Raw genomic sequence first — 41,064 nt, forward strand, 5'->3', positions numbered from 1 at the left:
CGGTCGGCGAGGGGTCGGGAGGGCTCCTCGTCGAAGAGCGGCAGGGTCGCTTCGGTCGGTTCCATCGGTCTCTCGGGTCGGAAGCGGGCGGGTGCGGACGGGTGCGGACGGGGCGAGCCTTGCACGGGGCACTGACAGGCGTCGGCTCAGCCGTTCGCGGGGAAGGTCGCGGTGCTCATCGGGCACCGGGGCGGTCGCTTCGCGGCAGCCGCCCGGCGACCAGGTCGTAGGAATCCTCGACCGCGTCGGCGACCAGCCGCTCGGTGATGCCGGGACCAGGACCGAGTGAGATCCAGTGGCGTTTGTCGAGATAGCGGCCCGGTGTGATCGAGGCGTAGCCGTGTGCGTGAGCGCGGGCGTGTTCGGGTTCGCACTTGACCGTGATGATCTGGTCGTCCGGGTCGTCGGTGACGATCAGGAACACCTTGCCCGCGACCTTGTACACGTCGAGGCCGGAGGTGAAGGGGTAGCCGTGGCTGACGTCGGGAAGGGCGAGGGCCGCCTGGCGGGCGGTGTCCTGGAGCCGGTCACCGGCCGCGCTCACCGGGCCGCCCGCGTGCCGGTGCCGTAGGTGTGCGGGTCGACGGGCTGCTCGGCCTTGGGCAGGTGGGCGACGACGAGCCGGTAGGAGTCGGTGACGAGCTCCCCGACGAGCTCCTCGTCGACGCCCTCCCCACCCTCCAGGGTGATCCAGTGCTTCTTGTTCATGTGGTAGCCGGGGGTGATGTGGCTGTACTGCTGCCGCAGGGAGTGGGCCTCGCCGGGGTCCGCCTTGAGGATCACGACGGGACGCCCGGGGACCTCGGTCATCAGCATGAACACCTTGCCTCGTACCTTGAAGACCTCCCAGTCGTCACCGAAGGGATGCTCCAGCTGGGCTCCGGGAAGCTCCTCGGCGCAGGCGGCGGCGGTCTTGTGCAGGGTCGTTTCGTTCATGAACGTTTCCTTCATCGGGCATCGGGTGAGCGCGGGCTGGGCACCCCATGACGCGAGTGGCGCGCCGCGCGGTCGTGGCGGCACCTCCCACCCTCTCCCCGAAACCGACATAAGGCGCCGTAGACTGCGGACACATGATGGTCGACAAGCGACACCCCAGCCCAAGCGGACGGGCTGAACCGGCCGCGCTTCCGCTGTACGGTTTCCAGCCCCCGGTCGGTACTCCCTACGGCCTGGAGGTGAACACCGTCGAGGGGTTCTTCGCCCAGCACGACGACTGGCCGTGGAACCCGCCCCGTCCGGTCCGCGCCACCTTCCACTACCTCATCGCGGTCACCGAGGGCGAGCTGCGGCACGACGTCGACCACGTCACGCGGACCGTCACCCCCGGCCAGTGGCTGTGGGTGCGTCCCGGACACACACTGTGCTGGCATCCGCCCGGCTCCGCCCGCGGCCCGTTCGTCCTGTTCGAACCGGATGTACTGCGGCCCGACATCGCCCGTCTGCTGGCCCCGCTCACCGCGCACGACGCCCCTGCCGTGCTGAGCCCGCAAGCCGACGACGCCGCCTGGCTCCAACAGACGGCACTCCAGCTCCTGGACGAACACCGCGCACTCGGGCGGCGCCCCCTCGACATCCACCACGCCCTGCGCCGCAGCCTGCTCGAATCGCTGCTGCTGCGCCTGGCCGACTCCCCCGGAATCTCCCCCGTCGGCACGGCCACGACCGGCGCGGGCCGCGCCGACAGGTACGGGCGCTTCCTGGACGCCTTGGAACTGCACTTCCGGGAACTGCACCAAGCCGCGGACTACGCCGAGCTGCTCGGCTGTTCGGTCCGCACCCTGAGCCGCGCGGCCCGGGACGCCACCGGCAAGGGGGTACGTGAACTCATCGACGAGCGGCGCCTCCTCGAAGCCCGGCGTCTGCTGGGAGGTGCCCGGTGGGACGCCCGGACGGTGGCCGTCCACCTGGGCTTCAGCGACCCCGCGAACTTCGGCCGCTTCTTCCGCGACCGCACCGGCCTCACCCCCGCCGCCTTCGCTGCCCGCGAGGCGAGGACCGGGGCGTGACGCAGACGCGGCGGAGGCGCCATGCCCGTCAGGAGGAGACGGCTGCCTTCGCGGTCTGCGTGAACGCCCAGTGGGAGTGCCCGACGTGCCACTCGCCGTCGATCATCCGGTACGCCTCGCGTCGGCCGTGCGGAGGTCGCGTTCACAGACGGCAAGAACGTTGCCGGAGGGGTCGGTGAACCAGGCGAACCAGGGGCCGTTGGCGCGGTAGATCCCGTCCGAGTCGATCTGCACTCCCTCATAGTGCTCGAAATCCACGCCGCGTCGGGTGAGGTCCGCGACGGTAGCGGGGAGGTCAGGGACGACGATGTTGAGGATGGTGAATCGTGCCGGTTGGTGGTTGCGGGAGGCGTACGCGACGGTGCTCGCACCGCCGGGGAGGCGGATGGTGAGCATTGCGTCCCGGTCTTCGACTTGCAGCCCGAGTACGTCGTGGTAGAAGGTGCGGGTCGATTCCAGGTCGGTCACGGTGAAGGAGCTGTAGGCGTCGGTTGCGGTGTCGGTCATCACGGGATCCTGACGTTCGGTCGTTCGGTCGTTCGGGTGCGCTGGTGTCGCGGGGCGTGTCTCGGAGCTGATCGGTGCGGGCTGGGACGACCACTGGCCGGATGCCGGTGGCACAGTCGGGGCCCCGCTCGCCATGCCGGAGGAACCCGGTCAGGCTGAGGAACACAGGCTGCGCCGCGGTCAGGAGGCGATCCTTTCGGTCACGGTCTGGGAGAACGCCCAGTTGGAGTGCACGATGAGCCACCGGCCGTCGACGAGCCGGTAGCCGTGCGTGGCGTTCCAGGCGCGCCGCTGCTTCTCGTTGCCGTCCTCGTCGAGCACGTAGGTCTTCAGGTTGTAAGCCAGGACGGCGAAGTCGCCGCTGTCGCCGACGTGGACCGTCGGGTTGAGGTACTCGCTGCGCACGATGTGCGGGTTGGAGTAGATGGACGACAGCCACGCGACGGTCTTCTCCTTGCCGACGACGATGTTCTCGAGGATCGGGTCGAAGTAGCTCACCTCGTCCGCGAAGCCGTCCAGGTAGCCGCCCGGGTCACCGACGCTGAAGCGTTCGTTGTACGACTTCTCCAGCTCGATGATGGTCTTGCTGACTTCTTCCCTGTTGACGCCCACGGCGTCCTCCCTTTCTTTGTGCGTGCCCCCGCCGGTGCCTGTCGGCGAACCAGGGGATGTGTTTCCTTCAGTCGTCCCAGGAATCCAGGACGACGACGTGCTTGCCCGGCGTGGTGCCGGATTCGAGGTCGGCCTGGGCGTCTCGGACCTGTTCCAGGCCGTGGTAGACCTTCGCGACCGGGACGTTGAGGCGTCCGGCGGCGATGGCCTGGAGCTGGTGGGCGAAGACGTCGGCCGGCAGGTCGCTGGCCTGACCGCCGTAGGAGGTCAGGCGTACCCCGAAGGGGATCATGAACGGGGTGAAGTCCGGGATGGACCACTGGCCTGCCAGGGCTCCGGTGAAGCAGACGGTGCCGTGCCGGCGGACGGTGCGCAGGGTGTCGGGGAGGACCGAGCAGCCGACCAGTTCCAGGGCGGCGTCGACGCCGTCCGGGATCAGCTCGCGCACCTGGTCGGCGAGGGTGCCGTTGTCGACGAGGGGATGGTCGACGCCGGCGGCCCGCAGTTCCCCGGCCCGGCCGGGGCTGCGGGTGGTGGAGATGACGGTGGCGCCGAGGTCCTTCGCGATGGTGGCCGCGCTCAGCCCGACCGTGGAGGTGCCGCCGCGGATCAGCAGCGTCTGCCCGGCTTTGAGGTCCAGGCCGCGGGTCAGGGATCCGTAGGCGGTCTGGAACATCTCGGGCAGCGCGCCGACGACGTCCCACGGCAGGCCGGTCTCGAACGGGATGACCTGCCCGGCGGGGACGGTGACGTACTGGGCGTACGCGCCGTCGTAGGAGCGGCCCATGCCGCCCATCATCGTGGCCACCTGCTGTCCGGGCCGCAGCCCGCTGTCCTCGTCGGCCTCGTCGACCACGCCGACGCCCTCGATGCCGGGCACGCGCGGGTAGGTGACCACCGCGTCCGACTCGCCCTTGCGGGTGGTGACCTCGGACTCGTTGACGCCGAACGCCTTCACCTTGATCCGCACCCAGCCGGGCTTGCGGACGGGCACCGGCACATCCTCGATCTCCAGTGCGTCGAGGCCGCCGGGCCGGGTGACGACGACGGCCCGCATCGTCGCGGGTGCGGCGCCGCCGGTTGCTGTCGATTGGCTCATGCCGAACTCCTTGTTCTGTTCGTCCCCCGGGAATGTGAAAACGGAGCCGGGGCTCCAGGCACAGGTGCCCGGGTGATCAGTCAGTGGTGGCCCTGCGCCGTTGCGCATCTCGGGATCGCGCGGTGACCGTCAGGGACGGTCGATGCCCTCCCACAGGTCGAGGGCCGCCTGGTAGTGGGCATGGGCCTCGAAGGGCGGGTTGCCGACGCTTTCCGAGGTGGGTTTGTCCGTGACGGCGGGCCACAGACGGAACTGCTCACCGGTGGCGAAGTCGAGCACGATGTCGCGGATACGCGTGTCCCGCTCGGCCTGCTCGGCGCTGCGGCCCGGCTTGTCCTGGCCGACCAGGGCGTACATCTCGGTGCCGTGCACGGCCGGCGCGCCCTCGGCGGGCCCGATCACGAGCAGATGCGCATTGCCGCCCGCGGCGGCGTGCGCCAGGGCACCGCGGACGGCCGGGAGCGCGAAAAGGTAGTCCGCCATGAGCGCTGCGCGGACCTCGGCCGGGGTACGGCCGCCCTGGTCGTAGGCGTTGACGATCTTCTCCGCGCGGGAGCGGGAAATACGCCACCCCGCAACCTCGTCGACGACGCGGTCGAGGGCGTGCGGGTCGAAGCGGTCGAGGTCGTTCGCCACCCACCAACCCATGTCGTCACTCGCCATACTCAGCAGCACGTCGACATCGCGGTGCGCGCCCGAGGCGAGGACGTCCATGGGATGGGCGTGCACCACCGCGCCCGGCTGCCCGGTGTCCAGGACGACGCCGGTGGCCTGGTTGTCCACACCGCCGCGGACTCCGAGGTCCGTCGGAGCGACCCTGCGCAGGGCGTCCCTCAGGGAGACCGCGTCGAGGTCGAGCAGCTTCTCCGGGTTGTCCGCCACGCCGAGTTCGGTGACGAACCGGTGCGCGAGCTCCTCGGCCCACCAGGCCGGGACGCTACGAGCGGGCCCGCCGGAGAACCCGGCCAGCCGCCGGTACAGGCCGTCGGCGGAGGAGGCGCCGAGCAGACCGAAGGTGGAGTAGGCACCGGCGCTGTGGCCGTAGACGGTGACGTTGTCGGGGTCGCCGCCGAAGTGGGCAATGTTCCGCTGGATCCAGGTGAGCGCGGCGATGATGTCCTGGAGGAAGAGGTTGCTGGCCTCGGCCAAGGCGCCGCCGTACTGGGAGAGCGAGAGCGCGCCCAGGGCACCGAGCCGGTAGTTGACCGACACACCCACCACACGCCCCGTCGCGGCGAGACCGGCGGCGTTCGAGGTGATCTGCGTGTTCGCGCCGAACTCGAATCCGCCGCCGTGGATGTACACGGCCACCGGAAGCGCCTTGCCGGCCGGCTGCTCGGGGGTCCACACGTTCAGGTTCAGGCAGTCCTCGCCCATCCCGCTGTCCGCTTCGAGCCAGTCGCCGCTGTCGGGCTGGACTGAGACGACGCCCTTGCGGTCATAGGGGCGGTCGGGATCGAAGTCCGCGACCACGGGGCGGCGGTACCGCTCGGCGGTGGCGTACGGGATCCCCCACCAGGACCGCACCCCTGGTGCAGTCGGAGCCTTGGGCGCGGTCGCGGTCATGACGTGTCCTTCCAGCGCGGTTCGGGCATTCGCGCGGTGCTGCGGCGGCTGGTTGCTCGCGGTGATGTCTCCCATCGTTTCCCGGCATCCGACAAAGCGCCCGGTGGGTGGCGGTCACCTGATGGTCATCAGGTGACACTTGTCCGCTCCTCCTCGGTGATCGAGCTGACCGACGGATCCCTGCTCACCTGCGACGAGCCGAACGTCACCTTCGATGACGAGGAGGACGCGTCTGATCCCCGTGATCCCGCAGGCGCGTCGGCGGACCCGTAGCCGTCGACGCCGAGGACAGCGAGCGATCCGTCAGACCAAGGCTGGTTCGGCCGCCGTTGAGACCTGCTCCGTGTGCTCCCGCAACGGCGCCTTCCGGCCGGCGCTCTCCCACAGCTCGGTGGTTCGTCAAGCCCCCAGGAGGAGCCTTCCGTGCCTCCTGGCCGACTCCGTGCCCATAGCGTGCCCATAAGACCGGTAAACCACGGTCAACTACGGTGCGATCGTGCCCTCCCGGTCGCCACGCAAGAAAACGTATGACCAGGTCAGAGGCTATCCGGCTCCCCAAGCGCCGTGGCTTCCCAAGCTGAGAGTGCGAGTTCGATTCTCGTCACCCGCTCTTCTTGAAGCCCCAGGTCAGCGACCTGGGGCTTGTTTCATAGGGGTGTCGTTGCTGCGGTTTGCGAGTACTCCCGCACCCCGAGACCGGGCCCCGCGCAACGGTCGTCGCGCCCAGAGGTAGAGATGCCCGGAAGCGCTGGCCGGCTTCGAGCAGCATCCCTCCGGACGGGGACTACCTCGCCGTCACCACGTGGCGTGCCCTGTCGGCCTTCCTGGTTCGCGACAGCGTGCAGACCGACCAAGGAGTACGGCCGGGACCGAAGGTGATCCCTGGTCAGTGCCGCCGCGGGCCATCCCGTCCTGGCCCAGGATGAGGACCTGGGGGCTCTCCTGCGACCTGTCATTCCTCGGCATCTCCATGCCGCCGTTCTCTCGCACGCGTGCTTTCCCACACGGTGTGCCCCTGGACGAGGGTGATCCGCCCTCGTCCAGGGGCACGGTCCGGCAACGGAGGCTCAGTGCGCGGCGCGGCGGGCCAGCGCCCCGCGCGAGCGGGTCACCAGCGCGGCCAGCAGGGCGGCGCCGAGGGGCACGGCCACCAGGAGGGCGGCAAGTGTCTCCCAGGGGACGACGATCGGCACGTACGGCGGGGCGTCACCCGCGCCGCCCCAGCCGCTGTCGAGAGCCTGCTGGTAGAAGCGCATCTGCTCGCGCTCCTCGGTGAGCCGCAGCCCGACCGCGGGCAGGACACCGGCCGCCGAGCCGAGGACCACACCCATCGCCGCGACCACACCGCACTGGAAGCCACTGAGCATGCGGCGCACCCGGGGCGGCGCGCCGACCGCGGCGAGCGTCTTGAGATCGGCCTCCGCGTCGGCCTGGGCGAGACCGGTGGCGATGCCGGCCGCACCGATGGTGACGAGGCCGGCGAAGACGGCCAGCGCGAGCAGGACGAGCCCGTTCTCGTCGACCCAGCCCTGCTCCACGGTCAGCTCGACGTTGCTGCCGAGCTTGGCGATCTCGGCGTCGAGCTTCTGCCGCTGCTCGGTGCTGGGAATCCGGTCGGTACTGAAGAAGGCGCCGAGGGGGACAGTGGTCAGTCCGGCGGCCTTGGCGGCGGCGGGGCTGAGCACGCTCTGCACTCCGTAGGAGTCGGGCGAACCGGGCACCTGGTAGGCGGGGAAGGACTTCAGCTCGCCCGGGACCGGCTTGTTCTGCTCGACGGCGCGGTCGGCGGCCTTCGGGTCGGTGATCAGCTTGATGCCGACGGCGCCGTTCCTGTCGACCTGGGGCCTGTGAAAGCTGAGGAGCTTTCCGTCGGCGAGGGCCTTGGCCGCGCCCGGGTCGTCGATGCCGAGGACCTTCAGGAGCGGGGCGTCGGCGACGAGGAGACCGCCCTCTACGTAGATGCCGTTGCCGTCGTGCGAGAGGCAGCGCCAGTCCTTGGCGAGCGCGCGCCGCTGCTCCTTGGTGTACTTCTCCGCCGGGTCGGAGCCGTCGGGGGTGCTGACCCACAGCGGGCACTCGTTGGCCGGCGGGGTGACGACCTCGAAGCGGCCACAGCCCGCACCCTCGCCGTACGGGTCGCAGCCGGGCTTGCCGACGGCGATCCGGAACACGTCGGCGCGGACGTCGACGGGGAGCGTCCGCTGCACGGCGTCGCGGACCGCGGGGACGTCCCGGCCGCCCTCCTCGGTGACGAGCACGGCGCCGGCCCCGTACGGCAGGCTGGCCCGGTACTCGGCCAGACTCTGGGCGTCGCGGCTCGCGGCGTACGTCGAGACGGCGACGGTGCCCGCGACGGCGGCCAGGACGGCGGCGACAGCGGGTGCCGTACGGCCCCGGTTGCGGACGGCGTCCCGCAGGGCGAGGCGCGGCGAGAGCGGCAGCCAGCGGCTGGCCCGGCCGAACAGACCGACCAGGGCGGGCGTCATGGCGACCACACCCAGCTCGGCGATGGCCGAGCCACCCGCGACCAGCACGAACTGGTCGGAGACGACCGAGCCGTACAGGGCGACGGCCGCACCGAGCAGGACAGCGCCGAAGCCGATCAGCGGCAGCACGCGGTTGCTGCGGCGCACGCCGCGACGGCCGGTGAGAGCGGCCAGGACGGTCTGCCGGGAGGCGGTGACGGCCGGGATGATCGCGGAGAGCAGGCCGGTGAGGACGGCGAGCGCGGCGATGGCGAGCAGTTCCAGCGGCCTGACGGTGAAGCCGCCGAACCGCTGTCCCATGTAGTCCTCGAGGAGCGGCCGGAGGGCGAAGGTCAGGATCAGGGCGAGGACAATGCCGACCAGGGCCGCCGCGACGCCGATGACCAGGCCGCCGCTCAGCACGATGGCCCGGATGTGGCTGCGGGCACCGCCGTTGGCGCCGACCAGGCCCAGCTGGCGGCGGGAACGACGGGCGCCGACGGCGAAGGCGGGACCGGCGAGCAGGCAGATCTCCAGCATCGCCAGGCCGACGACCGTACCCACGGCGGCGAGCGCGGCGGCATCGGCGCCCCCGCTGCTCTCGTAGGTGCCCCAGTCTTCCTTCTGGTAGAGCGGCACCTTGGAGTCGGCGGGCGGGTCGAGGACCACGGCGCGCGAGGTGACCAGGACACCCTTGGCGTTGATCGCCTGGACCGTGTTCCACGTGAAACCACCGGCCTTCTTCACCAGGTAGGTGGTGGAGATGTCGGGCTTCGACAGTCCGGCCTTCTCGACCGCCTTGGCGTACGGCGCGAGGAAGGCCCCCGGCAGGGCGTTGACCTGCTCTGCCGTGAGGTCGCTGGGCAGCTCGTACGAGCCGCTGATCACATAGGCGCGGTCGAAGCCGCGGGCGGTGAGGGTGGAGCCGACGGACAGCCCGCTGCTCTCCAGGAACCGAGTGGTCGCGGCGATCTCGCCGTTCTTCTCGGGGAAGCGGCCCTCCCGCAGCCGCATGATGCCCCGGGCGACGGGATCGGCGGCGGCCAGCTCACGGACCTCGGTCTGGAGCAGACCGTGCCTGGTGGTCAGCTTGGCGCTGCCGCTGCTGTCGGTCAGCACCGCCGAACCGGCCGGGATGGCCTTGGTGACATCCGTCGGGCCGTCGGGCCAGGACTTGCCCGGCGAGTCGTAGTCCCCGGCCGGGGTGTGCATCTCGCCCTCGGGGTCCTGCAGGATGGCCACGCCGCCCGTCCGGGGGTCGGAGAAGCGAGCGTCGGCGGCGCCCAGGGTGCGCTCCATCCGCTGCGCGGGCGTGAGTTCGGCGCTGCGCACGGTCAGATCCAGGGCGCTCACGCCCAGGATCGGCAGCGCGATCATGGCGAGGACGAGGAAGCTGCGGCCCTTGGAGCGCCAGGCGTCACGGCGGGCGATGCGGACCGCGGCCCGCCAGGAGTGGAACCAGGTCGTCACAGCTGGGCCGCCCGGCCGGCCAGGAGGGAGTCGGCGTCGCTGCGTATGGTCTGGTCGACGACGGCGCCGTCCCGCAGGAAGACGACCCGGTCGGCCCAGGCGGCGAACCGCGGCTCGTGGGTGACCATGACGCCGGCGGCTCCGGCGTCGCAGCGGGAGCGCAGCAGGGCCAGCACGGACTCGCCGGTCTCGGAGTCGAGGGCGCCGGTGGGCTCGTCGGCAAGGACGAGCCGGCGGTCGCCGACAAGGGCGCGGGCAATGGCCACGCGCTGCTGCTGGCCGCCGGACATCTCGTCGGGGAACCGGTCGGCGAGTTGGCCGAGGTCCATCTCGGCGAGGGCGGCGAGGGCCTCGGCGCGGGCCTTGCGGGCCGATATGCCGTCCAGTTCGCGGGGCAGGGCCACGTTCTCGGCGGCGGTGAGGGCCGGGATGAGGTTGTAGTCCTGGAAGACGTAGCCGATGCTGCGGCGGCGCAGGGCGGCGAGCCCCTTGATGCCGAGGGCGGTGATGTCGGTGCCCTCGACGAAGACCTGCCCGGAGGTGGGGTTGTCGAGGCCGCCGGCGATGGTGAGCAGGGTGGACTTGCCGGAGCCCGACGGGCCCATGACGGCGACGAGTTCACCGGGGTGGACGTCGAGGTCGATGCCGCGCAGAGCGTGCACCTCGGTGGCGCCGGAGCCGTGGACGCGGGTCAGGTTCCGCAGACTCAGCACGGGCTGCTGCTGTTGTGTGGACATGGTTCCCCCTCGGGCGTACGCCGGCGAACGGCCGGACGTCGGTGCGACGGACGGACGTCGGTGCGACAGACGGTCGGTCCTTGGCAGCGCCGTGCGTACGGTATGTGTCTGGTCGGGTGGTCGGAGTCTTCATGTGGGTCGGGTGGAGCCGGTGGGTCGGGTGGACCCGGTGGGTCGGGTGGACCCGGTGGACCCGGTCGGCCCTGTGGGTCCGGTCGGCCCTGTGGGTCCGGTCGTTCGGGTGCTCAGGGCCGGTCGGGAAGGGCGGACGTCACGGGCGGTGGCGTGCGGCCTCCTCTGCCCCGGCCTCCGCCCGCGCCCCCGTCCCCGTCCCCGCCGCTCCCGTTACCGCCCCCGGCGGGGCCGGCTCCGGCCCCGCCGCCTGGGCGGTCGACGAGAGACGGATCAGCCGGGACTCGCAGTGGTCGAGCCAGCGCGCCTCGGCCTCGGTCTGGAAGATCAGCTGCTCCAGGACGAGGAGCCAGGCGATGTCGTCCCGCTCCCGGTCCCCGTTCTTCTCCACGGCGGTGAGGGCCTGCGCCTTCAGCCGGGTGTAGTCCTGCATGGCCTTCACGGTGTGCCGGCGCTGGGACTGGATGACGTCACGGATGTCGACCCCGGGCGCCCCGACGGCCATGGCCAGCTTGATGGCCAGCTCGTCACGGGCCGGGCTGGTGCGGTCGACGGGGTGCTCGAACCAGCTGCGAAGTTCGACGCGACCGCTGTCGGTGATCGCGTAGAGCGGGTGGCCGGCCTCGTCCTCACCGTCCTGCACGACCATGCCGTCGCGTTCGAGCCGGCTGAGCGTCGTGTAGACCTGACCCACGTTGAGCGGCCAGGTGGAGCCGGTGCGGGACTCGAACTCCGTACGGAGCTGTGAGCCGTAGCGCGGGCCGCGTTCGAGGAGGGCGAGGAGCCCGTGACGGATGGACATACCAAGTATGTATACCGAGTAAGCCCGCGTGGACAAGCGTCCTGAGGTGGACGCCGGAGGTCCGACTCAAGGGGGACCCGGGGCCGTCGCGAGCCGCCCAGCGGCGGCGCATCCGCACCCCGAGGAAGCCGATGCCGAGGCCCACCAGAGCCGGCCCCACGCCCTGTGTGAACACGGGAATCCGCCGGTCGGAGCGGTCGAGGGGGGCATCGGCGCCGGTCCGGGGAGCGGACGTCGGCAGCCCCGCGGGCGAGTTCTCGGCGGCCGGGGCGTCCGTCTCGGGTACCACCTCGACCCCCTCGTCCGAGTCATCGGCGAGCTCCTCCTCTGTTGCCGTTCTGGTACGAGCGGGCTCCAGGGGGCTCCTGGAGGACGGCGAGCCGGAGGGGTCGGCCGGTCGGCCGGGCCACTCCCGGCCCTACCCCGCCGACGCCCCCCCAAGGACGGCGGAGTCACTGGGCGCGGGCGGGTCGGGCGGCCCCGACGGCTCGGGGGCCGCCGGACGGACGGGTCCGGCGTTCGTGGCCGCGCAACCGTTCGGAGCGGGGGCGTGAGCGGGCGGGAGGGGGAGACCGTGGCCGTGGCCTGGCGCGAGGGGCCGGCGGGCGCGGGACGGACGGGATGGTGGGCGGCCCGGAGGGGTGCCTCACGGCGGCGGCCTCCGGCCCGAAGACGCCGGCGCTCCGCACGGCGCGGGGCACGCCCTCGCCCTCGTGCGCATCGGCCTCGTGCGAGTCGAGGCCCAAGGAGTCCTCGACTCGAAGTCCGCAGCAGGGTGCTTGATGCGCGCTACTGCATCCGAATGCCGCCATGTGTGCAGTCGCGACGGCCTCACTCGGCTGCCGTTCGAGTCGGAGCGCTGCAATCCGGGACTGCCTGGTCAGAGGACACGAACCACTGATCGATGCCGTGAAGCTGCCGGACCCGGACGACCGGCATGTCCTGGCCGCAGCGATCCGGGCCGAGGCACAGGTCGTCGTCACCTTCAACCTGAAGGCCTTCCCTACCGATGCCCTGGCCCCCTGGGACGTCGAAGCTGTGCATCCGGACGCTTTCCTGGAGACACAGATCGATCTGGCCCCGCAGGTCGTCCACGGCGCGGTACAGAGGATCGCGGACAGCTGGCGAAAGCCGCCAGGCACAGTGGACGACGTGATCGCCAGGCTGGAGCGGCGGGGCCTGGTCGCTTCGGCGGCAGCCCTACGAACGCTTGCAATCACGCCCTGACTGCCGCTCTCAATCACGCGAGGCGGTGACCGTGCGCACCCCGCCGCATCCGTCAGCCGACGGACTCGCAGGTCCGCGGTGCGCACGCGGCACCACGCGACTGGCAAGCACATAGAGCTCGGCTTCACCGAGATCGTCAGCCACTCAGGAACGACAACTACGGGAAATCGCAGCGCCGGGTTCACCCTCCCCTGCAGAGAGCACCTGTACAGCATCGGAGGGCATTGGGAAGGTGTGTGCACTCGCAACCTGGTCTCTGGACCAGGCAACAAAGTGCGAGTTCGGTTCTCGTCACCCGCTCTATTTGAAGCCCCAGGCCAGTGGCCTGGGGCTTCTTGCCGTCCAGACCTTTTGTCGACTCCGCGCCCCGTCGGCTCAGGGTGCAGTAGCCCTCCGCGGGTGTGGCGCCCTCTTTCCCCGGCGGGGAGTTCGCCCCGCCGGGGAGAAGGGGCGTGTGGCGTGGGTCAGAACACGCCCTTGTAGCTCTGCCAGCCGGTGGCGAGTTTGGTGCGGCCGCTGAAGGAGCCCTTGCCGTTGCCGTTGTTGCGGTAGAGGGCACCGGAGGTGTCGCGGGAGACGACGTCGGCCCTGCCGTCGCCGGTGATGTCGCCCACGCCGACGATGACGTTGTACGAAGCCCCCCAGTCGTTGAAGACCTTCACCCGGCTCTTGAACTTGCCCGTCGTGGTGCCGTCGTAGCGCCACAGCTCGTTTGACTTGTCCTGCGCCAGCAGGTCGCCGTGGCCGTCGCCGTTGAGGTCGCCGACACCCACGATCTTCTTGTAGCCCGTCCACTTGGAGGCGATCTTCGTCCGCGCCGACAGCTTGCCCGCGCTCGTCGCCTTGTACAGGTAGACGTCCCCGGTGGAGGCCTGACGTACGATCAGGTCCGCGCGGCCGTCACCGCTGACGTCCCCGGGCGAGGTCAGCACGTCGTACTGCGTCCAGCCGCTGGTGCCCAGCGAGGTGTACGCCGTCGTCGGGGTCACCGCCGCCCCACACGCGGGCCGGTAGGCGCGCAGCGCACCGCTGCCGTAGCGTACGAGGACGTCGTTGCACCGGTCGTTGTTGAGGTCGCCGTACGGCACGAACTTCGCGCTCGTCGGCCAGCCGGAGCCCGTTTTCTTACCGGTCAGGGTGCCGGTACCGGTGCCGTGCTGGTACGTCAGTCCGCCCGAGCCGTTGAGGGTGAGCACCTCGCCGAAGCCGTCCGCGGTGGCGAAGTCCCGTCGGACCGGGGTCGCGCCGGTGACCTTGAGCGTGCCGGTCTTGGTGAGGGTCGCGCCCTGGCCGTCGGCCGGGGCGGCGGTGAGCGTCCAGGTGTAGGCGCCGTTGGCGACGAGCTTGCCGGCCGTGTCCTTGCCGTTCCACGACGGCGAGAGCACGCCCTGTGCCGTACCGCCGGACAAGGTGCGCACCGTCGCCCCCGTGGCCTTGTTCTTGAGCACGAGTGTCCAGGAGGCAGCCGACTTCGACAGCCACCACCTGGGGCTCCAGAGCACAGCGCCGCCCTTGACGTCGACCGAACCCGCGACGGAGGAGTCGAGCTGGGACAGTGCCGAGACGGGGACGCCGCTGGGCACCAGGTGGGTGTTCTCCTTGCGGTCGACATACGCGATCAGGCCGGTGTACGGGTCGACGTCCCAGGGCTCCCCGCCCGAGAGGGTGGCCACCGAGTGCGTCACCGGCGTGGCACCGCGGACGTCGGTCACCTTCAGCTCGCCGCCGGCGCTGGTGACGACGAAGCCGTCGCCGAGCTTGGCGGTCCCCCAAGCGCCCTGCGTGAGGGTGGTCTTGGTCTGGGTGACGGTGTCGTAGACGCCCTGGCTCTCGCCCGAGCCGACGCACGACCACAGCAGCCAGCGTCCCACGGCCTGGAGGTTCTCCAGCAGGCACTTCGGGCCGAAATAGACTGAATCGCCGCGCTTGCCGGTGCGGACGTCGACCGGCGCGGCGCTGTCGTTGCCGTCCGCCACCCACAGGGTGGTGCCCCACAGCGTCCTGCCGTGCGTCGCCGAGGTGAGCACCGTGGAGCCGGTGTCGAGGTCGACCACCCGCGTCTGCGAACCGGTCGCCTCCGTGTACTCGGTGACCATCGCGACGTGCCGGCCCTTGGCGTCGAACACCACCACATAGTTGTGCTGGGGGTCGATCGCTGTGCCGGGCAGCGTGCCCGTCGGCTGGACGACCCGGGGGACGCGGTCGTCGCCCGAGAGATACGAGTTCCAGACGACCGTACGGCCGTCCCCGGTGCCCACGAGGTTGGGCGCGTAGGTGGTGACGAGGCCCTGGGAGGTGCGGGGGCCGACCGTGAGGGTGTCACCGGTGCTGCCGATCGTCCGGCTGTACATGGATGTACGGCCGGTCTCGCGGTCCCGTTCCGTCACTGTCAACCGGCCTTTGTCCAGGGTGAGTTGAGGCACCGGGTCGGCCACCGGGTCCAGCACGGAGGCGGCGACCTTCTCGGCGACGGGGGTGCCGTCGGTGCCCGCGCGGACCAGGTTCACCCCGAAGTCGGCGGTGTCGGCGCCGCCACCGGGCACGAGGAGCCCGCCGTCGGGGGTGGGGACGGCGAGGGCGAGGCTCTCCGAGCGGGCCAGCACGGCCTTGGTCGTCGAGCCGTCGGGGGCGAGCGCGTCGACCCGCCAGACGGGCAGGCTGCCGTCCTTGGCGCCCAGCGAGGAGTCGTAGCGGGAGACCAGGAGCTGGTCGCCGACCATGCCCAGCAGGTGGGTCGCGTAGTCGTTCTCCAGCGGCACGGTACGGACGGCCGTGGTCAGGTCTGCGCGGGAGTAGACGGAGACGGTGTCGACGCCGTCCCACGACACCAGGTGGGTGGGGGTGAGGACCACACGCCCGGTCGTGTTGATGGTCGGGTTGTACGGCAGCTCGACGAACGTGCCCTTGTCGGCGTCGATCCAGCCGCTGCGGGTCGTGCTGCCCGTCCAGTACTGCACCACCGTGCCGTGGGCGTCGGCGACGGGCGAGTTGCCGGTGCTCACCGAGGAGACGTCGGCCGGGACGCCCGACACCGCGCGGTCGCCCACGGTGCCGTCGTCCTGGAGGTCGAGCAGATGCCAGGTCAGCCGGTCGACCGTCCAGGCGGTCGTCACGACGGTCCGCCCGAGCGTCCCCCGGTAGGTGTGACCCTTGGGGAGCGCGATCGTCGTGACCGCGCCCCCGGCCCCCATGTCCCGCAGCGTCACGGTCCGCGCGCTGCCGTCGTAGCGGGCGACCACGTCCGAGCCGGCGCCGAACTCCGGCATGCCCCAGACCTCGTCGGCCGAGGCGTCCACCACCGTGTCCTCGCCTGTGTAGGTGGTCCACACATGGCCACGGCCGGGTTCATAGCGCAGGAACCCCGAGGGTCCGGCGCTGAACAGCGCGGTCTGCGGCAGCAGGGATGTCTGCGCCGGGATGACCAGCTCGGAGGCGGCGACCGCGTAGACGTCGGCTGTCAGCGGGCCGAGGCTCATGGTCAGGGTCAGCGAAGTGACAGCCAAGCCGACACGAATGAGGGCATATCTGCCCACTTAATTCCTCCACGGGAGTGGAAAGCGAGAACACTTGCACGATCAAGACTCGCCAACGGGCGACAAGGTTGCGGTCGGGGAAGGTCGGGAGGACGTCAGCTCCAGGTCGCCCTGGAGTTCGCCGCGTAGCCCTTCATGTAGCGGACAGCGCCGCTTCGTTCTCCGACGGCGCCTCCGCGATGACCCAGCCGGGACCAATCGTACGCAGCAGCAACGTCACTTCAACAGTTGGTCACCGCACAAGGAGGCCCATGCTCGGTGGCACCGTCAACAGCGCCGGCCTCTCCCCTTCCGAGGTTCCGTGCCCTCCGTGTGCCCGTAAGAACGGGGAACCACGGTCAGCCGCGGTGCGATCCGACCCCACGACCACTTCGAGCACCAGGCATCCACGCTGGTCAGAGCCGTGCGGCCTATCCAAGCGCCGTACCTTCCCAAGCTGAGAGTGCGAGTTCGATCCTCGTCACCCGCTCCAACACGAACCCCCAGGTCGACGACCCGGGGGTTGTTTGTTGTCCGGACCGGTGGCCGAGAGGCACCGCGGCACCGCGGACTGCCGTCCCCACCGGGAAAACGGGCCACCACTGAGTCACTCGCTTACCGGTACGGTGCTCAGCGCCCAGGGATGCCGTGACATCTGCGGATCTCCCCCTCGTACCTCGGAGTGTTGCAGTGGCGCAGTACGCGTCGGCCTCGGACTTCGCGCGCATCGTGCAAGCAGGCGGAGATGTGGTGCTGCACGGTGAGCGCGCGCCGTACGAGCTCAGGATGTGGCCGTCTGCCTCGCAGACGTTGTCGGCCGAGGAGGCGTGCGCTCAGCCCAGCCGGTTGCTCCGAGCCGGGCATGAGATCGTCGGTTTCGTCGGCCGGGAGACCGAATTGGACACCCTGCGCTCTTGGCGGGACAGCTGTCGAGGACGCCCGCACGCCGCGTTGCGGCTCATTCATGGGCCAGGGGGGCAGGGCAAGACGCGACTGGCCGCTCAGGCCGCCCGGATATGGCGGCAGGAAGGGTGGAGCGTCTTTCGCGCGGTCCCGCAGCCTTACTCCTCGACTGGCCCCGTACCGGAGATCGCGCCGGTTGGAACCACCTCAGGGGCGCTGATCGTGGTCGACTACGCCCAGGAGTGGGACACCGATGATCTGCTCCGGCTCATCCACGACATGTCCTCCCCCGTAGCAGCACCGGTGCTGATATTGCTGCTGGCACGGTCAGCAGGTACGTGGTGGCAGTTGCTCGAATCTCGTGTCACCAGAAATTTCGACATGGCGCCGGAAGCGCTCCGGCTCGAACCTCTCGTCAGTCGCCCGTCGGACCGAGCGCCCCTCTTCTCCGAGGCCTTCCGTCATTTCGCCGCCGCTCTCGAAGCCCCCGCCGCGCTCCTCCCCCGCCCCCCTTCCGGCCTCCAGGACCACAGCGCCTACGACCAGGCGCTGACGTTGCACATGTCCGCCCTCGCCAGCGTCCTCGCGGCCGTGCAGGACAGCACCGCGCCCGACGACCCCGACAAGCTCTCGGCCTACCTCCTGGCACGCGAGCGCGACCATTGGGCGCGCCTGCACGAACGTGGCCTGCTCAAGGCCGACCCGAACACGATGTCCCAGGTCATGTACATCGCGGCACTGACGGGGCCGTCGTCGTACGCGGATGGGACAGCAGCTCTCCGGGCCGCTCCGGTCGAGTCGTGGGAGCATCCGGGAAGGCTCATCAAGGATCACGCGGTGTGCTACGCACCGAGCCGAGCGGACTCCGTACTCGAACCCCTCTACCCGGACCGGCTCAACGAGGACTTCCTGGCGCTGATGACCCCAGGGCACGACTGCGCGTTCCCGGCGGACCCGTGGAGCGCTCAGGCACTCGGTCTTCTCCTGAAACCAGGCGGCACCCCCTGGACACGTACCGCACTCACCACATTGGCCGAGACGGCCAAGCGCTGGCCCCATGTCGCACGCGAACACCTCATCCCCCTGTTACGCGAACACCCCGAGATCTGTCTGGAAGCGGGAAGCGCCGCGATCGTCGCCCTCACCGAACTGCACGACCTCGACGGCGTGCTGGTACTCGACTTGTACGAGCTTCTCGCACAGCGTCGTCCCGTCGACCTCAATGCCGGCTACGTCGCCCTCCTCACCTGGCTGTCGAACAAGGCGCACCTCTTCCCTGACGGCCAACGGGCGCTCGTGAACGCCGCGTTGGGCGCAGCACTCGGTGAGAACGGCCGCTGTGCGGAAGCTGTCGACCATGGTGCGGCGGCCGTCGCTCTTCTGCGGCGGCTCATGGCAGACGGTGCGGAGGACTGCCGCACCCATCTCGCCGGCGCTCTGTCCAATCTCTCCGAACACCTCTCCTTGACCAGGGCGAATCAGGCTGCTCTGGATGTCGCACGGGAGGCGGTCTCCCACTATCGGAGTCTCGCTCGCCATGCTCCTGGCGAGTTCGGACTCCGGCTGGCCGTCGCACTCAGCAACGTCGGAAACTGTCTGGCCGTACACCTGGACAGAGGGTCGGAAGCACTGGCTCCCGCCGACGAAGCAGTCCGCATCCTGAGGGACCTCGACGAGACCGACCCGAACACCCATACCGAGGCACTCGCCACGGCGCTGGCGACCCTCAGCCGAGCAGCCGCCGCCTGGGGCAACGACACTCTCGCTCTCGATGCTGCGGAGGAGTCCCTCAACCTCCGCAGACGCCTGGCCGAGGCCCACGGAGCCGTTTGCTCTCCAGTCCTCGCCAATGCCCTTGACACCCTCGGCAGGGCCCTGTGGAGAACAGGCCGGACGGACGAGGCACTTGCGTCCCTGGAGGAATCCGCCGCGATCGCAAGGAAACTCGCCAGCATCGTGCCCGACCGCTTTGAACCCCTGCTGAAAGGCCGACTCCACTACCTTTTCGCGCGCTACCGGGAGTTGCGACATCGCAAGAAGCTGGTACCCATCGCCGAGGAACTGGTCGCGCTGGACCAACGCCGGGTCGACAGAGGCCGTCAGGAATACCGGCCCGCTCTGGCCATCGCGACGTACACCCTCGCAGTCGCACGGGGCGGAGCCGAGCAATGGGACGAGGCATGCTCGACGGCAGACCTTGCGGCCGACCTGATCCGTCCCCGGGCCACCCTCGGTGTCGTGGCTGCGGAGGTCGCACTCGTCCGTTTCCTCTGCGGAGCCGCCCTGATACGCGTGGAAGGACGGAGGAATCCGGGTGGGGTGCCGGACAGGATCAACGAAGCGCTCGCGGTGTATTCAAGGCTCCCCGTCATCCTCCCGGCGTACCTGCGGCGTGAATGCCTCGACGCTTTCGAGGTGTTGGAGGAATCGCTGGAGGCCGCAGGAGACCGTGGCTCGGCACTCGAACTGAGAGGACGACGCATGCGCCGCACTCCGAATGATCAGGTCAACTTGTAAGTGTGACGGTGAATATGAGGGGAGAAGCCATAGTGAGGCTCGTGAACTCCTTCCTCCCGGTGAGCAGTCGTCCATCGGCTCGGTGCGCATCTCGGCCCACGCGACCGGAAACTCCCACGTCTACCAGGCAGGGTGTTCTGTGCCCAGGGCGACCAGCACATCGAGGAACGTCACCACCACTGTCCGGCCAAGCCCTCGAACGAGTGGCTGGGGGCGTTGCCGCACTCCGTCCGAGTGCCGCCGACGGCCGAGCCGGGGCACATCGCGCGGGAGAACGCTCGGCCGCCCATTCGGAAGACTTCGCCGTCTGCAACCTGTGGAACGGCGCAGGCACCTCAGGCGGTGTCGTGGACGTTGTGCTCGCTCAGGTCGGATGCATGACGGGCGATAGCGCGGTAGTCGGCATCGTCATGGAGGACGGCCAGACCGTGATGGGCCGCGGTGGCGGCGATGACGAGGTCCACCGCCGACGCACTGCGATGTTCCCCATCCTGGGCCATGCGGTGTTGCACCGCGCCGATCCAGCGCCCCGCGTTCTTCGGCACCGACACGTCCGGGTAGAGATCAGTGAACATCTCCGTGATCTCGTCGTACTCGCGTCCGTTCCGGGCACTGTGGAGGAACTCGGCGCGTTGCGCGTAACAGGATGCGATGGCCCCGGCATCGATCGCGTCGTACCAGGCCGATTGCAGTTTTGGATCGCGGAGCAACCGGACCAGGCCGGATGTGTCGAGCAAGTAGATCACCGGCTGTGCTTCTCCGCCCGGTGCAGGCGCTCGGCGTCCTCGACGGCACCCCACTCACGCGCACGTTCGAAGTGACGGCTGATGCGCGCTGCACGCTCCTGCTGCTCGGCGTAAAAGCGCAGGGCGAGATTGACCGCTTCCTTTTTGGTCCTGACCTTGGACAGAGCCATCGCACGTTCCAGGGCGTCATCGTCGATGTCGATCTGGGTTACAGACATGTGGCACCTCCCTCGCAATGTTGGTGATGTACATAGAAGAATACGTCACCAACATTCGCGGGACCAGCTGTGCTCACACATACCCCGGTCACTGATGGCACCCGTGCCCATGGCGTGTCCGTAAGAGCAGAGCTGAGAGTGCGAGTTCGGTTCTCGTCAGTCGCCGGTTTCCGTCTTCTCGTAGGTGGCGGTCAGGTCATCGGGACCCAGCCCCGGGGGTCGCGGTACCAGTAGTGCGGTAGGTCCTTGATGCTGGTGGTGCGGAACGGGCGGCCGTCGTCGTCGATGCGTACCGTGCCTGTTCGACCCTGTGAGGACCAGTCGAGTTCGACGTACCAGTCGCAGGTGCAGGACTCGGTGCGCGCGGCGAGCAGCAGGACCTCCGGCTCCCGCAGGGAGACCTGGTAAGGGAAGTCGATCGCGGGGGCCGGTCTGTCCGGGTTGTTGCCGGGCATCGAACGGGCCAGGGGGCGGCGCGCGTCGAGGTTCACGGAGAAGTGGCGGGGGACGAGGATGGCGCCGCAGCCTTCATACGTGGAGTAGGCGATGCCCCTGCGGGAGGCGGGGGTGGTGTGGTTGACCACCCGCACATGCAGTGCCTCCAGGACGACGGCGGCGGAGCTGCGGCCCTGCACCGTGATCCGCAGATTGGTGGTACGCCCGTGCACCGCCCCCTGGGACGCGGCCCACACCGCGGCGTCCGCCGGGGTCGGCGGCGGTGGGACCTGCTGCGGTGGCTTGGCGATGACGTAGTCGTGGTCGCATTCGAGTTGCCAGAGTTGGGAGTTGGCCGTCCAGGTGAGCGGGGCCGGCGCCGACGGTTCCGGTGCGGTGCGGGCGGAGGCCGACGACTCACCGCCACCGGAGGGGGGCCCGGCAGCGGATGTGGTGAGGCCGGCGAGCGCGATGGTGAGCAAGGCCGCCAGTACTGTCGCTGTCGATCGCGCGGACCGTCGCCGGGGGCGCCCGGCACGGGGTCCCCGGTCAGCCGGTGAGGTCGGTGAGGGCTGCTCGGGTGCCTCGTCCGGCGGGCTGACGCGGCTCGCGGGTGCGGCCGATGCCGAGGTACTCGTGGTGTCGTGGGGCGTCGCTGCCCGCCGGGCATCGGATGGACGTGCTCGTTGCCGTGCCGCGACCGCCAGGATCCACCGGCGGTGCAGCTCCACGCGTTCCTCGGGGGAGGCTCCGCAGAGTGCGGCGAACCGCTCGATCCCGGCGAAGTCCATGGGAACCGCCTCACCGGCGCAGTAGCGGTGCAGCGTGGAGGCGTGCATGCCCAAACGGCGGGCCAGCGCCGCGTAACTGCGGTCTGTACGCCCCTTCAGACGCGTCAGCAGTAGCGCGAACTCCGCCACGTCATCGTGGATTGCATCCATGTGGTCCGTACTCGCATCCATCCGTCGGCCTGTGCCGCCATGTCCTGGTCCGGGACGGCATCCCAGGCACTCCCCATACCTGCACATCAATACGGCTGGGATGGTTGCGGGGTTGAGCCATCCGCCTCCTCGATCGAGACCACCCTCACCCGCGGCCCTGGGGCGCCACCTTCCGCACCGCCACGGGCAGGTGTCCGGAACGCCGGCCTCAGAGGGTTCCCCATCCCGGACGGGCATCCCAGGCTTCCTTGTCTCCGCAGGTCGTCGGGGGTGGGATCGTCCCGCCGTTGCGCGGCGGGGGCAGGCGTTGTCCCAGGCTCACGAGGCATCCGATGCTGTGGCCGTCGCACCGGCTGAAGCGGCCGACCGCATATCGAATTCCAAGTACCGAATACCGAATGTCGAATGTCGATCAGAAGAGGAACACGCATATGTACGTGAAGTCCCTTACGAGCCGCCGTGCGGCCGTGGCCGCGGGTCTCGTCCTGGCTCTCGGATGTGGTGTGTCGGCACAGGCCTCCGCCACCGGGCCGCTGACGATCGGTGGGAAGGCCAGCGACGCGGTGACGCACCGCTCGGGCGGCAGCGGCGCCGAAGGCGCCGTCGCCATCTGCGACCAGAAGGTCCTCGGGGTGTCCGCCACGAAGGAGCCTGCGGACAGCGAGGACGCCAGGCACCTCCTCCTCACCGTCCAGAACGCCGGCGACAAGAAGTGCAACCTCTTCCGCTACCCTCTCGTGCGGCTCGGCGCCGGCCTGACCACGGCTCGTGTGATCGAGGAGAGCGACCCGCACCCGGGAGTGCCCGTCACCCTCGCTCCGGGTGAGGAGGCATACGCCGGTCTGCTCGTCAACGGCCCCATGGACGAGTACGAGGCGAGAAGCATCACCCTCGGCCTCCAGGGTCGTACGCCCGGCAGCAGCGCGGGCAAGCCGATCGATGTCCCCATGCCCGTCGAGGTGTTGTACGCCAACGACTTCCAGCGTGTCACCTACTGGACGACTGCTCCCGGTTTCGCCCTGGACTTCATCATGTCGAAGTGACGGACCTCGATCGGAACCGCGTCCCAGCGGCCGACCAGAATGTCACAGAAGGTCGTCCATGGGGTTCGTCCTCGCGCGCCGTTGTCACCGCGCTGATCCACCGTCCGGCGTTCTTCGGTATCGCCGCGTCGGGACAGAGGTCGGAGAACAGCTCCGCGATCTCGTCGTACTCGCGACGATCCCGGGAGCTGTACAGGAACTCGGCGCGCTGCACACAGCAGGAGGTCGGCCGTGTCGAGCAGGTAGATCAGCGGCTGTCCTTCTCCGCCCGGTGCAAACGCTCGGCGACCTCGACGGCACCCCACTCACCGCAGCAGTGTTCCTGCGGTGAGTCGGGAACCTCCGGGCGTCCGGCGGCGTTCGTGTCACTGACGGGCGGGTGAGCCGAGCCGTCTGGTCACAGTGCTCAACTGCTGGTTCCGTACGGCGACTTGACGGGGGAGGGCAGGAGTCGTGCAGCAGCACCGTGCACGTCCCGCGCACCCGGCCACCGTCGTGCTCTCCGCGCTGCTCGCCGTCCTGGCCTTCCTTCTGCCGGTGTCGGCCAAGTCGGCGCCGGTGTCCCGGCCGTTCTCGGCGGGCATGGCAGCGACCGCGTCGGCGGCCTCGGCCGTTGACGCTCAGCGGCCCCTCGCCGTGGCGCACTCCGTGCTCGGGCACGCCGACTCCGTGCCGTATCCGCTGCACCCCTTCCTGGGCCCTGGCGCCAGGGACTCGGCCCCGCACCGTGCTGTCGGCGGTCCCGGCGTGGCCGTGGCGGCCTCTGCCGCGGGGGCGGGCCTGGGCGCTCACGCGTATCGTCCGCGCGGCCCGCCGTCCCGATGGAGCACCGAAGTCCGTATCGACGCCTGACCGTTCGCCTCCGCGCCCGGGGCAGACGTCGACTCCGTCTGCCTGCCCATCGTGGAGAACCCATGTCCCGCGCGCCCATGTGGCGGGCGATCATCGCCCTAGGTGTGATCGCCGCCTCACTCTTCTTCGCTCTCACCCAGTCCGCCCGCCTCGGCCTCGACCTGCGCGGCGGCACCCAGATCGTCCTGGAGACCAGGGATTCACCCGTCGTCAAGGCCGATGCCGAATCGACCCAGCGGGCCCTGGAGGTGCTCCGTCAGCGGGTCGACGCGCTCGGCGTGTCCGAGCCGAGCCTGTACCGGTCCGGGCAGCAGCGGATCATCGTCGAGCTGCCCGGCGTACAGGACCCGCGCGAGGCCGCCGAAGTCATCGGCCGTACCGCGCAGTTGACCGTCCACCCGGTGCTTGGCGCGACGGACAAGCAGGACCAGAACAAGGGGAAGCCGGGCAAGGACGGCTCGCGCACCCTGGCCGACCCGGACCAGAAGGGGGCGTTTCTCCAGCTCGGGCCCGCTGCTCTCACCGGCGAGGGTGTCAAGGACGCCGAGGCGGTGCTCGACCAGCAGAAGATGTCGGGTTGGCTGATCAACCTCACCTTCCGCGGGCAGGCGGGCAAGGACTGGGCACGGGTCACCGGGGCGGCGGCCTGTGCCCCGCAGGGCGACCCCGAGCGGCGCGTCGCCATCGTCCTGGACGGCAAGGTCCTCTCGGCGCCCGGCGTCGGCGCGGAGGTGGCGTGCGGGGTCGGCATCTCCGGCGGCGCCACGCAGATCACCGGCGGCTTCGACCGGGAGGAGGCCCGCGAGCTGGCCGCGCTCGTCAAGGGCGGTGCGCTGCCGGTGCCCGTGCAGGTCGTGGAGCAGCGCACCGTCGGCCCCACGCTCGGTGCCGACGCCATCGCCGCCAGCGCCCAGGCCGCGGTCATCGGGATCGCCCTGACGGGGCTGTTCATCCTCGTCGTATACCGGCTGCTCGGCGCCCTGGCCACCATCGCGCTCGCGCTGTACGGGCTGATCTCCTACGCCGTACTGGTCGCTCTGGGCGCGACCCTGACCCTGCCCGGACTCGCCGGTTTCGTCCTGGCGATCGGCATGGCCGTGGACGCGAACGTGCTGGTCTTCGAGCGGGCCCGCGAGGAGTATCTGGGCGCCCGCGTCCTGAAGTCGGGCTCGACCCGACTGGACAAGCCGCTGAGCATCGGCTTCGCCAAGACCTGGAGCGCGGTCGTCGACTCGAACGTGACCACGCTGCTCGCGGCCGGGCTGCTCTTCTTCTTCGCCACCGGACCGGTCAAGGGCTTCGGCGTCACGCTCTCCATCGGTGTCCTCGTCTCGATGATCTCGGCCCTGGTGATCACCCGGGTCCTCGCCGACTTCGCGGTCCGGCGCCGCTTCGTGCGCGACCGGCCCGGCCTGACCGGGATCACCTCCACCGGCCGGGTGCGTGCGTGGCTCGCGCACCGCGACCCCCGCCTGGTGCACCACCGGCGCCGTTGGCTCGGCGTCAGCGCGCTGCTGATCGTGGTCGCCGTCGCCGGGATCGGCGTACGGGGCCTGGAGTTCGGGGTGGAGTTCACCGGCGGGCGCCTGGTGGAGTACAGCACCAGCAGGCCCGTGGACGTGGACGCGGCACGTACGGCGGTCACGGACGCCGGGTTCCCGCGCGCGGTGGTGCAGGAGTCGGGGGACGGGGACATCTCGGTACGCACCGGTGCGCTGAGCAACGACCAGCAGCACACGATCAGAACGGCGCTGGCGAAGGAGGGCGGCGAGGTCACCGTCGAGCGGGACGAGCTGATCGGTCCGAGCTTCGGCGACGAGCTGCGCCGGCACGCGCTCATCGCGCTCGGCATCGCCGTCGCGACCCAGCTGATCTACCTCAGCGTACGGTTCCGGTGGACGTTCGCCGCCGCGGCGGTGTCGGCCATGGTGCACGACGTGCTGCTGGTGGTGGGCCTGTTCGCCTGGCTCGGCAAGCCCGTCGACAGCGTCTTCCTGGCGGCCCTGCTCACGGTCATCGGGTACTCCGTCAACGACACCGTCGTCGTCTTCGACCGGGTGCGCGAGGCACGCCGCCGCGATCCGGCGGCGGACCTGGAGACCACCGCGAACAGGGCCGTCGTCCAGACGCTGCCGCGCACGGTGAACACCGGTATGGGCGCGCTGTTCATCCTGGCGGCACTGGCCGTGCTCGGCGGTGACTCGCTCGCGGACTTCTCCGTGGCGCTGATCGCCGGCGTGGTGATCGGTATGGCGTCGACGGTGTTCACCGCCGTGCCGATCGCCGTGCAGCTTGAGGGCAGCTGGCCGACGCCGCCAGGGCGCCCCAAGGGCCCCAAGGGCCCCAAGGGCGGCGGGGACAGCGGGGCGCGTGGTCCGCTGGAGCGGCGCGGGCAGGCGCGGGATTCAGGCGCCGTGGTGTGAGAGCGCGCGGAGGGTGCGGTGCCGTCGGTTCTCCCGGCGGGACGGGGAGGCCGACGGCACCGCACCTCATGGCACCTCGGACGGCACCGGGACTCCGCTAGGCGGCGTCGCGTACCGTGCCCGTGAACTGCGGGCCCTCGATCGCCTCCCCGTTCTCGTCGTAGGTCCACAGGCGCAGCCGTAGGGACTCCGGGTCCTCGGTCCGGTCATCGGTGACGGTGGGTACGGGCATGTCGACGGTCAGGCTGCCCGCGGGGACTTCGGACATGAGCAGGGTGCCGTCCGGCAGGGTTGCGGACAGGGGACGTTCGGGGTCGGGGGAGGCCCCGAAGTGTTCGTCCAGCCAGGTCGCGGGGACGTCCTTCGTGGAGAGTTCGGTTCCTTCGGCCACGGGCAGGATCTCCAGGTCCGTCCAGGTGGCCACGTCGGCGACGGCGGAGAGGGTGACTCGCCAGAGCAGTGGCCGGCCCTCGGTGACCTGGTCCGTGATCGGTGTCATGGTCACCGTGGGGCGGGGGTCGTCGTTCTCGGCGGTGACGCCGCCCAGGTAGGAGCCGATCACCGCGCCGCGTACGGTCTTGACGGCCACCCGGTGGAGGTCGTCGGAGCTGTAGCGGGTGTTGCCCTCGATCGTCACCGGCACGTCGACCCGGGTGCCCGCCCGGACCTTCACCGTACGGGCGACCAGGTGGTCGCTGCCCGGCTCGGCCACGAACAGCCGGACCTCGCCGCCGCCCGACCCGGAGACCCGCAGCGGCACCTGGTAGGTGCGGGTGCCCGAGTCGCCCTCCTTCACGGTGAGGTGGCCTACGTCCACGCGTGCGAGCTGCGCGGGCTCGGCGACCGGGGTGCCGGGGCGCCAGCCGTAGGCGTCCACCAGCCATGCCGTGCCGGAGTCGGTGCGCGGGGTGAGGTGGAGGGTTCTGACGTGGGCGAGGTCGATGCGCTCCCGGGTGGCGGCGGACAGGGGTACGCGGACCTCGCGTGCCCAGTAGGAGGAGGTGCGGGCGGTGCCCGGTACGCCGTCTACGCGGACCCGGCCGAGGTCCGCCCGTCTGCCGGAGGTGTCGGTGAGGGCGACGTCCAGCTCGGTGCCGGTGGTGTTCGGGGGGACGATCACGCGCAGGCTCAGCGAGGTCGCGCCGGGCAGGGAGACCGGGTGGGCGGGGCTGAGCGTGGTGGCGGTGCCGGCACTGCTCCAGTTCATGGCCAGCGCGTAGCGGTCCGGCTCCTTGCCGGGGGACACCCTGCGCCACTGGGCGAAGTGCGGGGAGGCGGTGAGGAGGGCGGGGTCCAGGCAGGAGACGGCCGGGTCCGGGTCCACCTGGGCGCACAGCCTGCCGCCGGTGACCTTGGCGGAGGCGGCGGGCAGGAACGCCCCCGTGCGGGCGGCGCCGACGGCGTGGGTGAGGACGCGGGCGGGGCCCGCCGAGGCGGCGCGCGCGTCGGTGCCGTCGAGCAGCGGGCGGGCCCGGTCGTCACCGGCGACGAACAGCCGGGCCGCGGCGGCTATGTACGTCGAGCCCGCCTTCTGCTGCTGCTCGGCCGTGAGCCGGGTGGCGGTGTCGGGTGAGCAGAGGGGGTCGTGCTCGTCGCCGCCGTACAGGAAGTCGTCGCCTGCCGGTGCCGTGGCCTGGCCGGGGGTCCACTCGCTGTTGAAGTAGTTGTGGTTGGCGCCCGTCATGTAGACCGCGCTGTGCAGGGCCTTGCCGCGGCTGACGCCTCGGGTGCCGTCGACGTACTGCTCGCCCTGGAGGTCGATGACGTCTCCGTCGCAGCCCGGCAGGATCGTCACCGACGGCACGTCGGGTGCGGGGTTCTGGCCGAAGATCGTGGGGCCTATGAGGACGGTTCCGCGTATCGTCCAGCGGGTTTCGCCGTGGTAGCCGTCCTGGTCGGCCGGGGGTGGGGTGAGGCTGTCCAGTGCGGCCCTGTCGGCGCCCTCGCCGCCACGGGAGTGGCCCACCAGGAGCACCCGGCCGAGGTCGGCGCGGGGCGCCCGGCGTACGACCTCGGGGGCCGTGGCCGGGTCGGCGGCCCAGTCCGCCCAGTGGGCCAGGTGCAGCCGTATCAGCGAGGAGCGGGCCTGGGCGCCGGCGTCGTCGGCCTGCCAGTCCTGGGCGTTGACGGAGTTGGCCGAGATCGAGACCGTCACATAGCCCTGGGAGGCGAGGAGTTGCTGGTCGTGCAGGTAACCGCGATAGCTCGGCACCGACTCGTAGTCGGCCGGGCACGGCCACTCCAGGGTTACGTCGTCGCCCTTGAAGCAGGTCACATGGCGCCCGTGGAGGAACAGGGCCAGCGGGCGGCTGCCGGTGGCGTTCTCCGGCGCGACCACCACGGCCTTCATCTCCACCTCGGTGGCGTAGCCGGGCAGATGGACCGAGGGCAGGGAGTACTCGCCGGAAGTCGTGCGGTACGAGCCGGGCACGCCGGGGTCGACCTTGTTCACGGTCGCCGCCCGGGACAGACGGGGGGCGACCGGATCTGACGAGCTGTCAGATCTACGGCGCTCACGGGCCGCGTCGTTCACTCCGGCCGCGTCCAGACGGCGGCCCGCGGCCTCGACCCGCAGGTCGTCCGACGTTCCGAGGCGCACCCCGTCGAGCGGCAGCCGGAAGGTGCGCCCGTCCGCTGCGGGTCTGGGGATGCCCAACAGGCGTTCCCCGCTGCGGAACTCGACCTGGGCGTCGCCCACCGGCACCTTCTCGGGCGAGCGCCACACCAGCTCCGCCGACTCCCCGGAGCCGGTGGTCAGCCAGCCTTCGGGAAGTCCCGGAGACACGGGAGCGGACGGCCGCCCGGGCCCCGGTTCAGGCGCCGCCAGCGCCGTCCCCGGTGCCGCCAACGCGAGCGCGAGCGCAACAGCCGCTGCCACAGCGGCCGTTGCGCGCGAGACACGGATCACTTCAGTTCCTCCTCATGGTCATTCCCCCGAGATGGTTGTTGCCCCGAGAACCCCACGGGCTCCGGGCTCCCCAGGCCGACGGATTGGGCCCTTGCCTTGTGCTGGGCCGGGCCGGGCCGGTCCCCCGGTCAGGCTGTTGACTTCAGCGAGAAGATCCAGCTGCCGTTGGACAGGTCGAAGGACGTGATGCCCGGCTTGTCGAAGGCGAGGCCCTTGCCGAGGACGTAGACCTCGTCCTCGGTGAACAGCGGGACATAGGGGACCTGGTCGGCGACCTGGGTGAGGATCGTCTGTGCGGCGATCCAGCGGGCGGTGCGGGGACCCGCGGTGGCGACGACCTGTTGGGCCCTGTCGACCTCGGGGGTCGTCCAGTTGGCGAGGTTGATCTTCTGAGGGCCGATGTTGGTGCCGCCGACGAGTTTGCCCAGCAGCGGGGCCGGGTCCGGGTAGCTCGCCCCGAAGCCGAACGGCAGGGTGATGCCCGTCAGTTCGTGCTTGAAGAACTTGGCGTACCACGCGTTGGCGGTGACGGGCTTGGGGGTGATCTTCACACCCAAGGCCCGCATGTTCCGCTGGAGGTTCAGGACGGTGAACTCCTGCCAGGGGTAGTCCTTGACGTACTCGACGGTCGTCGAGAAGCCCTGTGGGTGCGCCGACTTCGCCAGTTCGGCCCTGGCGTCGGCCTCGCTGAGCCCGTACCGGGGCAGGCCGTCCAGGAAGGCCTCCGCCGTCCGCCGCGAGCCGGCCACGCCTGCCAGTTCCCCGGCCGGGACCAGCCCCTTCATCGGCTGGGCGTACGAGTCGAAGCCGGCCTTCATGACACCCGCGACGTCGATCGAGTGGGCGACGGCCCTGCGGACGTGCACGTCGTCGAAGGGCGCGCGGGTGACGTCCATGGCGAGGAAGTTCTGCGACAGGGACGGGGAGGCGTGGACCGTCGCGTCCGGTACGGCCTTCCACTGGGCGACGCTCTTGCGGTTGGTGACGGGGCCGCCGTCGACCGAGCCGGAACGCAGGGCGAGCTGGCGGGCCGTGTCGTCGGGGACGACGGAGAAGACGACCTTGTCCGCGGCCGGCCTGGTCCGGGTGTAGTTCGGGTTCCGGACCAGCGTGATCTTCTCCGCCGTCTGGGAGTCGACCTGGTAGGGGCCCGTGCCGACGGGTGCGCTGCCCGCGTTGCCCAGGGTCTTGGCGTGCGCCTTCGCGAAACCGGCGTTCTGCACGAGTGTCGCGAGGGCGATACCGGCACGCGCCGTCGGAGCGGGCGCCTTGAGCCGCACGGTCACCTCCAGCGGACCGGTCACGCTCACTCCGCCCACCTGCTGGCCGAGGGCGGCGGTCTGGGCCGTGGCGGCGGTGAAGTGCCCGATGCTCCAGGCGACGTCCTGTGCCGTCAGCTCCTCGCCGTTCGAGAACCTCAGCCCCGGCCGGAGCCGGTAGACGAGGGTGGTGGTGTCCGGCTGGGTCACCGAGGCCGCGAGGTTCGGGGTGAACGCGCCGGTGCTGGAGACCCTCTCCAGAGGTTCCGTGACGAGGGACATGACGGCGCCGGTCGTGTTGTTGTCGTAGCTCTTGGCGTAGTCGAGCGACGCGGGCGCGTTGGGCAGCGCCCAGTCGAGCACGGGTATGGGTTTGTCGGTCGTTCTCCTCGTCCCCGTGGTCGCCGTGTCGTCGCCGCTGGTGCAGGCGGTGGCGGCGACGGTGGTGAGGGCGGTGAGGATCGCGGCGGACAGCATCGTCCGCCGCGAGAGCGACCTGACGGATCGGCCGGGCACGGTGGGGGGCATCTTGTTTCCTGGTTCCGTTCTGTGCGGGGGGAGGTGCCGGGGGGGGGGGGAGGTTCGGGGGGTGCGGAGGGGGTCCGGGCAGGGCTCAGTTCCCGCCCGGGATCGAGGCGATGAGTCGCTGGGTGTGGGGGTGGCGGGGAGAGTCGAGGAGGGCCGCGGTCTCGCCGCTCTCGACGATCTCGCCGCCGTGCAGCACGAGGGCGCGGTCGGTCAACTGGCGGACGACCGACAGGTCGTGGGTGATGACGATCAGGCTGGTGCCGTACCCGGCTCGCACCTCGCGCAGCAGTTGAAGGATCTGGGCCTGTACCGACACGTCGAGCGCCGCGACGGGCTCGTCGCAGACCAGCAGCCTGGGGCGGACCGCCAGCGCGCGGGCGATGGCGACCCGCTGCCGCTCACCGCCGGACAGCTCGCCCGGCTGCTTTCGCGCGTACGAGGCCGGCAGGCCCACGCGCTCCAGCAGCTCCGCGGGCCGCTGTGCGGGATCGGGGCCCGCCGTGACCGCCTCGCCCAGGGTCGTGCCGATGCTGAGCCTGGGGTTGAGGGAGGAGTAGGGGTCCTGGAAGACCATCTGGACCAGACGCCGTGCCTCGCGATGCTCCTTCCGCCTCAGCTTGCGATAGTCGCTGACATCGACACCGCCGAGCCGGATCGTGCCCGTGGTGGGCCTGGTCAGGCCCAGGAGGCAGCGGGCGAGCGTGGTCTTGCCCGAGCCGCTTTCACCGACCACGCCCAGCGATTCGCCCTCGCGGAGTTCGAAGGAGACGTCGCGCAGGGCCATCGGCTCCGTGGTCGTCCCTTTCAACCTGACCGATCTACTCGACCTGGTCGGCCCGGCGAACGAGGACATCCGCCCGTACGTCCCGGACCTCCCGTAGGTCTTGCCGAGGCCCTCGACGGTGAGGAAAGGGGCGCCGTCGGGGGTGACGGGCGGTGTGCCCGGGGTGGTGGGGACTAGGTCGTGTCCGTAAAGTCCCGTCGTCCGCCCGGAGGGCGGGCCCGGCGGCGTTCGGTGCGTGCTCTCGGCGTGCCGGGCGGAGTCCCTCGTACTGGTTGTACGTGGGGCTTCGCCCGGTGCGGCGAGAGGGCGTGCCGGGCGTCGCCGGGCAGGCGGGACTTTACGGACACGGCCTAGGAGGCGGGTGCGGAGTTCGTCGTCGATCTCGGGAATCCGTACGCACGCGGACGCGCGCTCCTCCGGCAAGGGGGTCAGCCCGGGGCGGGTCGTCGTACACACCTCGCGCCGCCACTCGCAGCGGTCGGCGAAGGCGCAGGTGTCGGCGACGCCGTCGGCGGCCGGCACCTGGCCGGGCAGGGAGACCAGCCGGTCCACGAAGTGGGAGACGGGGGGTTCGGCGAGCATCAGGCCGAGGCTGTAGGGGTGCCGGGGCGAGCGGGCGAGGGCGGCAGCCGGGGCGTCCTCCAGCACCGAACCGGCGTACATCACCAGCACCCGGTCGCAGACGGAGAACGCGACGCGCAGGTCGTGCGTGATGAGCAGGAGGGCCATACCCCGGTCGGCCTGCAGCCGTCGCAGAAGGGCGAGGACCTCTGCCTGGGTCGTGGCGTCCAGGGCCGTTGTCGGCTCGTCCGCGATGAGCAGTTCCGGATCGCGGGCCAGCGCCGCCGCGATCGCGACGCGCTGCCGCATCCCGCCGGAGAGCTGGAACGGGTACCGGCCGGCGACCGTGTCCGGGTCCAGCCCCACCTCCCGAAGGCGGCGCGAGATCTCGGCCGAGGCGAGGACCCGGTCGCGGCGCGTCCCCGGTGCCAGCGACTCCCGCAGCTGCGCCCGGACGGTCAGCAGCGGATTCAGCGCGGTGAACGGGTCCTGCAACACCATGGCCAGCCGGCCGCCGCGCAGGGGACGCAGTTCCCGCTCCGGCCTGCCCAGCAGCTCGATCCCGTCGAACAGGACCTGGCCCTCGGCCCGCAGTCCGTCGTCGAGTACGCCCGTCACGGCGCGGGCGGTCAGGGTCTTGCCGCTGCCGGACTCACCGACGACCCCGAGGGTCCGCCCGGGCGCGAGGTCGAAGCCGACGTCGCGGACCAGGGTGCGCGGGCCGTGGGCGCGGTCCGGTCGCGCGTACACGTGCAGGCGGCGTACGGACAACAGCGCCCCGTCGGCCCCGCCAATCCCGCTGGTCCTGCCGGTCCCGTCGGCCTCCCGGTCCGGACGCGTCCGGCGGGTCTGTGCGTCGTAGGTCATCGTGGGTCCGTCCCGGCGGTGCCTCGGTCGTACAGCCAGTCGCCGAGGAGGGTGACACCGACCGTGGCGATGATGATCATCAGACCGGGGGCGAGGGACATGTACGGGTTGACGGCGAGGAGCGTCTGGCCCTGGCGCAGCAGTTCGCCCCAGTCGGGCGTGCCCGGTGGGACCCCGAGGCCCAGGTAGGACAGGCCGGACAGGCTGATCAGCGCTCCGCCGAAGTCGAGGAGCAGGGTCGCGAGGACCGTGGGCCGGATGTTCGGCAGGATGTGGCGGAACATGATCCGCGCGGCGGGCAGACCCAGGGTCCGGGCGGCCTCGACGTAGGGCAGCCGGGCCTGTACGAGGGTCGTGTTGCGGCAGAGGCGGATCTGGGCCGGGAGGACCAGCAGCGTGACGACCGCGACGGCGAACCAGTAGCCGTCACCGATCGTCCCGACCACCACCACGACCAGCAGCATCGCGGGGAAGGCGTAGACCAGGTCGGCGAACCTGTTGATCACGGCGTCGAACAGGCCGCCTGCGCGGTATCCGGCCAGCACGCCGAGGGGAACGCCCAGCAGCAGCGCGCCCGCCGCCACGCACAGCGGGCCGACCACGGCGGTCCGCGCGCCGGCGACGAGCTGGGACAGGACGTCCCGGCCCAGGGCGTCCGTGCCGAGCCAGTGCCCGTCACCGGGACCGGCGGCGCCGCGCATCAGGTCCTGCTGCCCGGGGTCGTACGGGGTCAGCCAGCCGCCCGCCACGACCAGCAGCGCGATGACGGCGACACCCGACGCGGCGAGCGCGACCAGCACGGGGGGACGGAAGCGCCTCGACACCTCGCGTGCGGAGGCGGTGCCCGGAGCGGGGACGGGGTTCGGAGCGGGGACGGGGTTCGCCATGTCTGCTGTGTCTGTATCTGCCATATCCGTCATATCCGCCATCAGTGCTCCCCGGCCGCGTGCAGCCGGACCCTCGGGTCGAGGAGGAACCCGAGCAGGTCGACCAGCAGGTTGACCAGGACCACCAGGGCGCCGAGCAGCAGCGCGGTTCCCTGGACGACCGGGAGGTCCTCGGCCGCCACCGCCGTCAGCAGCAGGGAGCCCATGCCGGGCAGCGAGAACACCTGCTCGATGAAGATGCCCGCGCTGAGCGGCGCGATGAGGAGCATGCCGGCGCTGGTGACCACCGGGGGCGCGCAGTTGCGCAGCACGTAGTGGATCAGCACGCGCGCCGGGCTCAGTCCGCGCAGCCGGGCGAAGGTGAGGTAGTCCTGCCGCAGCACCGTCACGGTGGCCGCCCTGGTCTGCCGTACGACGACGGCCGACAGGACGGTCGTCAGCGCCACGGCGGGCAGTGTCAGATGCGTGACCCGGTCGGCGAACCCCTCCCCCGCGCCGTACACCGGGAACCAGCCCAGGGCGACGCCGAAGACGTAGAGCAGGACGACGGAAAGGGCGTAGACGGGGGCGCCGAAGCCGACCGTGGCGAGCAGCGAGATGCTCCGGTCGGCCGTCCGGCCGTGCCGGATGCCCGCGATCAGGCCCAGGGGGACGCCCAGCAGCAGGACGAGCAGCAGGCAGTACGCCGCCAGTTCCGCGCTGAGCGCGGCCCGGCCGTAGACCATGTCCACGACCGGTGTGCCCGCCTGGACGGAGATCGACCGGCCGAAGTCGAGACGGACCGCGTCGGAGAGCCAGTGCAGGTACTGCAGGGCGAACGGCTCGTCGAGGTGGTGGCGGGCACGTAGTTCAGCGACCAGTTCCGGTGTCGCCGGCCGGGTGCCGAGCAGGGACTGGAGCGGTGATCCCGGGCTCGCGTCGAGCAGCGCGAAGACCAGGAGGCTGAGGGCCAGCAGGAGCAACAGGCCGCTGGCGAGACGTCTGAGTACGAAGGTGGTGATGCTCAAGGGCGCCGACTGTCGGACAGGCCCGAGTGTGGGGAGAACGGCGATCAGCGCCGGACGACTCGGACGACCGGAACTCTATGATCCAGTTGTGCGACCGCGCAAGTACTTGAAGTCTTGAGCAGTAAGATTGCGCAAATCCCGCACAGAACCACAACTCCGTTGACAGCCGAGGGACTTCGGCCGTTCACCCAGGCGGCTCTGGATGGCCTGAGCCTGATGCACCACCCACATACAACCCACACCGCACGCCTCACTCGCGCAGCCGATCGGAAGCCCCGTGCTCAGTCACCCCGTCGCCGAAGGAGCCGAGCTCCGCGCTCTCGAACCCTGGCGGGCCGAGGAGTTCTACGAGTTCGTCGTACGCTCCGGCTCCCATCTGGCGCCCTGGATGCCGTGGGCGAAGGACATCGACGAACCGGCCAAGGCCACAAGCTGGTTGCAGGGCTACGCCGACGACCAGGCCCGGGACGGCCGGCGGCTCTACGGCATCTGGCTCGACGGCCTGCTCGTCGGCGGAGCGGGGTTCGCCACCTTCGACGCCCGCACCGGAAACTGCTCGTTGGGCGCGTGGCTCGCACCGGAGGCACGGGGCCGCGGGCTGGTGACACGGGCCGCCCGACTGATGATCGACTGGGCTTTCGACAGCCGGAACATGTCCAGGGTCGAGTGGTCGGCGGCGACCGGGAACGTAGGCAGCATCGCGGTGGCGAAACGACTCGGCATGGAGCGCGAGGGGGTACTGCGCTCGGCGTTGACGCTGGACGACGTCCGACATGACGTGGAGGTCTGGTCCCTCGTCGCCGACCGGGGGTGAGGGTTGGCCGCGGTCAACGGTCGACACTCGAACATCTCGACTTGATCCGTCGTTTCGTCCAGGCACCGCTTCGGGAACGAGCGCCGTGGTACGACACCGGGCAGAAGATGACGTTGGTGGCCCGTCTTCCGGCATGGATCAAGCGGGCGAGAAACCGGGACGAGATCCTGCGTGCCGTCAGCCGCATCCAGGCCTCGCTGGTTGCGGCCTGACCTACTCGCTAGCGTTCAGACATCACTCGAACCCGAACCCGATCTCGAACCCGATCTCGATCTCTCAGGTTCAGCTTGTTCTTCAACCTCTGGCGACGGTGTGGCGGACGCTCGTCGGACCAGTTCGTGCCGGGCGTCGGCACGACACCTGCCCTTCCCCCGTGAGCCGCAGAAGCCCATGGATCGCCACACGAGGCGGCAGATGTCTCCAACCTCACCCGTGGCCGCTCGCGCGCGCCTCCGGAGCGTGCAAGGTCAGGCCAGCCGATCCAGGAACGTCAGTACCGACGCGTCCTCCTCGATCAGCGGCACCAGGAGTTCGTTGAACGGGGCGCCGTACGGTGCCTTCAGGTGGGTCTGGAAGGCGGCCTCGTCGGTGTACACCTCGAAGATCCAGAAGGCTCGCGGGGCCGTCGCCTTGGTGTAGACGTCGAAGACGACGTTCCCTTCCTCCTCGCGCACCTTCAGGGCGTAGTCCCCGATCAGGCGGGCCACCTCCTCCTCGGCCCCCTCGCGGGCGGTGAACTCGGCCAGCAGGGTCTTCTTCACAGTTCGTGTCCTTGTCCGTTGCGGGAGTTCGTTACGGGGGTTCGTTGCTGAAGTCCGTCGTGCGAGTCGGTCGTACGAGTCACTCGTGCGCGGAGTCGAGTTGCCAGACCGTCGCCTCGTCCAGCCTCGTCGAGCCGTTCTCCGCGAAGATCTGCACTCCCTGGCTGGCCGGGTCGGGGAAGATCTGGTCGGTGATGACGGCCTCGCCGTTGCCGCCGAAGACCTCCACCGACGACCAGTCGACGAGGATCCGCAGCTTCACCTTGCCGTTCTCCGCCTTCAGCGGCGCGGTCTGTACGCCCGGGAAGGTGGCGTTGAAGTCGACGGCGCCGGAGTGGGTGCGGTCGACGTACAGCTCCTGGGTCGTGGTGTCGTAGCCGATGACCGTCTCCTCGCCGTAGGCGCCGGTGCGCACCTTCAGGCCGAAGCGGTCGGCGTCCTCGACGGAGAACGTCGCCTCTATGTCCAGGGCCTTGCCCTCGGCCGCCGGGCCGATCAGGGGCTCGGCGGTGTTCGCGACCGTGACGCCGGTCGCGGTCGCCGGGGCCGGCTTCCGGAGGGACTCCAGGGTGCTCACCGGCTCGCTGGTCAGCCGGACCTGGCCGTCGACCGTACGCAGGGCCATCTCCCGGGGGACGCTCTGCGCGCCGCGCCAGGGGGAGGTGGGGACCGCGCCGGCGTAGTCCCAGTTGTTCATCCAGCCGATCATGTACCGCTTGCCGTCCGGCGCGTCCTCCCAGGACACCGCCGCGTAGTAGTCCTTGCCGTAGTCCGCCCAGTCCGCGCGCTGCACCACTGACTTGGCCGGGGTGTCCGCCTTCGTGAACCGGTCGGCCAGGATGTGGCCCCAGCCGGTGGTGTTCATGTCGACCAGTTGGACGCGTGCCTGCTTGCCCGCGTACGGGCGCAGGTCGAAGGAGGCCCAGTCGAGGGTCTCGCTGTCCGTGCCCGTGACGCTCCGGACGACCTTGCCGTCGACGATCAGGTTGACGGACGTCTCCTGGGTGACGGGGCGGGCCCTGGTGTCGGAGAGCATGATGTGGTCGACGTTCAGGTGGCCCCAGCCGCCGGTGTTGTCGTCGATGATCCTGATCCGCGCCTTCCTGCCCGCGAGGGATCTGACGTCCCAGGAGGCCCAGTCGAGTGCCTCGCGGTTCTGTCCGGTGGTGCTGCGGACCACCTGGCCGTCGATGAGGAGTTCGATCGCGGTCCGGTTGTCGGAGGTTGCGGAGGTGGCAGTTGTGGCGGTGGTGGCGGGGTGATTGCCGCCTCCCACAAGGAAGTTGACGTACGCCTTGTCTATCGTGAACTCGGGTGAGGTCAGCGTGCCGGTCGTCGTGTCGCCGTTCAGGTAGGTGTTGACCAGGCCTGCGCCCAGGAAGCCGGAGACCGACTGCTGGTCGGGGAGGGTGCCGGTGGCCGGTGCGGTGCCGAAGGCGTTTCCGGTTGTCGTCCAGGCGCCGTAGGTGCCGCCCTCGAAGTCCGCGAGGAGTGTGCCCTCGGGCGGGTCCTCCCGTTCCAGAGCCGTCGCGTCCGTGTGCGGGTGCCTGCCGCCGCCCACCTTGAAGTTGAGGTAGTCGCTGTCGACGGTGAAGGGGGGCGAGGTCAGGGTGCCGGTGGAGGCATCGCCCGCGTGGAAGCTGTTGGCGAAGCCACTGCCCTCGAAGCCGTCCACCGGGGTCTGGCCGTCCACCGCGCCGGTCGCCGGGCCGGTACCGAAGGCGGTGCCGGTCGTCGTCCAGCCGCCGTAGGTACCGCCCTCGAAGTCCTGCGTCACCGTGCCTGCGGGCGGGGTGTACGTGCCCTTGTCGTCGGCGGTGAACCTCGTGCCGTCGAAGTCGCCGAGGAAGTACTGGGCGGCCGAACCGCCCGCGACACCACCGGGGTTGATGTTGACGACGAGGACCCACTTGATCCTCGTGGGGTCGCCGTCGACCGCGAGCGGGAACAGGTCAGGGCACTCCCAGACCCCGCCCGTCGCACCCGCGGGCCCGAACTCGCTCTGCTGCTGCCAGTCCTTGAGGTTCTTGGACGTGTAGAAGCGCACCTTGTGCTCGGCGGACAGCGACACCGTCATCAGCCAGCTCTTCGTCGGCGCGTACCACTGGACCTTGGGGTCGCGGAAGTCCCTGGAGCCGATGTCGAGGACGGGGTTGCCCTGGTACTTCGTCCAGGTGCGGCCCCGGTCGGTGCTGTAGGCGAGCGACTGGGACTGGATGCCTGTTGTGTTGTTGTGGCTCGTGTAGATCGCCACCATCGCCGGGTTCGCCGTCGTGCCGAAGCCGGTCGTGTTGTCCCGGTCGACGACCGCGCTGCCGGAGAACACCATCTCGTCGGCGTCGTGCGAGAGGGCGAGCGGCAGTTCCGTCCAGTGCACCAGGTCAGCGCTCACCGCGTGGCCCCAGGACATGTCTCCCCATGAGTCGCCGCTGGGGTTGTACTGGTAGAAGAGGTGGTATTCGCCCTCGTAGTACACGAGTCCGTTGGGGTCGTTCATCCAGTTCCGCTCCGGCGTGAAGTGGAACTGGGGCCGGTAGGTCTCGGTGTACGGCGGTGTGTCGGCGGCCACGGCCCGGGGGGCGAGCGGGGCTGCGGACAGGGCGCAGGCGGTCGCCATCGCCGCGATCATCCGGGTGCGGGCATGCCGGGGTACGCGTCCAGCGCTCATGGGGTCTCCTGTGCTGCGGCCGTCCGGGCGGCGAAGCCTGGTGCCCGGCGCGGATTCGGCCGAAAGCAGGGCGGATCCGACCGAAAAGGTGACGCCTTGGCGACGCCGTCGTCCACGACGTCGCCAAGGAGTGTCATCGTTGACTTGTGTCATCGATGACAACGAGTGGCCCGATGATGGAGCCAATCCGGCCGGTGCGTCAACGGTTCGGCCGCGATCTCCTGTTGGGCCACCGGAGTGGGCGGTGGTCGCGGAGGTTTGCCGATTTGTGACGAGCGCAGGGCATTGACGTTTCCGGGAAGCGGAGTCCATCATCCTCGCCAGGCAGTGTCAACGATGACATAAGTCAACGATGACATCCCGGGGCGGCATGCTCCGATCCCAACTCCCTGCCGCTCGCTATCCCACAGGAGTCGATCATGTCTCGCACCACGCGCCTGTCCTCCTCCCTCCTCAGAGCCGCCGCGGTCACGGGTGTCGCGGCGCTCACCATGACGGCCTGCGGGTCCGGCTCCGGATCGGGCTCGTCGGGTTCCGGCTCGGGCTCGGGCTCGGGTGAGGTCAAGGTCGGGCTGATCACCAAGACCGACACCAACCCGTTCTTCGTGAAGATGAAGGAGGGCGCGGAGCAGGCCGCCAAGGAGAACGGCGCCCAACTGTCCACCGCCGCGGGCAAGTTCGACGGGGACAACGCCGGGCAGGTCACCGCCATGGAGAACATGGTCGCCGCCGGGGTCAAGGGCATCCTGATCACCCCGAGCGACTCCAAGGCGATCGTGCCCGCGATCGAGAAGGCCCGCGCCAAGGGCGTACTGGTCATCGCCCTGGACACCCCGACCGACCCGGAGAGCGCGGTGGACGCCCTCTTCGCCACCGACAACCTCAAGGCCGGTGAGCTGATCGGCGAGTACGCCAAGGCCGCGATGGCCGGCAAGACGGCGAAGATCGCGGCGCTCGACCTCGCGCCGGGTGTCTCCGTCGGCGTGCAGCGTCACGACGGTTTCCTGAAGGGCTTCGGCGCGACGGACAAGGACGTCGTGTGCGCCCAGGACACGGGCGGCGACCAGGCCAAGGGCCAGACGGCGATGGAGAACTGTCTCCAGAAGGAGCCGGACATCAACGTCGTCTACACCATCAACGAGCCTGCGGCGCTGGGGGCTTACACCGCGCTGAAGGCGAAGGGCCGGGAGAAGGACGTACTGATCGTCTCCGTCGACGGCGGCTGCACCGGGACGGAGGCGGTCAAGGAGGGGAAGATCGCGGCGACTTCGCAGCAGTATCCGTTGAAGATGGCGGCGGAGGGTGTCAAGGCGGTGGTGGCGTACGCCAAGGACGGGACGAAGGCGTCCGGATACACGGACACCGGGGTCACGTTGATCAGCGACAAGGCGCAGGGTGGGGTTGCGTCGAAGGACACGGCGTACGGCTTGGAGAACTGCTGGGGGTGAGGCCTTGAGGGCCTCTCGGCGGGCGGGCGGGCGGCCCGCTTCGCTGGTCGGAGACGGGGGTTGAGGGCTTCGCGGGAGGCTCCGCTGGGTGGACGTGGTGATTTGCCGCGGGTCCGGTGGGGGCTGGTCGCGCAGTTCCCCGCGCCCCTGTCGGGGCGCTTCCGCGCACCCGACTTGCCGGGCCGTTCCCGTCCGCCGTCCCCGTCTCCCCTCCCCCGTCTCCCTCACCCACCTCCGTCCTCCGCCCCCGCCCCCGCCCGCGTCTCCCGCCCCCTGCACCCTGCACCCTGCACCCGCCCCAACCCCAACCCCACGCCCGCCCTCACCCCACCCCCACGCCCACCCTCACCCCACCCCCA

Annotated in this window: 30 protein-coding genes and 2 pseudogenes (1 of these 32 only partly in view); 10 read left to right on the forward strand and 22 right to left on the reverse strand. The window is 70.3% G+C overall.

The window, feature by feature from the left end; all coding sequences use genetic code 11:
- From CW359_RS32805 to CW359_RS32815, 3 genes are all read right to left on the reverse strand, one after another.
- Positions 1-65 carry the start of a replication-associated recombination protein A gene (locus tag CW359_RS32805; protein WP_105973840.1) on the reverse strand. It extends 1,249 nt beyond the left edge of the window, so only the first 65 of its 1,314 coding nucleotides appear in the window; its start codon is at positions 63-65; the stop codon falls past the left edge of the window.
- 110 nt (positions 66-175) lie between these two features.
- Positions 176-544 carry an MmcQ/YjbR family DNA-binding protein gene (locus CW359_RS32810; RefSeq protein ID WP_105973841.1) on the reverse strand — a complete coding sequence of 123 codons (369 nt, stop codon included), beginning with the start codon at positions 542-544 and terminating at the stop codon, positions 176-178.
- On the reverse strand, positions 541-936 hold the full coding sequence (locus CW359_RS32815; protein ID WP_105973842.1) for an MmcQ/YjbR family DNA-binding protein: 396 nt from the start codon (positions 934-936) through the stop codon (positions 541-543). The genes CW359_RS32810 and CW359_RS32815 overlap by 4 nt, the downstream gene beginning before the upstream one ends.
- Positions 937-1,070: 134 nt before the next feature.
- Here CW359_RS32815 and CW359_RS32820 point away from each other — a divergent pair, with 134 nt between their 5' ends.
- Complete coding sequence (locus tag CW359_RS32820; RefSeq protein ID WP_105973843.1) at positions 1,071-2,006, forward strand: helix-turn-helix domain-containing protein; 936 nt, start codon at positions 1,071-1,073, stop codon at positions 2,004-2,006.
- A 102-nt stretch (positions 2,007-2,108) separates the two neighbouring features.
- On the opposite strand, the gene CW359_RS32825 is transcribed toward CW359_RS32820, so the two are convergent.
- The 4 genes from CW359_RS32825 to CW359_RS32840 all read right to left on the reverse strand — a co-directional run bounded on the left by CW359_RS32825 (position 2,109) and on the right by CW359_RS32840 (position 5,790).
- A complete protein-coding gene (locus tag CW359_RS32825) occupies positions 2,109-2,513 on the reverse strand; it encodes a VOC family protein (protein WP_105973844.1) in 405 nt (134 codons plus the stop codon).
- Positions 2,514-2,693: 180 nt separating this feature from the next.
- Positions 2,694-3,125: a YybH family protein gene (locus tag CW359_RS32830; protein ID WP_105973845.1), complete on the reverse strand. Its 432-nt coding sequence runs from the start codon at positions 3,123-3,125 to the stop codon at positions 2,694-2,696.
- Positions 3,126-3,192: 67 nt separating this feature from the next.
- Positions 3,193-4,224 carry an alcohol dehydrogenase catalytic domain-containing protein gene (locus CW359_RS32835; protein WP_105973846.1) on the reverse strand — a complete coding sequence of 344 codons (1,032 nt, stop codon included), beginning with the start codon at positions 4,222-4,224 and terminating at the stop codon, positions 3,193-3,195.
- Between the two features lie 129 nt (positions 4,225-4,353).
- Positions 4,354-5,790 carry a carboxylesterase family protein gene (locus tag CW359_RS32840; RefSeq protein WP_105973871.1) on the reverse strand — a complete coding sequence of 479 codons (1,437 nt, stop codon included), beginning with the start codon at positions 5,788-5,790 and terminating at the stop codon, positions 4,354-4,356.
- A 132-nt stretch (positions 5,791-5,922) separates the two neighbouring features.
- On the opposite strand from CW359_RS32840, the gene CW359_RS45525 reads away from it, so the two are divergent.
- On the forward strand, positions 5,923-6,063 hold the full coding sequence (locus CW359_RS45525) for a hypothetical protein (RefSeq protein ID WP_157968694.1): 141 nt from the start codon (positions 5,923-5,925) through the stop codon (positions 6,061-6,063).
- Between the two features lie 615 nt (positions 6,064-6,678).
- Here the strand turns inward: CW359_RS45525 and CW359_RS46805 are convergent.
- The 4 genes and pseudogenes from CW359_RS46805 to CW359_RS32865 all read right to left on the reverse strand — a co-directional run.
- Positions 6,679-6,762, reverse strand: a pseudogene (locus tag CW359_RS46805) (DUF2587 domain-containing protein); the annotation flags it as partial.
- A 95-nt stretch (positions 6,763-6,857) separates the two neighbouring features.
- Positions 6,858-9,725: an FtsX-like permease family protein gene (locus CW359_RS32850; RefSeq protein WP_105973847.1), complete on the reverse strand. Its 2,868-nt coding sequence runs from the start codon at positions 9,723-9,725 to the stop codon at positions 6,858-6,860.
- Positions 9,722-10,462 (reverse strand): ABC transporter ATP-binding protein, encoded by a 741-nt coding sequence (locus CW359_RS32855; RefSeq protein WP_105973848.1) that lies wholly within the window; start codon positions 10,460-10,462, stop codon positions 9,722-9,724. Before CW359_RS32855 ends, CW359_RS32850 begins: the two co-directional genes overlap by 4 nt.
- Positions 10,463-10,733: 271 nt before the next feature.
- A complete protein-coding gene (locus CW359_RS32865; protein WP_105973849.1) occupies positions 10,734-11,396 on the reverse strand; it encodes a PadR family transcriptional regulator in 663 nt (220 codons plus the stop codon).
- Positions 11,397-12,305: 909 nt separating this feature from the next.
- On the opposite strand from CW359_RS32865, the gene CW359_RS32875 reads away from it, so the two are divergent.
- Positions 12,306-12,623 carry a VapC50 family PIN domain-containing toxin gene (locus CW359_RS32875; protein WP_105973850.1) on the forward strand — a complete coding sequence of 106 codons (318 nt, stop codon included), beginning with the start codon at positions 12,306-12,308 and terminating at the stop codon, positions 12,621-12,623.
- A 464-nt stretch (positions 12,624-13,087) separates the two neighbouring features.
- Here the strand turns inward: CW359_RS32875 and CW359_RS32880 are convergent, their stop codons facing one another.
- The gene (locus tag CW359_RS32880) at positions 13,088-16,126 is read right to left on the reverse strand and encodes an FG-GAP-like repeat-containing protein (protein WP_105973851.1); all 3,039 of its coding nucleotides are present in this window, start codon (positions 16,124-16,126) and stop codon (positions 13,088-13,090) included.
- 1,134 nt (positions 16,127-17,260) lie between these two features.
- On the opposite strand from CW359_RS32880, the gene CW359_RS32885 reads away from it, so the two are divergent.
- The gene (locus tag CW359_RS32885; RefSeq protein ID WP_332875006.1) at positions 17,261-19,555 is read left to right on the forward strand and encodes a tetratricopeptide repeat protein; all 2,295 of its coding nucleotides are present in this window, start codon (positions 17,261-17,263) and stop codon (positions 19,553-19,555) included.
- A gap of 335 nt (positions 19,556-19,890) precedes the next feature.
- Here CW359_RS32885 and CW359_RS32890 read toward each other — a convergent pair whose 3' ends face one another.
- The 3 genes from CW359_RS32890 to CW359_RS32900 form a co-directional block, all read right to left on the reverse strand.
- Entirely contained in the window at positions 19,891-20,301 is a 411-nt protein-coding gene (locus CW359_RS32890; RefSeq protein WP_105973853.1) for a PIN domain-containing protein, read from the reverse strand.
- Entirely contained in the window at positions 20,298-20,519 is a 222-nt protein-coding gene (locus tag CW359_RS32895) for a type II toxin-antitoxin system VapB family antitoxin (RefSeq protein WP_105973854.1), read from the reverse strand. Before CW359_RS32895 ends, CW359_RS32890 begins: the two co-directional genes overlap by 4 nt.
- Positions 20,520-20,710: 191 nt before the next feature.
- Positions 20,711-21,895, reverse strand: coding sequence for a helix-turn-helix domain-containing protein (locus tag CW359_RS32900; RefSeq protein WP_105973872.1), 1,185 nt, complete (start codon positions 21,893-21,895; stop codon positions 20,711-20,713).
- A gap of 431 nt (positions 21,896-22,326) precedes the next feature.
- Between CW359_RS32900 and CW359_RS32905 the strand changes: the two genes are divergently transcribed.
- The 3 genes from CW359_RS32905 (at position 22,327) to secD (ending at position 26,213) form a co-directional block, all read left to right on the forward strand.
- Positions 22,327-22,938 carry a DUF4232 domain-containing protein gene (locus CW359_RS32905; protein WP_105973855.1) on the forward strand — a complete coding sequence of 204 codons (612 nt, stop codon included), beginning with the start codon at positions 22,327-22,329 and terminating at the stop codon, positions 22,936-22,938.
- A gap of 453 nt (positions 22,939-23,391) precedes the next feature.
- Positions 23,392-23,790, forward strand: a complete 399-nt coding sequence (locus CW359_RS32915; RefSeq protein ID WP_105973856.1) for a hypothetical protein — start codon at positions 23,392-23,394, stop codon at positions 23,788-23,790.
- Positions 23,791-23,852: 62 nt separating this feature from the next.
- Positions 23,853-26,213 (forward strand): protein translocase subunit SecD, encoded by a 2,361-nt coding sequence (gene secD, locus CW359_RS32920; protein ID WP_105973857.1) that lies wholly within the window; start codon positions 23,853-23,855, stop codon positions 26,211-26,213.
- 97 nt (positions 26,214-26,310) lie between these two features.
- On the opposite strand, the gene CW359_RS32925 is transcribed toward secD, so the two are convergent.
- From CW359_RS32925 to CW359_RS32950, 5 genes are all read right to left on the reverse strand, one after another.
- Positions 26,311-29,121, reverse strand: coding sequence for a hypothetical protein (locus CW359_RS32925; RefSeq protein WP_105973858.1), 2,811 nt, complete (start codon positions 29,119-29,121; stop codon positions 26,311-26,313).
- 128 nt (positions 29,122-29,249) lie between these two features.
- On the reverse strand, positions 29,250-30,908 hold the full coding sequence (locus CW359_RS32930; protein ID WP_105973859.1) for an ABC transporter substrate-binding protein: 1,659 nt from the start codon (positions 30,906-30,908) through the stop codon (positions 29,250-29,252).
- Between the two features lie 85 nt (positions 30,909-30,993).
- Positions 30,994-33,120, reverse strand: a complete 2,127-nt coding sequence (locus CW359_RS46810; protein ID WP_232838717.1) for a dipeptide ABC transporter ATP-binding protein — start codon at positions 33,118-33,120, stop codon at positions 30,994-30,996.
- The gene (locus CW359_RS32945) at positions 33,117-34,007 is read right to left on the reverse strand and encodes an ABC transporter permease (protein WP_105973860.1); all 891 of its coding nucleotides are present in this window, start codon (positions 34,005-34,007) and stop codon (positions 33,117-33,119) included. Before CW359_RS32945 ends, CW359_RS46810 begins: the two co-directional genes overlap by 4 nt.
- 41 nt (positions 34,008-34,048) lie before the next feature.
- Positions 34,049-35,014 carry an ABC transporter permease gene (locus CW359_RS32950; RefSeq protein ID WP_105973861.1) on the reverse strand — a complete coding sequence of 322 codons (966 nt, stop codon included), beginning with the start codon at positions 35,012-35,014 and terminating at the stop codon, positions 34,049-34,051.
- A gap of 277 nt (positions 35,015-35,291) precedes the next feature.
- On the opposite strand from CW359_RS32950, the gene CW359_RS32955 reads away from it, so the two are divergent.
- A complete protein-coding gene (locus CW359_RS32955; RefSeq protein WP_105973862.1) occupies positions 35,292-35,828 on the forward strand; it encodes a GNAT family N-acetyltransferase in 537 nt (178 codons plus the stop codon).
- A gap of 26 nt (positions 35,829-35,854) precedes the next feature.
- Positions 35,855-36,040 (forward strand): annotated as a pseudogene (locus CW359_RS32960) (hypothetical protein); the annotation flags it as partial.
- Positions 36,041-36,295: 255 nt separating this feature from the next.
- On the opposite strand, the gene CW359_RS32965 reads toward CW359_RS32960, so the two are convergent.
- Positions 36,296-36,589, reverse strand: coding sequence for a putative quinol monooxygenase (locus CW359_RS32965; RefSeq protein WP_105973864.1), 294 nt, complete (start codon positions 36,587-36,589; stop codon positions 36,296-36,298).
- Between the two features lie 79 nt (positions 36,590-36,668).
- Positions 36,669-39,257 (reverse strand): GH32 C-terminal domain-containing protein, encoded by a 2,589-nt coding sequence (locus CW359_RS32970; protein WP_105973865.1) that lies wholly within the window; start codon positions 39,255-39,257, stop codon positions 36,669-36,671.
- A 419-nt stretch (positions 39,258-39,676) separates the two neighbouring features.
- Between CW359_RS32970 and CW359_RS32975 the strand changes: the two genes are divergently transcribed.
- Positions 39,677-40,705, forward strand: coding sequence for a sugar ABC transporter substrate-binding protein (locus CW359_RS32975; protein ID WP_105973866.1), 1,029 nt, complete (start codon positions 39,677-39,679; stop codon positions 40,703-40,705).
- The last annotated feature ends 359 nt before the right edge of the window (positions 40,706-41,064 follow it).

This window comes from Streptomyces geranii, assembly GCF_002954775.1.
In the GTDB taxonomy this organism is placed as follows: domain Bacteria; phylum Actinomycetota; class Actinomycetes; order Streptomycetales; family Streptomycetaceae; genus Streptomyces; species Streptomyces geranii.

Bases quoted from the DNA above. Each gene is read 5' to 3' on its own strand.
- CW359_RS32905 (WP_105973855.1), top strand. From the start codon at position 22,327: ATGTACGTGAAGTCCCTTACGAGCCGCCGTGCGGCCGTGGCCGCGGGT.
- CW359_RS32855 (WP_105973848.1), bottom strand. From the start codon at position 10,462: ATGTCCACACAACAGCAGCAGCCCGTGCTGAGTCTGCGGAACCTGACC.
- CW359_RS32930 (WP_105973859.1), bottom strand. From the start codon at position 30,908: ATGCCCCCCACCGTGCCCGGCCGATCCGTCAGGTCGCTCTCGCGGCGG.
- CW359_RS46810 (WP_232838717.1), bottom strand. From the start codon at position 33,120: ATGACCTACGACGCACAGACCCGCCGGACGCGTCCGGACCGGGAGGCC.
- secD (WP_105973857.1), top strand. From the start codon at position 23,853: ATGTCCCGCGCGCCCATGTGGCGGGCGATCATCGCCCTAGGTGTGATC.
- CW359_RS32815 (WP_105973842.1), bottom strand. From the start codon at position 936: ATGAACGAAACGACCCTGCACAAGACCGCCGCCGCCTGCGCCGAGGAG.
- CW359_RS32835 (WP_105973846.1), bottom strand. From the start codon at position 4,224: ATGAGCCAATCGACAGCAACCGGCGGCGCCGCACCCGCGACGATGCGG.
- CW359_RS32945 (WP_105973860.1), bottom strand. From the start codon at position 34,007: ATGGCGAACCCCGTCCCCGCTCCGAACCCCGTCCCCGCTCCGGGCACC.
- CW359_RS32970 (WP_105973865.1), bottom strand. From the start codon at position 39,257: ATGAGCGCTGGACGCGTACCCCGGCATGCCCGCACCCGGATGATCGCG.
- CW359_RS32900 (WP_105973872.1), bottom strand. From the start codon at position 21,895: ATGGATGCAATCCACGATGACGTGGCGGAGTTCGCGCTACTGCTGACG.
- CW359_RS32975 (WP_105973866.1), top strand. From the start codon at position 39,677: ATGTCTCGCACCACGCGCCTGTCCTCCTCCCTCCTCAGAGCCGCCGCG.
- CW359_RS32825 (WP_105973844.1), bottom strand. From the start codon at position 2,513: ATGACCGACACCGCAACCGACGCCTACAGCTCCTTCACCGTGACCGAC.
- CW359_RS32820 (WP_105973843.1), top strand. From the start codon at position 1,071: ATGATGGTCGACAAGCGACACCCCAGCCCAAGCGGACGGGCTGAACCG.
- CW359_RS32840 (WP_105973871.1), bottom strand. From the start codon at position 5,790: ATGACCGCGACCGCGCCCAAGGCTCCGACTGCACCAGGGGTGCGGTCC.
- CW359_RS32895 (WP_105973854.1), bottom strand. From the start codon at position 20,519: ATGTCTGTAACCCAGATCGACATCGACGATGACGCCCTGGAACGTGCG.
- CW359_RS32865 (WP_105973849.1), bottom strand. From the start codon at position 11,396: ATGTCCATCCGTCACGGGCTCCTCGCCCTCCTCGAACGCGGCCCGCGC.